This is a genomic window from Streptomyces sp. NPDC051913 (genome assembly GCF_044593635.1).
Lineage (GTDB): Bacteria > Actinomycetota > Actinomycetes > Streptomycetales > Streptomycetaceae > Streptomyces.
Genome location: NZ_JBIUCI010000001.1, coordinates 905570 through 962322, shown reverse-complemented (window position 1 = coordinate 962322; position 56753 = coordinate 905570). Strand labels below are relative to the sequence as shown.

At 69.3% G+C, this 56753-nt stretch carries 52 protein-coding genes and 4 tRNA genes (1 of these 56 cut by a window edge); 41 read left to right on the top strand and 15 right to left on the bottom strand.

Features of this window, described 5'->3' with window-relative positions; genetic code table 11:
- Together ACIHIX_RS04485 and ACIHIX_RS04480 are read right to left on the bottom strand one after the other, a co-directional pair.
- A protein-coding gene (locus tag ACIHIX_RS04485) for a sensor histidine kinase (protein WP_399949531.1) crosses the window boundary here: on the bottom strand, positions 1–1233 show its 5' portion. Its footprint begins 105 nt before the window's first position; the window shows 1233 of its 1338 coding nt (coding positions 1–1233); its start codon is at positions 1231–1233; the stop codon falls past the left edge of the window.
- 159 nt (positions 1234–1392) lie between these two features.
- Positions 1393–2607 (bottom strand): sensor histidine kinase, encoded by a 1215-nt coding sequence (locus ACIHIX_RS04480; protein WP_399949529.1) that lies wholly within the window; start codon positions 2605–2607, stop codon positions 1393–1395.
- Between the two features lie 216 nt (positions 2608–2823).
- On the opposite strand from ACIHIX_RS04480, the gene ACIHIX_RS04475 reads away from it, so the two are divergent.
- The 12 genes from ACIHIX_RS04475 (at position 2824) to ACIHIX_RS04420 (ending at position 14830) form a co-directional block, all read left to right on the top strand.
- On the top strand, positions 2824–3228 hold the full coding sequence (locus ACIHIX_RS04475) for an NADH-quinone oxidoreductase subunit A (RefSeq protein ID WP_399949527.1): 405 nt from the start codon (positions 2824–2826) through the stop codon (positions 3226–3228).
- Positions 3219–3872, top strand: a complete 654-nt coding sequence (locus ACIHIX_RS04470) for an NADH-quinone oxidoreductase subunit B (RefSeq protein ID WP_399949525.1) — start codon at positions 3219–3221, stop codon at positions 3870–3872. The genes ACIHIX_RS04475 and ACIHIX_RS04470 overlap by 10 nt, the downstream gene beginning before the upstream one ends.
- The gene (locus ACIHIX_RS04465) at positions 3869–5644 is read left to right on the top strand and encodes an NADH-quinone oxidoreductase subunit C (RefSeq protein ID WP_399949523.1); all 1776 of its coding nucleotides are present in this window, start codon (positions 3869–3871) and stop codon (positions 5642–5644) included. Before ACIHIX_RS04470 ends, ACIHIX_RS04465 begins: the two co-directional genes overlap by 4 nt.
- Complete coding sequence (locus ACIHIX_RS04460; protein WP_399949521.1) at positions 5641–6609, top strand: NADH-quinone oxidoreductase subunit H; 969 nt, start codon at positions 5641–5643, stop codon at positions 6607–6609. Before ACIHIX_RS04465 ends, ACIHIX_RS04460 begins: the two co-directional genes overlap by 4 nt.
- The gene (locus tag ACIHIX_RS04455; protein WP_399949519.1) at positions 6609–7181 is read left to right on the top strand and encodes a NuoI/complex I 23 kDa subunit family protein; all 573 of its coding nucleotides are present in this window, start codon (positions 6609–6611) and stop codon (positions 7179–7181) included. Before ACIHIX_RS04460 ends, ACIHIX_RS04455 begins: the two co-directional genes overlap by 1 nt.
- Positions 7178–7852, top strand: a complete 675-nt coding sequence (locus tag ACIHIX_RS04450; protein ID WP_399949517.1) for an NADH-quinone oxidoreductase subunit J — start codon at positions 7178–7180, stop codon at positions 7850–7852. Before ACIHIX_RS04455 ends, ACIHIX_RS04450 begins: the two co-directional genes overlap by 4 nt.
- The gene (nuoK, locus tag ACIHIX_RS04445) at positions 7852–8274 is read left to right on the top strand and encodes an NADH-quinone oxidoreductase subunit NuoK (RefSeq protein WP_399949515.1); all 423 of its coding nucleotides are present in this window, start codon (positions 7852–7854) and stop codon (positions 8272–8274) included. The genes ACIHIX_RS04450 and nuoK overlap by 1 nt, the downstream gene beginning before the upstream one ends.
- Positions 8271–10265 (top strand): NADH-quinone oxidoreductase subunit L, encoded by a 1995-nt coding sequence (locus ACIHIX_RS04440; protein WP_399949513.1) that lies wholly within the window; start codon positions 8271–8273, stop codon positions 10263–10265. Before nuoK ends, ACIHIX_RS04440 begins: the two co-directional genes overlap by 4 nt.
- Before the next feature lie 6 nt (positions 10266–10271).
- The gene (locus ACIHIX_RS04435; protein WP_399949511.1) at positions 10272–11846 is read left to right on the top strand and encodes an NADH-quinone oxidoreductase subunit M; all 1575 of its coding nucleotides are present in this window, start codon (positions 10272–10274) and stop codon (positions 11844–11846) included.
- Positions 11843–13375: an NADH-quinone oxidoreductase subunit N gene (locus ACIHIX_RS04430; RefSeq protein ID WP_399949509.1), complete on the top strand. Its 1533-nt coding sequence runs from the start codon at positions 11843–11845 to the stop codon at positions 13373–13375. Before ACIHIX_RS04435 ends, ACIHIX_RS04430 begins: the two co-directional genes overlap by 4 nt.
- Before the next feature lie 196 nt (positions 13376–13571).
- Positions 13572–14435 carry a zinc metalloprotease HtpX gene (htpX, locus tag ACIHIX_RS04425; protein ID WP_399949507.1) on the top strand — a complete coding sequence of 288 codons (864 nt, stop codon included), beginning with the start codon at positions 13572–13574 and terminating at the stop codon, positions 14433–14435.
- The gene (locus ACIHIX_RS04420) at positions 14432–14830 is read left to right on the top strand and encodes a YccF domain-containing protein (RefSeq protein ID WP_399949505.1); all 399 of its coding nucleotides are present in this window, start codon (positions 14432–14434) and stop codon (positions 14828–14830) included. Before htpX ends, ACIHIX_RS04420 begins: the two co-directional genes overlap by 4 nt.
- Before the next feature lie 417 nt (positions 14831–15247).
- Here ACIHIX_RS04420 and ACIHIX_RS04415 read toward each other — a convergent pair whose 3' ends face one another.
- Positions 15248–16516 (bottom strand): APC family permease, encoded by a 1269-nt coding sequence (locus ACIHIX_RS04415; protein ID WP_399949503.1) that lies wholly within the window; start codon positions 16514–16516, stop codon positions 15248–15250.
- Positions 16517–16713: 197 nt separating this feature from the next.
- Between ACIHIX_RS04415 and ACIHIX_RS04410 the strand changes: the two genes are divergently transcribed.
- Positions 16714–16980 (top strand): GlsB/YeaQ/YmgE family stress response membrane protein, encoded by a 267-nt coding sequence (locus ACIHIX_RS04410; protein WP_329335875.1) that lies wholly within the window; start codon positions 16714–16716, stop codon positions 16978–16980.
- A 123-nt stretch (positions 16981–17103) separates the two neighbouring features.
- On the opposite strand, the gene ACIHIX_RS04405 is transcribed toward ACIHIX_RS04410, so the two are convergent.
- A complete protein-coding gene (locus ACIHIX_RS04405) occupies positions 17104–17592 on the bottom strand; it encodes a YajQ family cyclic di-GMP-binding protein (RefSeq protein WP_399949501.1) in 489 nt (162 codons plus the stop codon).
- A gap of 248 nt (positions 17593–17840) precedes the next feature.
- Here ACIHIX_RS04405 and ACIHIX_RS04400 point away from each other — a divergent pair.
- Together ACIHIX_RS04400 and ACIHIX_RS04395 are read left to right on the top strand one after the other, a co-directional pair.
- A tRNA-Tyr gene (locus ACIHIX_RS04400) sits at positions 17841–17922 on the top strand.
- 138 nt (positions 17923–18060) lie between these two features.
- On the top strand, positions 18061–18273 hold the full coding sequence (locus ACIHIX_RS04395) for a hypothetical protein (protein WP_329335872.1): 213 nt from the start codon (positions 18061–18063) through the stop codon (positions 18271–18273).
- A gap of 82 nt (positions 18274–18355) precedes the next feature.
- Here the strand turns inward: ACIHIX_RS04395 and ACIHIX_RS04390 are convergent, their stop codons facing one another.
- Positions 18356–19012: an NAD(P)H-binding protein gene (locus ACIHIX_RS04390; RefSeq protein ID WP_399949499.1), complete on the bottom strand. Its 657-nt coding sequence runs from the start codon at positions 19010–19012 to the stop codon at positions 18356–18358.
- Positions 19013–19186: 174 nt separating this feature from the next.
- Positions 19187–20443, bottom strand: a complete 1257-nt coding sequence (locus ACIHIX_RS04385) for an amidohydrolase family protein (protein WP_399949497.1) — start codon at positions 20441–20443, stop codon at positions 19187–19189.
- A 237-nt stretch (positions 20444–20680) separates the two neighbouring features.
- Between ACIHIX_RS04385 and ACIHIX_RS04380 the strand changes: the two genes are divergently transcribed.
- The 9 genes from ACIHIX_RS04380 to ACIHIX_RS04340 all read left to right on the top strand — a co-directional run bounded on the left by ACIHIX_RS04380 (position 20681) and on the right by ACIHIX_RS04340 (position 26835).
- Positions 20681–20753, top strand: a tRNA-Thr gene (locus ACIHIX_RS04380).
- Positions 20754–20799: 46 nt separating this feature from the next.
- Positions 20800–20872 (top strand) — tRNA-Met (locus ACIHIX_RS04375).
- Between the two features lie 90 nt (positions 20873–20962).
- A complete protein-coding gene (gene rpmG, locus ACIHIX_RS04370; protein ID WP_018834916.1) occupies positions 20963–21127 on the top strand; it encodes a 50S ribosomal protein L33 in 165 nt (54 codons plus the stop codon).
- Positions 21128–21244: 117 nt separating this feature from the next.
- Positions 21245–21697: a MaoC family dehydratase N-terminal domain-containing protein gene (locus ACIHIX_RS04365; protein WP_329335866.1), complete on the top strand. Its 453-nt coding sequence runs from the start codon at positions 21245–21247 to the stop codon at positions 21695–21697.
- A gap of 8 nt (positions 21698–21705) precedes the next feature.
- Positions 21706–22134: a MaoC family dehydratase gene (locus ACIHIX_RS04360; RefSeq protein WP_399949495.1), complete on the top strand. Its 429-nt coding sequence runs from the start codon at positions 21706–21708 to the stop codon at positions 22132–22134.
- 115 nt (positions 22135–22249) lie between these two features.
- Entirely contained in the window at positions 22250–22819 is a 570-nt protein-coding gene (locus tag ACIHIX_RS04355) for a TetR/AcrR family transcriptional regulator (RefSeq protein ID WP_399949493.1), read from the top strand.
- Positions 22820–22905: 86 nt separating this feature from the next.
- Positions 22906–24351: an MFS transporter gene (locus ACIHIX_RS04350; RefSeq protein ID WP_399949491.1), complete on the top strand. Its 1446-nt coding sequence runs from the start codon at positions 22906–22908 to the stop codon at positions 24349–24351.
- Positions 24352–25019: 668 nt separating this feature from the next.
- Positions 25020–26075 carry a UDP-N-acetylmuramate dehydrogenase gene (locus ACIHIX_RS04345; protein WP_399949489.1) on the top strand — a complete coding sequence of 352 codons (1056 nt, stop codon included), beginning with the start codon at positions 25020–25022 and terminating at the stop codon, positions 26073–26075.
- Between the two features lie 52 nt (positions 26076–26127).
- Positions 26128–26835, top strand: coding sequence for a hypothetical protein (locus ACIHIX_RS04340; RefSeq protein ID WP_399949487.1), 708 nt, complete (start codon positions 26128–26130; stop codon positions 26833–26835).
- Here ACIHIX_RS04340 and ACIHIX_RS04335 read toward each other — a convergent pair.
- Positions 26780–27820, bottom strand: coding sequence for an adenosine deaminase (locus ACIHIX_RS04335; protein ID WP_399949485.1), 1041 nt, complete (start codon positions 27818–27820; stop codon positions 26780–26782). The two genes, ACIHIX_RS04340 and ACIHIX_RS04335, sit on opposite strands and share 56 nt — an antisense overlap.
- 120 nt (positions 27821–27940) lie before the next feature.
- Positions 27941–29167, bottom strand: a complete 1227-nt coding sequence (locus ACIHIX_RS04330) for a pyridoxal phosphate-dependent aminotransferase (RefSeq protein WP_399949483.1) — start codon at positions 29165–29167, stop codon at positions 27941–27943.
- A gap of 296 nt (positions 29168–29463) precedes the next feature.
- Between ACIHIX_RS04330 and ACIHIX_RS04325 the strand changes: the two genes are divergently transcribed.
- The 12 genes from ACIHIX_RS04325 to ACIHIX_RS04270 all read left to right on the top strand — a co-directional run bounded on the left by ACIHIX_RS04325 (position 29464) and on the right by ACIHIX_RS04270 (position 44233).
- Positions 29464–29536: transfer RNA gene (locus ACIHIX_RS04325), tRNA-Trp, on the top strand.
- A 108-nt stretch (positions 29537–29644) separates the two neighbouring features.
- Complete coding sequence (secE, locus tag ACIHIX_RS04320; RefSeq protein WP_399949481.1) at positions 29645–29932, top strand: preprotein translocase subunit SecE; 288 nt, start codon at positions 29645–29647, stop codon at positions 29930–29932.
- 81 nt (positions 29933–30013) lie between these two features.
- Positions 30014–30883 (top strand): transcription termination/antitermination protein NusG, encoded by an 870-nt coding sequence (gene nusG / locus ACIHIX_RS04315; RefSeq protein ID WP_399949479.1) that lies wholly within the window; start codon positions 30014–30016, stop codon positions 30881–30883.
- Between the two features lie 20 nt (positions 30884–30903).
- The gene (locus ACIHIX_RS04310; RefSeq protein WP_399949477.1) at positions 30904–31422 is read left to right on the top strand and encodes a hypothetical protein; all 519 of its coding nucleotides are present in this window, start codon (positions 30904–30906) and stop codon (positions 31420–31422) included.
- A gap of 119 nt (positions 31423–31541) precedes the next feature.
- Complete coding sequence (rplK, locus tag ACIHIX_RS04305) at positions 31542–31976, top strand: 50S ribosomal protein L11 (protein WP_079312374.1); 435 nt, start codon at positions 31542–31544, stop codon at positions 31974–31976.
- 77 nt (positions 31977–32053) lie between these two features.
- Positions 32054–32779, top strand: a complete 726-nt coding sequence (rplA, locus tag ACIHIX_RS04300; protein WP_399949475.1) for a 50S ribosomal protein L1 — start codon at positions 32054–32056, stop codon at positions 32777–32779.
- A 132-nt stretch (positions 32780–32911) separates the two neighbouring features.
- Positions 32912–33832 carry a hypothetical protein gene (locus ACIHIX_RS04295; RefSeq protein ID WP_399949473.1) on the top strand — a complete coding sequence of 307 codons (921 nt, stop codon included), beginning with the start codon at positions 32912–32914 and terminating at the stop codon, positions 33830–33832.
- Between the two features lie 114 nt (positions 33833–33946).
- Positions 33947–34807, top strand: a complete 861-nt coding sequence (locus tag ACIHIX_RS04290) for a DUF1396 domain-containing protein (RefSeq protein WP_399949471.1) — start codon at positions 33947–33949, stop codon at positions 34805–34807.
- Between the two features lie 274 nt (positions 34808–35081).
- Positions 35082–35612, top strand: a complete 531-nt coding sequence (gene rplJ, locus ACIHIX_RS04285) for a 50S ribosomal protein L10 (RefSeq protein WP_329335843.1) — start codon at positions 35082–35084, stop codon at positions 35610–35612.
- 121 nt (positions 35613–35733) lie between these two features.
- Positions 35734–36120 (top strand): 50S ribosomal protein L7/L12, encoded by a 387-nt coding sequence (gene rplL / locus ACIHIX_RS04280; RefSeq protein ID WP_329344162.1) that lies wholly within the window; start codon positions 35734–35736, stop codon positions 36118–36120.
- Between the two features lie 614 nt (positions 36121–36734).
- Positions 36735–40220, top strand: a complete 3486-nt coding sequence (gene rpoB / locus ACIHIX_RS04275; protein WP_399949469.1) for a DNA-directed RNA polymerase subunit beta — start codon at positions 36735–36737, stop codon at positions 40218–40220.
- A 113-nt stretch (positions 40221–40333) separates the two neighbouring features.
- Positions 40334–44233, top strand: a complete 3900-nt coding sequence (locus ACIHIX_RS04270) for a DNA-directed RNA polymerase subunit beta' (RefSeq protein WP_399949467.1) — start codon at positions 40334–40336, stop codon at positions 44231–44233.
- Positions 44234–44309: 76 nt separating this feature from the next.
- Here ACIHIX_RS04270 and ACIHIX_RS04265 read toward each other — a convergent pair whose 3' ends face one another.
- The 6 genes from ACIHIX_RS04265 to ACIHIX_RS04240 all read right to left on the bottom strand — a co-directional run bounded on the left by ACIHIX_RS04265 (position 44310) and on the right by ACIHIX_RS04240 (position 51159).
- Entirely contained in the window at positions 44310–45554 is a 1245-nt protein-coding gene (locus ACIHIX_RS04265; RefSeq protein ID WP_399949465.1) for a M48 family metalloprotease, read from the bottom strand.
- 49 nt (positions 45555–45603) lie between these two features.
- The gene (locus ACIHIX_RS04260) at positions 45604–46116 is read right to left on the bottom strand and encodes a Pycsar system effector family protein (protein WP_399949463.1); all 513 of its coding nucleotides are present in this window, start codon (positions 46114–46116) and stop codon (positions 45604–45606) included.
- Positions 46113–47402 carry a PE-PGRS family protein gene (locus ACIHIX_RS04255; RefSeq protein ID WP_399949461.1) on the bottom strand — a complete coding sequence of 430 codons (1290 nt, stop codon included), beginning with the start codon at positions 47400–47402 and terminating at the stop codon, positions 46113–46115. Before ACIHIX_RS04255 ends, ACIHIX_RS04260 begins: the two co-directional genes overlap by 4 nt.
- Before the next feature lie 3 nt (positions 47403–47405).
- Entirely contained in the window at positions 47406–49508 is a 2103-nt protein-coding gene (locus ACIHIX_RS04250) for a hypothetical protein (protein ID WP_399949459.1), read from the bottom strand.
- Positions 49505–50314 carry a hypothetical protein gene (locus tag ACIHIX_RS04245; protein WP_399949457.1) on the bottom strand — a complete coding sequence of 270 codons (810 nt, stop codon included), beginning with the start codon at positions 50312–50314 and terminating at the stop codon, positions 49505–49507. Before ACIHIX_RS04245 ends, ACIHIX_RS04250 begins: the two co-directional genes overlap by 4 nt.
- Before the next feature lie 128 nt (positions 50315–50442).
- Positions 50443–51159, bottom strand: a complete 717-nt coding sequence (locus ACIHIX_RS04240; protein WP_399949455.1) for a Crp/Fnr family transcriptional regulator — start codon at positions 51157–51159, stop codon at positions 50443–50445.
- Between the two features lie 406 nt (positions 51160–51565).
- Here ACIHIX_RS04240 and rpsL point away from each other — a divergent pair, with 406 nt between their 5' ends.
- From rpsL to tuf, 4 genes are all read left to right on the top strand, one after another.
- The gene (gene rpsL, locus ACIHIX_RS04235; protein WP_003948652.1) at positions 51566–51937 is read left to right on the top strand and encodes a 30S ribosomal protein S12; all 372 of its coding nucleotides are present in this window, start codon (positions 51566–51568) and stop codon (positions 51935–51937) included.
- A gap of 2 nt (positions 51938–51939) precedes the next feature.
- Complete coding sequence (gene rpsG / locus ACIHIX_RS04230) at positions 51940–52410, top strand: 30S ribosomal protein S7 (protein ID WP_003992340.1); 471 nt, start codon at positions 51940–51942, stop codon at positions 52408–52410.
- Between the two features lie 39 nt (positions 52411–52449).
- Positions 52450–54576, top strand: a complete 2127-nt coding sequence (gene fusA, locus ACIHIX_RS04225; protein WP_399949453.1) for an elongation factor G — start codon at positions 52450–52452, stop codon at positions 54574–54576.
- Between the two features lie 143 nt (positions 54577–54719).
- Positions 54720–55913 (top strand): elongation factor Tu, encoded by a 1194-nt coding sequence (gene tuf / locus ACIHIX_RS04220; protein WP_329335830.1) that lies wholly within the window; start codon positions 54720–54722, stop codon positions 55911–55913.
- 84 nt (positions 55914–55997) lie between these two features.
- On the opposite strand, the gene ACIHIX_RS04215 is transcribed toward tuf, so the two are convergent.
- Positions 55998–56384, bottom strand: a complete 387-nt coding sequence (locus ACIHIX_RS04215; RefSeq protein ID WP_399949451.1) for a phage holin family protein — start codon at positions 56382–56384, stop codon at positions 55998–56000.
- Between the two features lie 91 nt (positions 56385–56475).
- Here ACIHIX_RS04215 and ACIHIX_RS04210 point away from each other — a divergent pair, with 91 nt between their 5' ends.
- Complete coding sequence (locus tag ACIHIX_RS04210) at positions 56476–56742, top strand: hypothetical protein (protein WP_399949449.1); 267 nt, start codon at positions 56476–56478, stop codon at positions 56740–56742.
- Positions 56743–56753 lie beyond the last annotated feature (11 nt).

Below are 56753 nucleotides of genomic sequence, written 5' to 3'. Positions count from 1 at the left end.
CAACCCGGCCAACCCCGACCCGCCGGAGGCACTCGCACCGCCCACTCCGTTGTCCACCACCTGCAACATCAGCCGGTTCTCCACCCGCCACACGTCCACCCCCGCCCACGTGGCCCGCGAGTGCTTGCTGATGTTCTGGAGCAGCTCCGACACCGTGAAGTACGCGATCCCCTCGATCGCCGGCGCCGGCCGCTCCACCAGGTCCACCTCCACCTGCACCGGCACCGTGCACCGCGAGGCGACCGACGACAGCGCCGCGTCCAGCCCCCGGTCCGTCAGCACCGCCGGATGGATCCCGCGCGCCAGGTCCCGCAGTTCCTGAAGCGCCGTCTTCACCTCACCGTGCGCCTCGTCCACCATCCGCGCCGCCGCCTGCGGATCCTCCGCCAGCTTCTCCTTCGCCAGCCCCAGATCCATCGCCAACGCCACCAGCCGCGCCTGCGCCCCGTCGTGCAGATCCCGCTCGATGCGCCGCAGATCCGCCGCCGCGGTGTCCACCACGACCCCCCGGTCGGATTCCAGCTCCACCACCCGCGTCGCCAGCCGCGACGGGCCGAGCAGCCCGTGCACCAGCAGCCGGTCCACCTGCGTCAGGGCCCGCACGATCCACGGTGTGGCCAGCGTGAACAACAGCCCCACCGACGCCGTCACGCCGATCTCGAAGGGGTTGTCGAGATAGATGTGATGCGTCTCGTCGCCGTACAACTGAAGACCGTCCTGCCCGCCGTACGCCGGGAACAGCCAGAACCACAGCGGATACGTCAGCAGCGCCCACCCGTACGCCCAGAAGTTCAGGGCGACCACGAAGGAGAACACCGACCACGGCAACTGGATCACCGAGTAGAGCAGAGCCCGCCACGAGGCACCGCTCTTCAGTACGGCCCCGATCCAGGCCAGGAAGCCGTGCCCCCGCATCCTCAGCGGCTCCGGATCGGCGACCTCGAGACCCAGCAGCCCGCGCGCCCGCGCCCGCTCCATCGCCCCGAAGCCCCGACACCCGGCCAGCCCCGCCGCGAGCACCGGGACCCCCAGGAACGTCACCAACAGCCCTGCACCGATCGCGACCATCGTGACGCCGTACGTGAACAACACGATGCTGATCGGGAGGCTGAGCAGCACATATCCGAACTCACGCCAGGTGCGTCCCTCGAACGGTGCCCGCAGCCCGGTGGGCAGCCGATGCCGCCGCGGCTCGTCGAGGAACCCGTAGCTCTGTCCGTAGTCCGTGGCCATCGGCGTCGTCCTTCTTCTCGTCCCGCGCCTGGGTGTCGTACCGGTGTCTGCCGTATCTCCACCCTGGTCGACCGCAGGTCAGCGGACCATGGAGTCCGTCGGCGTCTTGGAAGGGGGGTTTTCCCTACCCCCGCCGAGCAGCCGTCCCCGCCGCGCGCCCTACCCCCGCCGCGCGTCCTGCGTCCGGTCCCGCCACGGCAGCTCCGCCGTGACCGTCGTGGGCCCGCCCACCGGCGAGTCGATGACGAACAACCCGTCGACCGCGCCGAGCCGCTCCGCGAGCCCCTGCATCCCGCTGCCCGCGTCGAGGCGCGCGCCGCCCCGGCCGTCGTCCCACACCTGGATGAGCAGCCGGTCGTCCGACCGCCACACCTCCACCGACGCCGACCTCGCCCCGCTGTGCTTGCTGATGTTCTGCAGCAGCTCGGAGACGGTGAAGTAGGCGATGCCCTCGATCGCCGCGGCCGGCCGGGCGTCCAGGTCGGCGGTCACCTTCACCGGCACCGTGCACCGCGAGGCCACCGACGACAGCGCCGCGTCCAGCCCCCGGTCCGTCAGCACCGCCGGATGGATCCCGCGCGCCAGATCCCGCAGTTCCTGAAGCGCCAGCTTCACCTCGCCGTGCGCCTCCTCGACCATCGCCTGCGCGTACTCCGGGTCCTCCAGCAGCTTCTCCTTCGCCAGCCCCAGACCCATGGCGAGGTTGACCAGCCGGGCCTGCGCCCCGTCGTGCAGATCGCGCTCGATGCGGCGTAGATCGGCCGCGGCCGTGTCGACCACGACCCCCCGGTCCGACTCGAGTTCCGCGATACGACGTTCCAGCTCGTCCGACGGCGACAGCAGCCCCCGCACCATCGCCCGGTCCGCGTTGGCGAGCCCCCGCGCGATGAACGGCAGCACCGGCCACAGCAGAAACAGCGAGGTCAGCGTGAGCGTGAAGGTGAGGATGCCCCAGGGCAGCCGGATGAAGTCGTACAGCACCGTCCGCCAGCCCACCGGGTCCTTCAGCATCATCCACAGCTGCTGGAAGAAGCCCGAGTTCTTGGTCTTCAGCGGCAGCGGACTCGGCTCGTCGATCCGCACCCCGAGCAGCTTCCGGGCCCGCCGCCGCTCCAGCGCGCCCAGCTTCCGCGCCCCCATCAGCCCGGCCGCCAGCAACGGGAACCCGATCACCGTCACCGTCAGCCAGAAGCCGGTGAACAGCACCGTCGTGACATACACGAACCCGAGCAACGCCACCGGGAGATTCAGCAGCAGATGCGAGATCTCCTTCCAGGTGTGCGCGTCGTAGGCGAAGCGGACGGGTGGAAGCGGCGACACGTTCTCGGCCCGCGCATGCTCGGCCTGTCGGGAATCTCTGGGGCGTTCGGTCATATGGGCTAGCGTGCCGCGCGGCGCGCCGCGACGCCATGAGGCGGACCGCCGCGCCACCCGGGGGAAAACCCCACCCTGCCCCCCTTCGTCACTTCTTTGTCTCCCATCCGGGCATCTCAAGCTGTGACGGGCTGCTTACGCTCTCTTTAGCAGGCCCTAGACTCCCGTGCGTACAGATCGTCGAACGACGTTGTTCACAGGGAGCGAGGGGCGGACGTGCGGGAACCGACCACTGTCGCCGCGTCGGACTACTCGGACTACTTCCAGTCGTACTCGGTCGTCGGACTGCTCGCCGTCGTCGGCGTGCTGTTCGTCGCGGTCGCCTTCGGCGCCGGACGACTGCTGCGCCCCGTGGTCCCCACCCCCGAGAAACTCCTGACCTACGAGTGCGGCGTCGACCCCGTCGGCGAGGGCTGGGCCCACACCCAGGTCCGCTACTACGTCTACGCCTTCCTCTACGTCATCTTCGCCGTCGACTCGATCTTCCTGTTCCCCTGGGCCACGATCTTCGCCGCCCCCGGCTACGGCGCCACCACCCTCGTCGAGATGTTCATCTTCCTCGGCTTCCTGGCCGTCGGCCTGCTCTACGCATACAAGAAGGGCGTCCTGACATGGGCGTGACGCCGGAAGGAACCTCGGAAGGAACCTCGGGAGTGACCTCGCCGGAGCCCGTGATGCTGCCCGAGCCGAAGCGCCTGGGCGCCCTCGCGCGGCTGGCCCCCGAGCCGATGAAGGTGGTCCTCAACTGGGGCCGCCGCTACTCGCTCTGGGTCTTCAACTTCGGCCTCGCCTGCTGCGCGATCGAGTTCATCGCCGCGTCGATGGCCCGCCACGACTTCATCCGCCTCGGCGTGATCCCCTTCGCGCCGGGTCCGAGGCAGGCCGACCTGATGGTGGTCTCGGGCACGGTCACGGACAAGATGGCCCCGGCGGTGAAGCGCCTGTACGAACAGATGCCGGAACCCAAGTACGTCATCTCCTTCGGCGCCTGCTCCAACTGCGGCGGCCCGTACTGGGACTCCTACTCCGTCACCAAGGGCGTCGACCAGATCATCCCCGTCGACGTCTACGTCCCCGGCTGCCCGCCCCGCCCCGAGGCGCTGCTCCAGGGCATCCTCAAACTCCAGGAGAAGATCGCCCGCGAGTCGCTGGGCGAGCGGTACGGCACGAACGCCCCCACCACCCGCCCCTCCCCGACCGCATTGCAGAGCGACCTGCTGAAGGCACCCTCTCCCACCTCTCCCGTCCCGGGGGAGGAACGATGACCACGACCGGCTGGCTGCCCACCCCCACCGAGGAACTGTTCGGCCCCGACGCCACGGCCGAGGAGTCCTACGACGTCCTCACGGTCGACGTCCCCCCGGCCTCCTGGATCACCTCCCTGCGGACGGCCCGCGACGAACTGGGCTGCACGTACTTCGACTGGCTCAGCGCGGTCGACGAACCCGGCACGGGTTTCCGCGTCGCCGCCCACCTCGCAGCCCTCTCCCCGGTCCGCCGCCTCCTCCTCCGTACGACGGTCCCGCACGAGTCCCCGACCCTGCCCACCGCCGTCGACGTCTTCGCCGGCGCGGCCTGGCACGAACGCGAGACGCACGAAATGTTCGGCGTCGTCTTCGAGGGCCACCCGGCCCTGGACCACCTCCTCCTTCCGGAAACCTTCGAAGGCCACCCCCTCCGCAAGGACTTCGTCCTCGCCGCCCGAGTCGCCAAGGCCTGGCCCGGCGCGAAGGAACCGGGTGAGTCCGAACACGGCGGCCCCAAGCGCCGCCAGATGCTCCCCCCAGGCGTCCCCGACCCCAACGAGTGGGGCCCCCTCAAGGGCCAACTCCCCCCAGCCCCCACTCGCCCCACCCGCACAGCGGGCCCCCGCACCACAGGCGCCGCCCCTGGCGAACGCCCCACCCGCCGCACCCGCACCACGACAGAGGGCTCAGCCACCCAACCGCAGCCCCCGACCCCTCCGGCTACAGGGCCTCGCCGTTCGCGTTCGGCGGCAGAGGGTTCGGCGAGCCAGGCGGAGGTTCAGGGGGCGGCGGGGTCTGCGTTGGCTGAGGGGACACCTGGGGCTTCGGAGACCGCCCCGACTGAGCAGGCACCAGGGGCTTCGACACCTCCGGCCGCGGGTTCGCGCCGTTCGCGTTCGGCGGCGGAGGGTTCGGCGAGCCAGGCGGAGGTTCCGGGGGCGGCGGGAGCTGCGCCGACTGCTGAGGCACCGGCCGCGGGTCAGCGTCGTTCGCGTTCGGCGGCGGAGGGTTCCGCCAGCCAAGCCGACGCACCAGCGACATCCGCGCCCCGGGCAACCGGCCCCCGGCGCTCCCGCACCGCGGCTCAGGGCTCGGCGAGCCAGACGGCAGCCGGCGGCGATGCCGTCGCCGACGCCCAGAGCGAGAGCTCGGCCTCCCAGCGTCCGGCTACCGGCACGGCCCCCGCGGGGCCGCGCCGCTCCCGCAGCGTCTCGGACGGCTCCGCCAGCCAGCGCCCCGCACCTGACGCCACCGACTCCGGCACCACGTCGGCCGACGATGCGCCCGCACCCTCCGCGCCCACGCGCCCCGCCTCAACGGCTCCCCGCAGCGCCGACGCCCCATGGCACCACGCCCGCCCAGCCTTCGACGCACCCGAACCCGGACCCGAACCTGAACGGGAACCCGAACCCCAACGCGAGCCTGACTCCGAACGCGGTCCCGAAGCCGAACCCGACGCGGAGCGATCCCCGGGCTCCACGGCCGAACCGCCACCCGACGCCGAGCCGCGCCCGAAGACCGAGCAGGACCCTCAGGCCCAGGTTCAGGACCAGGCCCCAGTTCAGGACCCGGGCCAGGAACATGTCCCTGCCCAGGAGGAGAAGGCCCCCGCCCCGGACGAGGCACCCGAAGCCCCCGAGCCGCCCGACGCCCTCGGCACGCCGGAACCCCCCGACGCTCCCGACGCCCCCAAGACTCCCAACACCTCGAACACCTCGAGCAGTCCGAGCAGTCCGAGCAAGCCACGCACTCCCCGCACCCCCGAAGACCCCGCAGGAGGCCCGCAGTGAACGACGCTCTCGACGTCGCCCTGCGACTCCTGATCGTCTTCGTCGTCTTCCTCACCTTCCCCCTGATCGTCGGCCAGACCGAGCACAAGGTGATGGCCCATATGCAGGGCCGGCTCGGCCCCATGTACGCCGGCGGCTTCCACGGCTGGGCCCAACTCGTCGCGGACGGCGTGAAGTTCGCGCAGAAGGAAGACGTCGTACCGGCGGGCGCCGACCGCCGCATCTTCCAACTCGCCCCCGCCGTGGCCCTCCTGCCCTACCTCCTGGTCCTGCTCGCCATCCCCATCGGCCCCGGCGAGGGCGCCGTCGGCGAGGTCGTCGACGCCGGCATCTTCTTCGTCCTGGCCGTCATGGGCGTAGGTGTCCTCGGCTCTCTCATGGCCGGCTGGGCCTCCGCCAACAAGTTCTCCCTCCTCGGCGGCCTCCGCACGGCCGCTCAGCTCCTCGCCTACGAACTCCCGATGCTGCTGACCGCCGCCTCCGTCGCGATGGCGGCCGGTACGGTCTCCCTCCCCGGCATCGTCGACGCGTTCGAGTGGTGGTGGCTGCCCTGGCAGATCGTCGGCGCGATCGTCTTCTTCGTCGCCGGCCTCGCCGAACTCCAGCGTCCGCCCTTCGACATGCCCGTCGCCGACTCGGAGATCATCTTCGGCGCCTACACGGAGTACACGGGCCTCCGCTTCGCCCTGTTCCTGCTCGCCGAGTACGCCGGGATCATCGTCCTGTGCGGGCTGACCACCGTCCTCTTCCTGGGCGGCTGGCACGGCCCCTGGGGCGCCGACGGCCTCGGCTGGGTGTGGACCCTCCTGAAGACGGCCGTCCTCGCCTTCATCGTGATCTGGCTCCGCGTGACCTACCCCCGGCTCCGCGAGGACCAGCTGCAGAAGCTGTCCTGGACCCTTCTCGTCCCCCTCTCTCTCGCCCAGATCGCCCTCACCGGCATCGTCAAGGTGGTGATCTCCTAGTGGCCGAGCCCCTTCCGCCCACCCGGCCCCGCTTTCCCGGCTCCGGCCTCGCCAAGGGTCTGGCCGTCACCCTGCGCACGATGACGAAGAAGACCGTCACCGAGCAGTACCCCGACGTCCAGCCCGACCTCCCGCCCCGCACCCGCGGTGTCATCGGCCTGTTCGAGGAGAACTGCACGGTCTGCATGCTCTGCGCCCGGGAGTGCCCGGACTGGTGCATCTACATCGACTCCCACAAGGAGACGGTCCCGCCCGCCGCTCCCGGTGGCCGCGAGCGCAGCCGCAACGTCCTCGACCGCTTCGCCATCGACTTCTCCCTGTGCATGTACTGCGGTATCTGCATCGAGGTCTGTCCTTTCGACGCCCTGTTCTGGTCCCCGGAGTTCGAGTACGCCGAGACCGACATCCACGAGCTCACCCACGAACGGGACAAGCTCCGCGAGTGGATGTGGACCGTCCCGGCCCCGCCCGCCCTCGACCCCGCCGCCGAGGAGCCGAAGGAGATCGCCGCCGCCCGCAAGACCGCCGAGAAGCTGGCGGCGCAGGCGGCACCGCAGGAGGGAGAGTCGTGAGCCTTGCCGCCGGAACCCACGGCTTCCTCTCCCCGACCGGTGTCGAGGTCGCCTTCCTGCTCGTCGGGCTGGTCACCTTCGGCGCCGCCCTCGTCACCGTGACCACCCGGCAGCTGGTGCACGCCGCCCTGTGGCTGGTGGTGACCCTCGGCGGTCTCGCCGTCGAATACCTCCTCCTCACCGCCGAGTTCATCGCCTGGGTGCAGGTCCTCATCTACGTCGGCTCCGTCGTCGTGCTCCTCCTCTTCGGTCTGATGCTCACCAAGGCCCCCATCGGCCGCTCCCCGGACGCCGACTCCGGCAACCGCTGGGCCGCCCTCACGGTCGCCGTCGCCTCGGCAGGTGCCCTGATCTGGGTCGTCGTCGACGCCTTCCGTACGACCTGGATCAATCTGGACGGCCCCGCCGCCGGCTCGACGGAGGCCACCGGAGCGAGCCTCTTCCAGAACTGGGTCCTGCCCTTCGAGGCTCTCTCCGTCCTGCTCCTCGCGGCGCTCGTCGGCGCGATCGTCCTGTCCCGCAAGACGAAGGCGGAGTCGAGCCCGCCCCCTGTGAACTCCCGGGCGTTGTCCGGTGGTTCCCCGTTCGTACCGGATTCCCGTAATCACCCGATCGGGCGAAAAGCACCGACTTCGGGAACCGAGTCGGCCGAGCAGGAAGGCGCCCGCTGATGCACCTCGCCTATCCCGCCGTACTCGCCGCCCTGCTCTTCTGCACCGGCCTCTACGGCGTCCTGGCCCGCCGCAACGCGATCCTGGTCCTGATGTCGGTCGAGCTGATGCTCAACGCCGTCAACCTCAACCTGGTCGCCTTCGACGTGTGGCTCAGCAGGACAGCGGCGGAGACGCTGCACTCCGGCCAGGCCCTGACCCTGTTCACCATCGCCATCGCCGCCGCGGAGATCGGCATCGGCCTGGCCATCGTCCTCGCCGTCTACCGCAACCGCGGCACCTCGGACATCGACAAGCTCCGCGACACCGCCGAGGGACACGGACCCGACGGACCCGAGGGGGCCCGCGGTCCCGACTCCGACGTCTCCGACGACTCCGATGGCGACGCCCCCGCGGCCGAGAAGGCAGAGGCCACCGCGTGACCACCACCACCCTCGCCGTCCTCGTCCCCGTCCTTCCTTTCCTGGGCGCCGTCGTCGGCCTGCTCCTGGGCCGCACGGCCCCCGGCTTCGTCCGCCCGCTCGCCGTGCTGCCGACGCTCGGCTCCCTCGTGCTGGCCGCACTGGTCGCGGTACGCCAGGGCGGGGACGAGGCGGTGAACGCCGCCACCGAGCTCACGCCCACCGGCTCGATCCCGATCGAACTCGCCCTGCACATCGACGGCTTCGCCGCCCTCGTCGCCGTGCTGGTCGGTCTCGTCGCGAGCTGCGTGCAGATCTACTCGACCGGCTATCTGCGCGACGACCCGCGCTACCCCTCCTACGCGGCGCTCGTCTCCCTCTTCACCTCCGCGATGCTCCTCGTCGTCTACTCGGGCGACCTGATGGTGCTGCTGGTCGGCTGGGAAGTCATGGGCATCTGCTCGTACTTCCTCGTCGGCCACTACTGGGAGACCCCGGAGGCCCGCGCCGCCTCCATCAAGGCGTTCCTCGTCACCAAGCTCGGCGACGTCCCCTTCCTCATCGGCCTGTTCGCGCTCGCCACCGACGCCGGGTCCTTCCGCATCACGAAGGTCCTCGGCACCGTCGCGAGCGGGGGCCTGGACCACCCGACCCTGATCGCCCTGCTGCTCCTGGCGGGCGTGGCCGGCAAGTCGGCGCAGTTCCCGCTGCACACCTGGCTCCCGGACGCGATGGCGGGCCCCACACCCGTCTCCGCGCTCATCCACGCGGCGACGATGGTCGCCGCCGGCGTCTATTTCGTCGCGCGACTCCTCCCCGTCTTCGAGGCCTCGCGGGCCGCGATGGTCGTCCTCGCCGTCATGGCCGCCGTCACCATGGCCGGCTCGGCACTGGCCGCCCTCGCCCAGGACGACATCAAACGCGTCCTCGCCTACTCGACGATCGGCCAGCTCGGCTACATGACCGGCGCCCTCGCCGTCGGCGACCGCGGTGCCGCCGTCTTCCACCTCCTGTCGCACGGCGCCTTCAAGGCACTGCTGTTCCTGGCGGCCGGCGTGATCATCCACGCCGCCGGCACCAACTCGCTGGCCGCCATGTCCCGCATGGGCCGGCTGCGCGACCGCGTGCCCGACGCCTACTGGACGATGACCGTGGCGCTCCTAGCGCTCGCCGCGATCCCGCCGTTCAGCGGGTTCTTCTCCAAGGAGTCCGTCCTCGGCGCCGCCGAGCACGTCGCCACCGGCCACACCGAGCACGCTCCCGGCGCGGCGGGCTGGCTCGTCCTGGTCGCCGGCCTGCTCACCGCCCTGCTCACCGCGGCGTACGCGACGCGCCTGTGGCTGCTGGCCTTCCGCGGCCAGGGCGCCGAAGCGCCCGACCACGGCCGTCAGCCCCTCACCATGACCGTCGTGCTGTGGGTCCTCGCGGTCCCGTCCCTAGCCGTCGGCGGGCTCGCCTACCGGGTGCTCCCCGACTGGTTCGACGGCCGCGACCTCACCCCGACCCTCACCACGTCCGTCCTCGGCACCGGCGTGGCCCTGGTCGGCGGCATCGTCACGTACGCGGCCTGGCGGCACACCACCGCCCTCGCGGCCCGCGTCCCGCTGGGCGCGGTCGCCGCCCACCCGGAGGGCGACGCGGCCCGTGTCGAGGCCGAGGCCATCGCCAGCCACGAGCCCGCGTACGGGGACATCGCCTACGCGCCCGACCCCGCGGACCCCGGCCGACTCCTGCTCGGCCCGCTCCACCGGCACGCGGCCGTCGGCTTCCACCTCGACGCCGTCTACTCGGCCCTCTTCGTCCGCCCGGTCCAGGCCGCCGCCACCCTCGTACGGTTCCTCGACCGCGAGGTCGTCGAGACCTACGTACGTGGCGCGGGCGCCCTGCCCCGCCTCCTTGGCGCGGCCGTGCGGCGGGCCCAGACCGGCAATGTGCAGACCTATGTGAGCGCGCTGCTCGCCGGCACCGTCGTCCTGGTGGTCGCCGCCGTCCTCGTCGCCACCGGAGCGTGAGCAGGCGTGATCGATATCAACGAGTCCGTGATGCAGTTCCTTCTGGCGTTCGTCGTCGTCGGCCCGCTCCTCGGTGCCGTCGCCGCCCTCCTGCCGGCCCCGCCCGGGCTGAAGGGGAAGTCGCCCGAGCAGGCCGTACTCCGGCACGGCGTGACCGTCACCGGCGTGATCCTCGTGGCCGCGATCGTCCTCGCGCTCGGCTTCGACCACGACCATCCGTCGAAGATGCAGGCCACGACCGACATCAGCTGGATCCCCGCACTCGACGTGCGCATCCACCTCGGCATCGACGGCATCTCCCTCCCCCTTCTGGTCCTGACCGCGCTGCTGACCTTCCTCTGCGCGCTCTACTCGTACTTCAAGATGCCCTCGGGCCCGACCCCGAAGGCCTTCGTCGCCCTGCTGCTCGTCCTCGAGTCCGGCACCCTCGCGACCTTCGCCGTCCTCGATCTGCTGCTGTTCTTCCTGGCCTTCGAGACGGTGCTCATCCCGATGTACTTCCTCATCGCCCGCTGGGGCGGTCAGGACCGCACCCGGGCAGCCTGGCGATTCATCCTGTACACGCTGCTCGGTTCGGTCGTCATGCTGCTGGGCCTGCTCCTGATCGGAATCAAGGCGGGCACGTTCGACATGGTGGCACTCGCCACTGACAACGGCCGGTCGCTGACCACATCCGTGCAGGTCATCGCCGTACTGGCGATCGGGATCGGGCTCGCGGTCAAGACCCCGATGTGGCCGCTGCACAGCTGGCTGCCCGACGCCCACACCGCCGCGCCGACCGTCGGCTCGGTCCTGCTGGCCGGCGTCCTGCTGAAGATGGGCACGTACGGGTTCGTACGGATCCTGCTGCCGATCGCGCCCGACGGTTTCGCCGACTTCGCGCCCTACCTCGCCGCCTTCGCCGTCGTCGGGATCATCTACGGATCCCTGGCCTGCCTGGCGCTCGCCAAGCAGGGCGCGAAAGGCGACCTCAAGCGCCTCATCGCCTACTCGTCCGTCGGCCACATGGGCTTCGTCCTCCTCGGCATCGCCACGATGACCCCGACCGGCGTCAACGGCGCCCTGTTCGCCAACATCGCCCACGGCCTCATCACCGGCCTGCTCTTCTTCCTGGTCGGCGCGCTCAAGGACCGCACGGGCACCACCGACCTCGACGCCCTCGCCGAACAGACCGGCGCCGCGCTCTACGGCAAGGCACCGCGCCTCGGCGGCCTGCTCGCGTTCGCCGCGGTCGCCTCCCTCGGCCTCCCCGGACTCGCCGGGTTCTGGGGCGAGATGCTGGCCCTGTTCGGCGCGTTCGACCCCGCCGACGACCTCAGCCGCCCCGCGTTCCTGACCTTCATGGCGATCGCGGCCTTCGGCACCCTCCTCACGGCCGCGTACCTCCTCGCCGTGGTCCGCCGCGTCTGCATGGGCCCCGTACCCCAGGACGCGCCGGAACTCGCCGACGTCCACACGTACGAGTTCGCGGCCTGGACACCGCTCGTCGCCCTCACCGTCGTAGCCGGCCTGTGGCCCAAGGCCCTCCTGGGCCTGACCGACCCGGCCGTGCAGCAGCTCCTCGCAGGAGGCACCCGATGAGCTCCCTGGCCGCCGCGGCCCAGCCGTTGGCCGCGAACCTCGTCCAGTCCGTCGACTGGCTCGCCATCGCACCGCCGACCATCGCGGCGGTCGTCGGCCTCGTGGTCCTCGTCGCGGACCTGTTCGTCGGCGACGCGAGGAAGGCGCTGCTCGGCTGGCTGTCCATCGCGGGCCTGGCCGCCTCCACGGCGATGCTCCTGCCCCTCCTGGACGGCGACCGCGCGACCTTCTGCCTGACCGGCGCCACCGACGTGTGCAGCTACACCGCGGACCGCTTCACCCTCGTGCTCCAACTCCTGGTGCTCGGCGGCGCCCTGCTGGCCGCCCTCCTGTCGGTCACCACCCTGAAGGACGCCGACAAGGGACTCCCCGAAGGGGAGTACTGGTTCCTGCTGCTCTCCTCTGCCGCCGGCGCCGCCCTGCTTCCCGCCTCCCGCGACCTCGCCACCCTGATCGTCGCCCTGGAGGTCGCCTCCCTGCCGGCCTTCGCCCTCGTGGGCCTGCGCCAAGGCGACCGAAAGTCCTCCGAAGCGGCCCTGAAGTTCTTCCTCTCCTCGGTCACCGCGACCGCGGTCAGCCTCATGGGCATCAGCTTCGTGTACGCCTCCACAGGCACCCTCTACCTCACCCAGATCGCCGACCGCATTCAGCACGTCGACGGCCAGCTCCACACCCTCACCCAGACCGGCGTGGTCCTCACCCTCATCGGCTTCGCCTTCAAGACGGCCGCCGTGCCCTTCCACTTCTGGGTCCCGGACACCTACGTAGGAGCCCCGCTGCCCATCGCCGCCTACTTGTCGGTCGTCGGCAAGGCGGTCGGCTTCTCCGGCCTGATCCTCCTCACCGTCGTGGCCCTCCCGTCGTACGCCGACGTCTGGGGCCCGGCACTGGCCGCACTGGCCGCCCTCACGATGACCGTCGGCAACGTCGGCGCCCTGCGACAGCAGGCCACGCGCGCGTACAGCGCCGTACGCCTCCTCGCCTGGTCCTCCGTCGGCCAGGCCGGCTACCTCCTGGTGCCGATCGCCGCCGCTGCCTACTCCGACGACGCCGAGCACTCCATCGGCTCCACCGTCGCCTACGCCCTCATGTACGCCGCCGTGAACCTCGGCGCCTTCGCCGTGGCCGCGGTCGTGGGCCGTACGAAGTCCCGCAACCGCATCAGCGACTACCGGGGCCTGTACGCCTCCAACCCCCTCGCCGCGCTCCTCCTGGCGTTCTTCCTGCTCTGTCTCGCAGGACTCCCGCCGGGCATCATCGGTCTCTTCGCCAAGGTCACCGTCTTCTCCGCCGCCGTCGACGCCGGACTCGGCTGGCTCGCGGTGGTCATGGCCGTCAACGTCGTGATCGCGCTGTTCTACTACCTCCAGTGGACGGCCCTGCTGTTCCGCGCACCCGAGGGTGAAGCCGTACGCCACAGGGTCCCCGCGCCCCTCACCGCCGCACTCGCCCTCACCGGCGTCCTCGGCATCGCCCTCTCGGGCGCGCCCCAACTGGTCCTGCGCTTCGCCGACACCGGACTCTTCTGAGGGCACGCACCACCGCACGACCAGGCCGCTTCCGGGCCCTCACCCGGACGGCTCACGCCCCGCCCCGCACGCACAAGGGAACTAGCGGCTCTCGCCTGGCGTTGACCAGAACGGGAGGGTCCACTGGACATACACCAGAAGGACCGCAGATCAGCAAGCAAAGGGTTCCCCTGCTGCACGACTTGGAGGGCGTACCGTGCACCGCCGGCACAACGGGCTCAGGACCGCAGTACTCCTCGGGGGACTGTCCGCACTCATCATCGTCATCGGCAGTTTCTTCGGCCGCATGGGGCTCGTCGTCGCGGTCCTGGTCGCTCTGGGGACGAACGCGTACGCGTACTGGAACAGCGACAAACTCGCGCTACGCGCGATGCGCGCCCGTCCGGTCAGCGAGTTCGAGGCCCCGGCGCTGTACCGCATGGTCCGAGAACTCTCCACCCAGGCCCGCCAGCCCATGCCGCGCCTGTACATCTCCCCGACGGAGGCACCGAACGCGTTCGCGACGGGCCGCAACCCGCGCAACGCCGCGGTGTGCTGCACCGAAGGCATCCTGCGCCTCCTCGACGAGCGGGAACTGCGTGGCGTCATCGGCCACGAGCTCAGTCATGTCTACAACCGCGACATCCTGATCTCGTCGGTCGCCGGCGCCCTCGCCTCCGTGATCATGTTCCTCGTCAACTTCGCCTGGCTGATCCCGGTCGGCCGCTCCAACGACGACGACGGCCCCGGCATCCTGGGCATGCTGCTCATCATGATTCTCGGCCCGCTCGCTGCTTCCGTCATCCAGCTGGCCATCAGCCGCTCGCGTGAATACGAGGCGGACGCGTCCGGCGCCCAGCTCACCGGCGACCCGCTGGCCCTGGCCAGCGCCCTGCGCAAGCTCGAGACCGGCACCAAGCAGCTCCCGCTGCCCCCGGAGCCCCGCATCGAGACCGCGAGCCACATGATGATCGCCAACCCCTTCCGCCCGGGCCAGGGGCTCTCCAAGATGTTCTCCACGCACCCGCCCATGGCGGACCGCATCGCCCGTCTCGAGAAGATGGCAGGACGCCACCAGTGAAGACAATCCTGAACGTCATATGGCTCGTCCTGAGCGGCTTCTGGCTGTTCCTCGGCTACTTGGCCGCCGGCGTGCTGCTGTGCATCACGATCATCGGCATCCCGTTCGGCATCGCAGCGTTCCGTATCGGCGTGTACGCCCTGTGGCCCTTCGGGTACACGACGGTCGAACGCCGCGACGCCGGTGCCCCGTCCTGCGTGGGCAACGTCCTGTGGCTGATCCTCGCCGGCTGGTGGCTGGCCCTCGCCCACATCGTCACCGGCGTGCTGCTGTGCATCACGATCATCGGCATCCCGTTCGGCATCGCCAACTTCAAGCTGATCCCGGTGTCGCTGCTCCCGCTGGGCCGCGAAATCGTGTCCACCGACAGGCCGTTCGCGTCCTCGGGCTGGTAGAGCCGCGGTTCTCCACAGCCCGGCGGCTATCAACAGCGCGGAGTTGTCCACAGCCCGGCGGTTGTCCACAGGGCTGCCCCGCCTGTCGGTGCCGGGCCGCATCATGAACGCATGACCGCACACGAGCAGCTGCGGGCACAGAGGGCAGCCGGCACGAGCAACGCCCGCCCATGGGCCCGCACTTCACCAGAGTCCCAGAGCCAGGCCCGAGGCCACACCGGCCCGGTACGACCCCGCCCGGCGAACATATCCACCGTCCCGCGCATCACCACGGCCTGAGGCACATCGCGACGCCGCCTACCGCGACGTGCCCCCGCACCCGCACCCGCACTCGCACTCGCACCCGCACTCGCACCCGCGCCTACCGCGACGCGCCCTCACCCGTTCGCTCACCGCGACGCGCCCTCAGCCGTTCGCTCACCGCGACGCAGCCCCCACCCGCCGCCGTACGCCGTACGCGACCACCCCCACGACCAGCACACCCGCGCCCACGACCACCGAGACCCCCGGCAGCGCGAACGCCAGCACCACGCACCCGAGCAGCCCGACCGCCGGCACCACCCGCGCCGCCGGGGCCGAACCGAGCGTCCACGCGGAGGCGTTGGCCACCGCGTAGTACGCCAGCACACCGAAGGAGGAGAACCCGATCGCGCCCCGCACGTCCACCGTGGCGGCCAGGACCGCGACCACCGCGCCCACGGCCAGCTCCGCCCGGTGCGGCACCTGGAAACGCGGGTGCACGGCCGCCAGCGCGCCGGGCAGATGCCGGTCACGAGCCATGGCCAGTGTCGTCCGCGAGACGCCCAGGATCAGGGCGAGCAGCGAGCCCAGCGCGGCCACGGCGGCGCCGACCCGCACCACCGGCACCCACCCGGACACACCGGCCGCCCGCACCGCGTCGGTCAGCGGTGCGTCCGCCTGCCCGAGCCCCTCAGCCCCCAGTACGGAGAGGACAGCCACCGCCACGCACGCGTAGACGGCCAGCGCGATACCCAGGGCCAGCGGGATCGCGCGGGGGATGGTGCGCGCGGGATCCCGCACCTCCTCGCCGAGAGTCGCGATCCGCGCGTATCCCGCGAACGCGAAGAACAGCAGACCTGCGGCCTCCAGAACGCCGCCCACACCGCCCGAGGCACCGCTGCCCAGTCGCCCGGCATCGGCGGCCGCCGACCCCAGACACACCACCACGACGGAAGCGAGGACAGCGAGCACGACCGCCACGATCACCCGCGTGAGCAGCGCGGACTTCTGAACACCGCCGTAGTTCACCGCGGTCAGCGCCACGACCGCCGCGACGGCCACGGCGTGTGCCTGCCCCGGCCAGACGTACGTGCCCACCGTCAACGCCATCGCCGCACACGAGGCCGTCTTCCCGACCACGAACGACCAGCCCGCGAGATAACCCCAGAAAGGACCGAGCCGCTCCCGCCCGTACACGTACGTGCCGCCGGAAGCCGGATACAGCGCGGCCAGCCGCGCCGAGGAGGTGGCGTTGCAGTAGGCGACCACCGCGGCGACCGCCAGCCCGACCAGCACCCCGGAACCCGCCGCGCGCGCCGCGGGCCCCAGGGCGGCGAAGATGCCGGCCCCGACCATCGAACCCAGCCCGATGACCACGGCGTCGCCCACGCCCAGGGTGCGCCGCAGCTCGGAGCCGGGACCTGGACCTGCGTCGGAAGGTGACATGAGCCGCACCCTACTGAGCAGTGCAACCGACCGGTGGACGCGTGACGTCCTCCTCATCAACACGGCACGAACTCACGCTGCCACCACGGCGGCGACGCGGAACGCACGCGCGCACCCGTCCTGGCGCACAGTCGGCCCGGACGAAGATCACAGGGCCGGAACAGTGCGGGCACAGCACGGAAGGGCAGGTTCAGGGCATGAGCATCATCGGTTGGATCATCCTGGGGCTTCTGGCCGGAGCCATCGCCAAGTTCCTGCTGCCGGGCCGCGACCCGGGCGGCTTCGTCGGTACGACCCTCATCGGCATCGCGGGCGCGTTCATCGGCGGCTGGATCTCGGCGCGCTGGCTGGACCACCCCGTCACCAAGGACTTCTACGACGGCACCACATGGGCCGCGGCGATCGGAGGCTCACTGGTCCTCCTGATCGGTTACCGCATCCTGTTCGGCAACTCGCGCGACTGATCGACCCCCGAACCGCAGCCAGCAGGCGAGAAGGGTGGGCACCGGCCAGGTGCCCACCCTTCCTCGTACGGCACGCCACCGGCCGTGAACCGGTCCGGGCACACGCCGTGAACCAGCCGTGGACTACCGGTAGTTCACGAACTGCAGGGCGAAGTCGAAGTCCTTGCCCTTGAGCAGGGCGATGATGGTCTGAAGGTCGTCGCGGCTCTTGGAGCTGACGCGCAGTTCCTCACCCTGGACCTGGGCCTTCACGCCCTTCGGGCCCTCGTCGCGGATGATCTTCGCCACCTTCTTCGCGTTCTCCTGGGAGATGCCCTCCTCGATCGACGCGAAGATCTTGTACTCCTTGCCGGACAGCTGAGGCTCGCCGGCGTCCAGGGCCTTCAGCGAGATACCGCGCTTGATCAGCTTGGACTGGAAGACGTCGAGAACGGCATTCACCCGGTCCTCGGAGTTCGCCTCCATCAGGATCTTCTCGCCGGACCACGAGATGGAGGCTCCGACGCCCTTGAAGTCGTAGCGCTGGGAGATCTCCTTGGCGGTCTGATTGAGGGCGTTGTCGACCTCCTGCCGCTCGACCTTCGAGACGATGTCGAAACTGGAGTCGGCCATGTCCTGTGGCTCCTTGTATCGGGGTGCGTATCGGGGTGCGTACCGGGTGCGGTTCGGCGGGCGTGGGGCTGCCCTGGGGCTGCCGCCGAGCCGGGCACAGTTCCCGGTCCGCATCCGGACAAGCCTAGCCACCTCGCGTCCCCCGAGCGCTGATCAATCGAGTGGCGAAGCACCCCGCTCCATCGGGTATTGTTTACGTCGTTGCCACGGAGCACCGCCGAAAAGCGGTTCGAAGGGCAGCGAAACCCGGCGGTGTGCCCGAGCGGCCAAAGGGAGCAGACTGTAAATCTGCCGGCTTCGCCTTCCCAGGTTCGAATCCTGGCGCCGCCACATGAAGGCAGACCCCCTCCCCGCTGCGGAAACGCAGCGAGGAGGGGGTCTCTTCGTATGGCCGGGTGCTGTGTCGAAGACGGGTGGTGATGTGCCTCACGATGTGGGGTGACAGCGCCCCCGGGGCACACTGACCCCATGTCCAGCCGTCGCAGAAGCTGCCCCGAATGTCAGCGTGAGATCGCCGTGGTCGCCGGGCGCTTCGCGCGGCACGATCCGCCCGGGGCCCGGGAGAACGGCGAGCTCACCTCCTGCGTGGGCTCGCGTCGGCAGGCCCAACTGGGGGCCGCGCAACCCGCGTTGGACGGCTACGCCGTTCCCGAGTTCCCCGGCCAGATGCCGCTGTTCTGAGCCCGCCCCGCGAGCCCGCCCCGCCGGCCCGCCCCGCGCAAGGTGAGCCCGCCCCGCGCGAGGTGAGCCCACCGGCGCGCTCTCAGTTCCCGGCCACCGACTTCACCGCCACCGAAACCGGTGTCGACCCGCCGACCAGTTCCAGGGTCAGGCCGGCCGTCGCCGGTGTCTCCAGCAACTCCGCGAGCACGGCGGCCACGTCGTCCCGCGGGATCGGCCCGCGGCCCGTGTGGGCCTCCAGGCGGACGAGCCCGGTACCGGCGTCGTTCGTCAGCTGGCCCGGGCGCAGGATCGTCCAGTCCAGGGCGTCGAGGCCGCGGACGTACGCGTCGGCCTCACCCTTGGCGCGCAGGTAGACGTCGAAGATGTCGTCGCCCTGATGCGCGGGGTCGGCGCCCATCGACGACACGACCACATGGCGTCGTACCCGAGCCCGGACCGCCGCGTCCGCGAACAGCACCGCGGCGCCCTTGTCCACCGTGTCCTTGCGGGTCGCCCCACTGCCCGGCCCTGCACCCGCCGCGAAGACCGCCGCGTCCGCGCCCTGCAGGTGGGCCGCGACCTCCTCGACGGACGCCGACTCCAGGTCGAGCAGCACCGGTTCGGCTCCGGCCTCCCGCAGGGCGTCACCCTGTTCCGCCTTGCGGATGATGCCCGCGACCTCGTTCCCACGCACGGCGAGCAGCCGCTCCAGCCGCAACGCGATCTGTCCATGACCACCAGCGATGACAATGCGCATGTCTTCGACCGTACGCCCGTACGACGTCATCCGCCGTACGGACCGCACCCGCCGCACCGGCCACGCGGACCTCACGGAACGACGCGGCACGCAGAGCCCCTTCCGTGCCCTCCCGCCGTACGACGTGCCCTCCCGCCGTACGACTAGAGCCCCGCCCCGGCGAGTTGAGCCCGCCTACGACACGTCCCCCCGCCCCTGCCGAGGCAACCCCAGCTCCACAGCCGCCGCCGAGTCGCAGAACTCCCGTACCGCGCTGGTCCGCGCCACCACACGCCCCCGGTGCACGACGATGCGGCTGTACGCGAGCGACAGAGCCCCCGCCAGCCGTTCCCCGCGCACCGCGAGCAGTTCGGCCGGGAAACCCGCCTCCACGCGCACCTCGGGCAGCCCCAGGACGGCCCGCGCGGACGTGCTGACGGCGTCGTACGCGTCCTCCGGTCGCAGGCCGTACCGGGAGGCCAGGAGGTAGGCGGCCTCCAGCGGGTCACCACGCCCCACCGGGTTGGACACGTCCCGCAGCGCGCCGCTGCCGGCGGCCACCCGCACGCCGGCGGCGCGCAGCAGCCGTACGGGAACCGTGCCGCGCCGCTCCACGCCCCCGCAGCCGCCCTGCGGCAGGCATACGACCGTCAGGCCGGCCGCGGCGATCTGGTCGGCGGTGCGGGAGGCGACGTCGGAGGGCAGCCGGCCGAGGCTGCCGCAGGGGCTGAGGGTGACACCGGGGCGCAGCCCGCCGGCCATGGCGGCGAGGCGGGACAGGCGGGCGGGATCGGAGGCGTCGGTGTGGAGGTCGACGGGGCAGCCGTGTTCGGAGGCCACGTCGAGGACCGCCTGGACATAGCCGGTCGGATCCGGGTCGAGGTCGGGGCAGCCGCCGACCACCGAGGCGCCCATCTTCACCGCGTCCCGCAGTATCGCGAGCCCCTCGGCCCCGGCCGCACCGGTCAGCAGCCGTGGCATCGCCACCGTGGTCAGCTCGGTGAGCCCGCGCAGCGAGCGCCGGGCCTGGAGTACGGCGGCCAGGGCGCCCAGCCCCTGTACGTCGCCCACGCGCACGTGGGCGCGCAACGCGGTGGCCCCGTGCCCGAGTTGCAGCAGCGCGGCCTCGGTCGCCCGGCGCTGGACGTCCTGGGGGTCGTACGAGACCGGTCCGTCGGTGTCGTCGGAGAGCGCGGTGTCGCCGTGGGCGTGCGGCTCGACCGGGGCCGGGAGGAGCAGATAGCCGCCGAGGTCCACGCGCGCCCCGCACGCGCGTGTGCCGTCCGCCGCCAGGCTGCCCGCCGTGCCGACCGCCTCGATGCGCCCGCCGCCGAGCCGTACGTCCACGGTCCGGCCGTCGGTCAGCCGGGCCCCGCACAACAGCAGTGAGGTCGGGTCGGAGGCGCCGGACGAGGACGACGAGGGGGGCGGCTGCGGCTGGCTGTCGGGCATCGCGCTCCAGGGGCTCACGGGGCTGCGTACAGCGGGGACGCAAGATCACGCAGAGTGAGTCGAGCCTAGGGCGGTGATCCGCTCACGGCGCGGAGGAGCGCAATAGTCGTACCGGTGTGGTCCGCCGTACGGGAGGGGTCTCGGAGGCTGGTGGGGACGGCGTCGGAGCGGTCTCGGACGGGGCCTCGAAACGGATTTGGGTGAACGGCTGCGGACCGTGTAATGTCTTCATCGCTCGCCCCAATAGCTCAGTCGGTAGAGCGTCTCCATGGTAAGGAGAAGGTCTACGGTTCGATTCCGTATTGGGGCTCTGGTGGGTGAGGTTCCCGTCGCGAGACGGGACCTGATCCCATCAAAGCGGTGTAGCTCAGTCGGTAGAGCAAGCGGCTCATAATCGCTGTGTCACCGGTTCAAGTCCGGTCACCGCTACTGACAGTAGCCGATTGTGGGGTCGGTCCTTCGATCGGCTACTCTTCTTTGCGTTAAATCAGTCCTATCCGTTCGTCAAGGAGCACTCCTGTGGCTGCCACCGACGTCCGCCCGAAGATCACGCTGGCCTGCGTGGAGTGCAAGGAGCGGAACTACATCACCAAGAAGAACCGGCGTAACAACCCGGATCGCATGGAGATGAAGAAGCACTGCCCGCGTTGCAACGCGCACACCGCGCACCGCGAGACGCGATAAATCAGGCTCGTACGCGAGGCCGCCCCCAGTAGTCAGGGGGGCGGCCTCGCGTCGTTCTCAGGCCACTACCGGCCAGTACCAGCCAAGTACCGGCGATCAGCAGGAGGTGCCGAGCCCATGGCGCTCGACCAGTCCTTCGTGGGGCGGACCTACCCGCCCACCGAGCCCTATGAGGTGGGCCGGGAGAAGATCCGTGAGTTCGCGGAGGCCGTGGGGGACAGCAACCCGGCGTACACCGACCCGGACGCGGCCAAGGCGCTCGGGCACCCTGACGTGATCGCGCCGCCGACCTTCGTCTTCGCGATCACCTTCAAGGCCGCGGGCCAGGTCGTCGCCGACCCGCAACTGGGCCTGGACTACAGCCGTGTCGTGCACGGCGACCAGAAGTTCGCCTACAGCCGCCCCGTCCGCGCCGGTGACCGCCTCACGGTCACCTCGACCATCGAGGCGATCAAGTCCCTCGCGGGCAACGACATCGTGGACATCCGCGGCGAGGTCCATGACGAGGCCGGCGAGCACGTCGTGACCGCCCTGACCAAGCTGGTCGCCCGCGCGGCAGAGGAGGCGTGAGGAAGAACATGACGGCGAAGATCGCATACGACGACGTCGAGGTCGGCACCGAACTGCCGGCCCGGACCTTCCCCGTGACCCGGGCCACGCTCGTCCAGTACGCGGGCGCGTCGGGGGACTTCAACCCGATCCACTGGAACGAGAGGTTCGCCAAGGAGGTCGGGCTGCCGGACGTCATCGCGCACGGCATGTTCACCATGGCCGAGGCGATCCGCGTGGTGACGGACTGGGTCGGCGACCCGGGTGCCGTCGCCGAGTACGGCGTCCGCTTCACCAAGCCCGTCGTCGTCCCCAACGACGACCAGGGCGCCGTCATCGAGGTCAGCGGCAAGGTCGCGGCCAAGCTCGACGACAACACGGTCCGCGTGGACCTGACCGCGACCAGCGCCGGGCAGAAGGTGCTGGGGATGTCGCGAGCGGTCGTACGGCTGGCCTGAAGCGCAGGTGAAGTAAGGGGCGCCCGCCCTTGCGGGGCGCCCCTTACTCGTTGTCCGCGCGGGTGGGGCGCGGGGCCTCTTGACTTAGTTAGTGATTGAGTACTAACTTACTGGCATGGCCAGGATGAGCGCAGAGGAGAGGCGCGAGAGCGTGATCCGCGCGGCGACGATCGAATTCGCCCGCGGCGGTTACCACGGCACCTCGACCGAGGCGATCGCCAAGCGGGTCGGGGTCTCGCAGCCGTATCTCTTCCGGCTCTTCCCGGGCAAGAAGGCGATCTTTCTGGCGGTCTCGGAGCGGTGTGTGGAGGACACGATCCGCACCTTCGAGGAGGCTGCCGAAGGCCTGCACGGCGAAGAGGCCCTGCATGCCATGGCGAACGCGTACACCAGGGTCATCGCGGAGCATCCGGAGCGGCTGCGGATGCAGATGCAGATGTACCTCGCCGTGGGCGCGGCCGAGGAGGAGGGCGACCACGAGTTCGGGGCGGCGGTGCGTGAGGGCTGGATGCGGCTGTGGGACACGGTCCATCTGCCCCTGGGAGCCGACGTCGGCGAGACGACGGTCTTCCTGGCGTACGGGATGCTCATCAACTGCCTGGTCGCGATGGGGTTTCCGCCCGAACACCGGGTGTGGGAGGGCATGTATCCGTCGGCGCGGCTGAAGGGCCGGCTGGAGAAGTGAAGCGGGTCGAGACGGGCGTCTCCGGCGTCTTTTTGTGAGCGCAAAAGTTAGTGATCAATAACTATCTACCAAGCTCTGGGGGAGCGATGTCACAGCAAGCCGTACCGAACGCGCCACGCGGGGGAGCCGTCTGGGCCCTCGTCATCACCAGCGTCGCCGGATTCATGGCGGCCCTCGACAACCTCGTCGTCACCACCGCCCTGCCGTCCATCCGCGAGGATCTCGGTGGCGGGCTGCACGACCTGGAATGGACGGTGAGCGCCTACACCCTCACCTTCGCCGTCCTCCTCATGTTCGGCGCGGCCCTCGGTGACCGCTTCGGCCGTCGCCGGCTCTTCCTCGCGGGCCTGACGGTTTTCACGGGGGCGTCCGCCGCGGCGGCCCTGGCCCCCGGCATCGACAGTCTGATCGCGGCCCGTGCGGTCCAGGGCGTCGGCGCGGCGATCATGATGCCGCTGACGCTCACGCTCCTCACGGCGGCCGTTCCCGCGGCCAAGCGCGGGATGGCGTACGGCATCTGGGGTGCCGTCAACGGGCTGGCGGTGGCTTCCGGGCCGCTGATCGGCGGCAGCCTGACCGAGCACATCTCCTGGCAGTGGATCTTCTGGCTGAACGTCCCGCTCGGCGTCGCGCTGCTGCCGCTCGCCCGTCTGCGCCTCGCCGAGTCCTACGGCACCGGCGCCCCGCTCGACATCCCCGGCACGCTCCTCGCCAGCGGCGGGCTCTTCGGGATCGTTTACGGCCTGGTCCGCGGCCCCGCGGACGGCTGGACGGACGGCGTGGTCCTCATCGCCCTCTTCGCCGGAGCCGCCCTCCTCGCCGGGTTCGTGCTGTACGGCACCCGCGCCAAGAACCCCATGCTTCCGATGCGGCTGTTCCGCTCCCGGGCCTTCGCCGGCATCAACGCGGCCAGCCTGCTGATGTTCCTCGGCATGTTCGGTTCGATCTTCCTGCTCAGCCAGTACATGCAGGGGGTGCTCGGGTACTCGCCGACCGAGGCGGGGCTGCGGATGCTGCCGTGGACGGGGATGCCGATGCTGGTCGCGCCGATCGCGGGCATCCTCTCCGACCGGATCGGCGGACGCCCGGTAGTGGCGACCGGCCTCTTCTTCCAGGCAGCGGGTCTCGGCTACCTCGCCTCGGTCATCACCGTCGACGCGTCCTACGCCGTCCAGCTGCCCGGTCTGATCATGAGCGGTATCGGCATGGCACTGTTCTTCGCTCCTGCCTCCAACCTGGTCATGTCGAGTGTGCGGCGTTCGGAGCAGGGGATCGCTTCCGGGGCGAACAACGCGCTGCGTGAGGTGGGGGGTGCGCTCGGCATCGCGATCATGGGGTCGATCTTCTCGGCGCAGGGGGGATACGAGACCGGACAGACGTTCGTCGACGGGTTGCGGCCGGCGCTGGTCACGGGGGCTGCGGTGGTCGCTCTCGCCGGGGTTGCGGCGCTGGTGATTCCGCGGGGGCGTGTTGTCGAGGAGGATTCGGCGACGGCCGGGGCGGCACCGGTGCGGGAGACGATCGCGGCCTGAAACCTCTGTGAACGGCCCTGCCCCTTGGGGTGGGGCCGTTTCTGCTGGGACGATTTCTCGCCCCCGCCGCCCCTACCCGTCCCATCCCCAGGGGCTGCCGCCCCTTCGACCCCGCGTGCGCCCATGAGACTGCCGCAGCGGCAAGTCGGGCGCCTGCGGCAGCGTCGTGGCTGGTCGCGCAGTTCCCCGCGCCCCTTAACGGCACGACCCTGACGCGCCCGCGGTGCGCAACGGCGGCAAGGGGTCGTGTCGGGGGGTGTCCGCCCGCGGCGGTTGGCGCGTCAACACGGGCGCCCCTTTATAGATGACCGATTCCGCGCCGTTCCGAGGACGGACACCCCCCGGCGCGGCCCCGACCCCCACCGCACCCGCCCGCCCCGCACCCCCCGGGCGGCCCCGACCCGCAATGCACCCGCCCGCCACCGGCTCCCTGGCGCGGCCCGGACCCGCACCGCACCCGCCCGCCCCGCGCCCCCGGGGCGGCCCCGACCCGCAAATGCACCCGCCCGCCACCGGCTCCCTGGCGCGGCCCGGACCCGCACCGCACCCGCCCGCCCCGCACCCCCGAGGCGGCCCGGACCCTCACCGCACCCGCCCGCCCCGCACCCCCGGGGCGGCCCCGGCCCGCCACCGGCCGTGCGTCCCGGACCGCCACGTACCCTTGACGCGTGCAGGAACGACATGACGCCCCCCTCGCCCCGCTCACCACCTTCCGTCTTGGCGGTCCGGCCAGTCGGCTGGTCGTCGCGAGTACCGACGCCGAGGTGGTCGAAGCCGTTCGTGAGGCCGATGACACGGGCACGCCCCTCCTGCTCATCGGTGGCGGATCGAACCTCGTGATCGGTGACAAGGGGTTCGACGGGACCGCCCTGCTCATCGCCACCAAGGGCGTCGAACTCGACGGCACCCATCTGGAGCTCGCCGCCGGTGAAGTGTGGACCGACGCCGTCGCCCGCACCGTGGAGGCCGGGCTCGCCGGGGTCGAGTGCCTCGCCGGCATCCCCGGCTCCGCAGGCGCCACCCCCATCCAGAACGTCGGCGCCTACGGCCAGGAAGTCTCCGCCACGATCACCCACGTGATCGCCTACGACCGCGTCGCCCGCGACACCGTCACCCTCACCAACGCGGAGTGCGCCTTCTCGTACCGCCACAGCCGCTTCAAGGCCGACCCCGACCGGTACGTCGTCCTCCGCGTCCGCTTCGAGCTCGAGGACGCCGGCGGCCTCTCCGCACCGCTCAAGTACGCCGAGACCGCCCGCGCCCTCGGCGTAGCACCCGGCGACCGGGTGCCGCTCGCCGACGCCCGCGCGACCGTACTGAAGCTGCGCTCCGGCAAGGGCATGGTCCTCGACCCCGACGACCACGACACCTGGTCGGCCGGCTCCTTCTTCACCAACCCGATCCTCACGGACGCCGACTTCAGCGCCTTCCACGCGCGCGTGAAGCAGCACCTCGGCCCCGACGCCGAACCCCCCGCCTACCCCGCCGGCGCGGGCCACACCAAGACCTCCGCCGCGTGGCTCATCGACAAGGCCGGCTTCACCAAGGGCTACGGCACCGGCCCCGCCCGCATCTCCACGAAGCACACCCTCGCCCTCACCAACCGCGGCGAGGCGACCACGGAGGATCTCCTGGCCCTCGCCCGAGAGGTCGTCGCAGGCGTCCACCGCACCTTCGGCGTCACCCTCGTCAACGAACCGGTGACCGTCGGCGTGACCCTGTAGGCACGCGGAATCTCGGTTGCCGGGCCCAGGACCCGCCCGGAACGCTTGAGCGATGCGCCTGAGACTCACCGAGTACACGCCCCGCATCGGCCCGCACCAGCGCCGCGTCGTCCGCCCCCGCACAGCCCTGCGCCACACCTCACTGAGCGCCCCCGACCCGATCGGCCTGCTCCTCGGTGATCACGACGGGCTGAACCGGCTCGCCGGCCTGTTCTCCTTCGCCGCCTACTCGCGCCACACGATCGTCCACGTCCCGCTCCGCGACGGGGTCCCACCCGACGAGGGGTGGGGAGAGCGGGTCGACCTCGTCCTGGCCCACCACGGCGTGGGCCTGCGCGCGAGCCAGTGGCCCGACCTGCGCCGCAGACTCACCCACGGCACCCCGCTGACCGTACGCACCGACGAGGCCCGTACCGCGCGGGACACGGAGTCCTGGCGCGCTCGCCGCTCACACACGAACGCCCCGGACGACTTCCGGCACGCCACCCACGCGCGGACGTTCTTCCTGTTCGGCACCAGGGACCTCTTCGCCGAGATGGCCACCGAGTTCGCCTACGCGGCCGGCTGGGGTCCGCACGAGAAGCACGCCGCCAGGGGGAGCATGGCGTTCATGACGGCCTTCACGCTCGCCGAACCGCCCGGCACCGGCGGGCACCCCCTGGAGATAGACATCTGCTTCAAGCCGTATCCGCCCTACGCCCACTTCAAGCGGCCGGGCGAACGAGCCACTCGTCGATCCCGGCCAGCAGCCGCGCCTTGACGTCCTCCGGCGCCGCCGAAGCCCGCACGGACTGCCGGGCGAGTTCCGCCAACTCCGCGTCCGTGAACCCGTGATGCCGGCGCGCGATCTCGTACTGCGCCGCCAGCCGTGAGCCGAACAGCAGCGGGTCGTCGGCGCCGAGCGCCATCGGCACGCCCGCCTCGAACAACGTCCGCAGCGGCACGTCCTCCGGCTTCTCGTACACCCCGAGCGCCACGTTCGAGGCCGGACAGACCTCGCAGGTCACGCCCCGGTCGGCCAGCCGCTTCAGCAGCCGGGGGTCCTCCGCGGCCCGCACCCCGTGCCCGATCCGGTGCGCGTCCAGGTCGTCCAGACAGTCCCGCACCGACGACGGCCCGGTCAGCTCCCCACCGTGCGGCGCCGACAGCAGCCCGCCGTCGCGGGCGATGGCGAAGGCGCGGTCGAAGTCCCGCGCCATGCCCCGCCGTTCGTCGTTGGAGAGTCCGAAGCCGACGACGCCCCGGTCCGCGTACCGCACCGCGAGGCGGGCCAGCGTCCGCGCGTCCAGCGGGTGCTTCATCCGGTTCGCGGCCACCAGCACCCGCATCCCGAGACCGGTCTCCCGCGAGGTGGTCTCCACCGCGTCGAGGATGATCTCCAGCGCCGGGATCAGCCCGCCCAGACGCGGGGCGTACGACGTCGGGTCGACCTGGATCTCCAGCCACCCCGAGCCGTCCCGGACGTCCTCCTCCGCCGCCTCCCGCACCAGCCGCTGGATGTCCTCGGGGCGCCTCAGGCACGAACGCGCCGCGTCGTAGAGCCGCTGGAACCGGAACCAGCCCCGCTCGTCCGTGGCCCGCAGCCGTGGCGGCTCCCCGCTGGTCAGCGCCTCCGTCAGCGCGTCGGGCAGCCGTACGCCGTACTTGTCGGCCAGTTCCAGAACCGTCCCGGGCCGCATGGACCCGGTGAAGTGCAGGTGCAGATGGGCTTTCGGCAGCTCAGAGACATCACGTACACGCTCCATTCGCTGATCCTGCCGTACGCCCCCGCCGTCCCGGTAGCGCTTTCCCCGAACGTGGTCTTGCTCGCACAAAGGAAGGGGCCCGCCTCGGGAAAGGCGAGCCCCTCTGCGCGGACCGGAACGTCAGTCCCTGGCCTCCGCCAGCAGCTTCTGGATCCGCGAGACACCCTCGACCAGGTCCTCGTCGCCCAGCGCGTACGACAGGCGCAGATAGCCCGGCGTACCGAAGGCCTCACCCGGGACGACCGCGACCTCGGCCTCCTCCAGGATCAGCGCGGCCAGCTCGACCGAGTTCTGCGGGCGCTTGCCGCGGATCTCCTTGCCGATCAGGGCCTTCACCGACGGGTAGGCGTAGAAGGCGCCCTCGGGCTCGGGGCAGAGCACACCGTCGATCTCGTTGAGCATGCGCACGATCGTCTTGCGGCGACGGTCGAACGCCTCCTTCATCTCGTCGACGGCCGACAGGTCGCCGGAGACGGCGGCGAGGGCGGCCACCTGGGCCACGTTGGAGACGTTGGACGTGGCGTGCGACTGGAGGTTCGTCGCGGCCTTGACCACGTCCTTCGGGCCGATGACCCAGCCCACGCGCCAGCCGGTCATGGCGTACGTCTTCGCCACACCGTTGACCACGATGGTCTTGTCGGCGAGCTCGGGCACGACCACCGGGAGGGAGTGGAACTCGGCGTCGCCGTAGACCAGGTGCTCGTAGATCTCGTCGGTCAGGACCCACAGGCCCTTCTCGGCGGCCCAGCGGCCGATCTCCTCGATCTGCGCGCGGGTGTAGACGGCGCCGGTCGGGTTGGACGGGGAGACGAAGAGGAGGACCTTCGTGTTCTCCGTGCGCGCCGCTTCCAGCTGCTCCACGGAGACGCGGTAACCGGTCGTCTCGTCCGCGACGACGTCGACCGGGACACCGCCGGCGAGGCGGATCGACTCCGGGTACGTCGTCCAGTACGGGGCCGGGACGATGACCTCGTCGCCCGGGTCGAGGATCGCGGCGAAGGCCTCGTAGATGGCCTGCTTGCCGCCGTTGGTGACGAGGACCTGGCTCGCGTCGACCTCGTAGCCGGAGTCGCGCAGCGTCTTCGCGGCGATCGCGGCCTTCAGCTCGGGCAGACCGCCGGCCGGCGTGTAGCGGTGGTACTTCGGGTTCTTGCACGCCTCGATGGCGGCCTCGACGATGTAGTCCGGGGTCGGGAAGTCGGGCTCACCGGCGCCGAAGCCGATCACCGGGCGCCCGGCGGCCTTCAGGGCCTTGGCCTTGGCATCCACGGCGAGGGTGGCGGACTCGGAGATCGCGCCGACTCGGGCGGAGACCCGGCGCTCGGTGGGAGGGGTTGCAGCGCTCATGGGCCCATCGTTTCAGACCGGAAACGCCCCCGGCACGCGGGTTTCACAGACTGAACAACCGCTGAACAACTGTCCGGATCGGCAGGGCTATTGGCACGGTGGCCTGGGTGATCTTCACCCGCCGTCGGGCGGTCGCCGGGACGATCTTCGGCCAGAGCGGCCCCGGCAGGCCCTTTCTGTTCGACGGAGGGCTCCGGAACACGTACACTCTCACCTCGTTGGCCTCACAGCGGCCGCACTCATCCGGTGCACACCGAGCACTCGGGCGGATGCGGTACGTTTGGGGGGAACCACAAAGGGTCGTAGCTCAATTGGTAGAGCACCGGTCTCCAAAACCGGCGGTTGGGGGTTCAAGTCCCTCCGGCCCTGCTACACACTCCTTCGCCAGGATGTGTGCGCATGTACGTACAGCAATGCACCGCCGTGCGGCTCAGACCGGGCGCGGCACGGCCACGACCCGGGAACAGGTGAGGACGAATGGCGGACGCCGTGGGCTCCATCGATACGCCTGATGCCCAGGACGAGGCGCCAGAGTCGAAGAAGAAGGCCCGCAAGGGTGGCAAGCGCGCCAAGAAGGGCCCGCTGAAGCGCCTCGGTATCTTCTACCGACAGATCGTCGCAGAACTTCGCAAGGTCGTCTGGCCTACGCGCAGTCAGCTGACGACGTACACGACCGTGGTGATCGTCTTCGTGATCGTCATGATCGGCCTGGTCACCGTGATTGACTATGGACTCAACCACGCCGCCGAGTACGTCTTCGGCTGATCAAAGAGCGATAGGGCGCCGTGGTTACCGGCGCCCCTTTCGCATGTTCCACCCCTATGTATCCAGGAAGAAGCAGCCACCGTGTCTGACCAGAACCTGAACGACGCCATCGAGCCGGACGAGTCCGTGGAAGACGAGCTCGACATCGTCGAGGGCGCGGACGAGGACCTGGACGAGGTCGAGGCTGCCGATGAAGAGGCGGGCGACCCCGCCGAGGAAGCCGCCCTCCACGTCGAGGACGAATCCGACGAGGACGCCGAGGACGAGTCCGGCGGCGATGTCGAGGACGTCGAGGACGAGGAAGAGGCAGTCGAGGAAGAGCCGGCCGAGCCGGTCGACCCCGTCGTCGCCCTGCGCGAGGAACTGCGCACCCTCCCCGGCGAGTGGTACGTCATCCACACCTACGCCGGTTACGAGAACCGCGTGAAGACCAACCTCGAGCAGCGCGCCGTCTCGCTGAACGTCGAGGACTACATCTTCCAGGCCGAGGTGCCGCAGGAAGAGGTCGTCCAGATCAAGAACGGCGACCGCAAGACGATCCGTCAGAACAAGCTCCCCGGTTACGTCCTGGTGCGCATGGACCTGACGAACGAGTCCTGGGGTGTCGTCCGCAACACGCCCGGCGTCACCGGCTTCGTGGGCAACGCCTACGACCCGTACCCGCTGACCCTGGACGAGATCGTCAAGATGCTCGCTCCGGAGGCCGAGGAGAAGGCAGCCCGCGAGGCCGCCGAGGCCGAGGGCAAGCCCGCTCCGCAGCGCAAGGTCGAGGTCCAGGTCCTGGACTTCGAGGTCGGCGACTCGGTCACCGTCACCGACGGCCCCTTCGCCACGCTTCAGGCCACGATCAACGAGATCAACGCCGACTCGAAGAAGGTCAAGGGCCTCGTCGAGATCTTCGGCCGCGAGACCCCGGTCGAGCTGTCCTTCGACCAGATCCAGAAGAACTGACCCCGGAAGGGCTGACGTTCTTGGCCGACACAGCCAACAGTGAGGGCGCCTCCCCGGTGAACACCGGGCCGGGGCGTCTTCGCCGTTTCCGGGCGCCTTTGCTGCTTCTGCTGTTCGCGGCGCTCTTCGCGATTCCGCCGCTCTATGTGGGCATCACGCAGTGGCAGCGGGTCGCCGAGGTGCAGGACGGTGAGCGCGCGGTCGGCATCTTCCACTCCGACGGTCAGAGCAACTGCTGGGCCCATCGCTGCTGGGTCGAGTTCGAGGTCGGCGGCAAGCGGGTGGAGGCGGACCTGCCGGCCCTCACCGGAACCCGGGACAACAAGGTCTCGCGGGACGGCGAGCCGATCGTCATCCGGTATCTGGCCTCCGACCCGACCGTGGCGGCGGAGGAGGACGGATTCGGCTACGTCGGTGCCATGACCGCCGGGCTCGGCCTGCCGACCGGCATCCTGCTGATCCTCGGCATCGGCTCCTTGGTCTCCGTACGGAAGGGCCGTCCGCCCTTCGCTCCGTGGTCGTCGCCGTCCCCGGCCTGAGCTGCCGATTTCATGTACTGAGGGCAGAGCGGCTATCGTGGTGCGGTATGCCATCTGCCTGATGATTCATCCGAATGACGCAGGTGGTAACCAACTCTCAGTAAGGACCCGGAGAGAGCATGCCTCCCAAGAAGAAGAAGGTCACGGGGCTTATCAAGCTCCAGATCCAGGCCGGTGCGGCCAACCCGGCTCCGCCGGTCGGCCCCGCGCTGGGTCAGCACGGCGTCAACATCATGGAGTTCTGCAAGGCCTACAACGCCGCGACCGAGTCGCAGCGTGGCTGGGTGATCCCGGTGGAGATCACGGTCTACGAGGACCGTTCCTTCACCTTCATCACCAAGACGCCGCCGGCCGCGAAGATGATCCTGAAGGCCGCGGGCATCGAGAAGGGCTCGGGCGAGCCGCACAAGACCAAGGTCGCCAAGATCACCGAGGCGCAGGTCCGCGAGATCGCCACGACCAAGCTCCCCGACCTCAACGCCAACGACCTGGACGCCGCCGCGAAGATCATCGCCGGTACCGCGCGTTCCATGGGCGTCGTCGTCGAGGGCTGAGCCCCACCCGTAACCAGCAGTAGTGGCAGGGCCTGCTCGGCCCTAACCACGACTCCTAAGAATCTCCAGGAGAAGTAGTGAGCAAGCGCAGCAAGTCTCTCCGCGCTGCGGACGCCAAGGTCGACCGGGAAAAGCTCTACGCCCCGCTCGAGGCCGTCCGTCTCGCCAAGGAGACCTCCACCTCCAAGTTCGACGGCACCGTCGAGGTCGCCTTCCGTCTGGGTGTCGACCCGCGCAAGGCCGACCAGATGGTCCGTGGCACCGTGAACCTTCCGCACGGCACCGGTAAGACCGCCCGGGTCCTGGTCTTCGCGACCGGTGACCGTGCCGAGGCCGCACTCGCCGCGGGCGCCGACATCGTCGGCTCCGACGAGCTCATCGACGAGGTGTCGAAGGGCCGTCTGGACTTCGACGCCGTCGTCGCCACCCCGGACCTCATGGGCAAGGTCGGCCGTCTCGGCCGAGTCCTCGGCCCCCGTGGTCTCATGCCGAACCCCAAGACCGGCACCGTGACCCCGGACGTCGCCAAGGCTGTCAACGACATCAAGGGCGGCAAGATCGAGTTCCGCGTCGACAAGCACTCGAACCTGCACTTCATCATCGGCAAGACGTCGTTCGACGACACCAAGCTGGTGGAGAACTACGGCGCGGCGCTGGAGGAGATCCTCCGTCTGAAGCCGTCCGCCGCCAAGGGTCGCTACATCAAGAAGGCCGCGATCAGCACCACGATCGGCCCCGGCATTCCGCTCGACCCGAACCGCACCCGCAACCTCCTCGTCGAGGAGGACCCGGCCGCGGTCTGAGCCTGAGGCTCACCGAAGTCAGGTCACGGGCCCCGCAACCTTTCGAGGTGCGGGGCCCGTCCCTTTTCCCGGGTACATGTGTCAGTGGCTCGCGCTAACGTGCGGGACAGGAATCACACAGGGGTGGGACGAATGAAGAGCACGACCGTACGCCGGATGGCTCTCGCGATCGCCACGACGACCGCTCTGACGGGCCTGGCGGCCTGTTCGTCGGGGGATTCGGGGGGCTCCGACAAGGACGACCGGACCTCGGGGAGCGGCAAGGGCACGACCAGGGTCAGCCCGATGGCCGCGCTGCGTTCCGCGGAGAAGTCCACCGACGCCGCCGACTCCGCCAGGGTCGAGTCCACGACCGTCATGGGCTCGATGATGTCCATGACCGCCGACGGCGCCCTCGGCTGGGCGGACGGCATCACCGGCACCGTCACCATCGAGTACACCGGCGGCACCCTCGCCGACAGCATGCGCCAGCTGGGCACCACCTCGATGGAGGCCCGGTACCTCCCCGACGCCTACTACGCGAAGATGGGCGAGAAGTTCGCCGCACAGGCCGGCGGCAAGCACTGGATCAGGTACGACTACGACGACCTCGCGGATCTCGCGGGCGGCTCCGGCGCGTACCTCAAGGACCAGATGCAGAACACCACGCCCAACCAGTCGGTGAAGCTCCTGCTGGCCTCCGGGGACGTGAAGAAGGTCGGCGAGGAGAAGGTCCGCGGCGAGAACGCCACGCACTACTCCGGCACCGTCGACGTCGCCGACCTCGCCGGCAAGAACTCCAGCCTCACCGCGAGCCAGCTCGCCGACCTCAAGAAGCAGCTCGAACAGGCCGGGGTGACCACGGAGACCGTCGACATCTGGGTCAACGACCAGGACCTCCTGGTCAAGAAGGTCGAGAAGGGCCGTATGGCCACCGGAGAGCTGACCCAGACCGCCTACTACAGCGACTACGGAGTGAAGGTCTCCGCCGAGGAGCCCCCCGCGAGCGACACCGAGGACTTCAAGAAGCTCCTGGAGAAGCAGGGCGGCACCGTCGCCGGCACCACCTCCTGAGCCACACGGAATTCAGGAGAGCGCTTACACCCCATCGGTTAGGCTCGCCCTCCTGCTGTGAATCGACCATGTGTTCCGTGTGGTCGTGGTCCTTGCGTTCCTTGGGGGGAATCAATGGGTTTTTCCGTACGACGTTCCGCGCGCTGTAGGACGGTCGGCGTCGGGCTGGCCGCCGTGGCCCTCGCCGCCGGCGCGGTGAGCTGCTCCAAGGGGGAGTCCGAGGAGTCGCCGGGGATGACGCCGGCCGCCGCGGTGGCCAAGGCGGCGAAGAACTCGGACGACATCTCCTCCCTGCGGTACCGGATGACAGGTGAGTACCCGGAGCAGGGGCGCATCAAGGCCGAGGCCTCGATGCGGATCAAGCCCAGCATCGCCATGAGCATGAAGATGACGGCGCTGGACCAGGGCAAGGACGGCTCCGCGGAGATCCGGCTCGTCGACAAGGTCATGTACATCGGGGGCAACCCCGAGCTGGCCAAGGAGATGGACGGCAAGACCTGGATGAAGTTCGACATGTCCGCGCTGAGCGACGAGCAGCTCGGCGGGGGAGCCGCGGGCGCCGGACAGGCCGAGCAGAACCCGGCGGCCGAGTCCACCTTCATGACCGGCGCCAAGGACGTGAAGAAGGTCGGCTCCGAGAAGGTCGACGGGGTGGAGACCACCCACTACTCGGGCACCCTGACCCTCGACGCGCTCCGGGACTCCTTCAAGGACGAGGACAAGGCGACCCGCGAGAAGCGCGAGAAGAGCGTCGACCAGTACGAGAAGATGGGCGTCGACAAGCTCACGATGGACATGTGGATCGACGGTGACGACCACACCAAGCAGTTCCGCATGAAGGGCGACGCCGACAAGGGCCCGCTCGACCTGACCATCACCTTCCTCGACATCAACAAGCCGGTGACGGTCTCGGCGCCGCCCGCCAAGGACACCGTCGACCTCGCCGAGATGATGAAGGAAGCCCAGAGCGGCTGAGCACCGTACGACCGGATTTGCCTGACGGCGATCCGGTCACGTACTCTCCTACAGAAGCCAAAGACCGCTGGTCGTTGCCGTGTGCTCGCGAGAGGGCGCGGTGGCCGAAGGATCCGCTGATTACCGCGGACGACCCGCGCAGGTGACTGTGGAAGTCGCTCCCGTATGGATTCGTCCGTGTGGTTGAGCTACGCCCCGTGCGCCTGCGCCGGGGCGTTTCGTTTTTCGCAGCTCCTTCTGAGCGGTCCTCATCACCCGGAAGGAGGCCACGCTTATGGCAAGGCCCGACAAGGCTGCCGCGGTAGCCGAGCTCGCGGACCAGTTCCGCAGCTCGAACGCCGCTGTGCTGACCGAGTACCGGGGTCTCACCGTGGCGCAGCTCAAGACGCTGCGTCGTTCGCTCGGTGAAGACGCCCAGTACGCCGTGGTGAAGAACACGCTGACCAAGATCGCGGCCAACGAGGCCGGGATCGACACGCTTGACGACCTGTTCAACGGTCCGACGGCGGTCGCCTTCATCTCCGGTGACCCGGTGACGTCGGCGAAGGGTCTTCGTGACTTCGCCAAGGACAACCCGAACCTCGTCATCAAGGGCGGTGTCCTTGACGGCAAGGCGCTGTCCGCCGACGAGATCAAGAAGCTTGCGGACCTCGAGTCCCGCGAGGTTCTGCTCGCCAAGCTGGCGGGCGCCATGAAGGGCAAGCAGACGCAGACTGCGCAGCTCTTCCAGGCGCTTCCCTCGAAGCTCGTCCGCACCGTGGACGCGCTCCGTGCCAAGCAGGACGAGCAGGGCGGTGCCGAGTAACTCGGCTCGCATCATGACCGCCGCCTGAGGCTCCCCGCCGCAGGAAGTGGTCGTAGCGGGCCGACCGTACGCCCGCCAGACATGTACATCCGGCACCAGCCGAATTAATTGGAAGGAAGCCATCATGGCTCTCACCCAGGACGAACTGCTCGCCGAGTTTGAGGGCATGACCCTCATCCAGCTCTCCGAGTTCGTGAAGGCGTTCGAGGAGAAGTTCGACGTCACCGCCGCCGCGGCCGTCGCCGTTGCCGCCCCCGCCGGTGGTGCCGGTGGCGCCGCCGAGGCCGTCGAGGAGAAGGACGAGTTCGACGTCGTCCTCACCGGCGCCGGCGAGAAGAAGATCCAGGTCATCAAGGTCGTGCGTGAGCTGACCTCCCTGGGTCTGAAGGAGGCCAAGGACCTCGTGGACGGCGCCCCGAAGCCCGTTCTCGAGAAGGTCGCCAAGGACGCCGCGGAGAAGGCCGCTGAGGCCCTCAAGGGCGCCGGCGCCTCCGTCGAGGTCAAGTAACACCTCTCGGGTCCGTCATGGACTCGTGCGAGCCACAGGCCTCGTAAGAGGGCTGTAACGCTGACGCAGCGAAGAGCGATCATCCATCCGGGTGGTCGCTCTTCGGCGTTTCCGAGGGCCCGGCGGCGGCTGCCTTGCACCCGGGACGGCGGGGAGTATGGTGATCTTCGTCGTGCCTGGAGTCTGCCTGGTGCACGCCTGGAGCACGCCTGGTGGGCAGGCCGCAAGTGACGAGCGCAGCACCCGGTTTGGGCGAGACAGGCCTTGACGAACCGCACGCCGCGCGCAATTCTCAGGACGCGTCGCCAGAACGGTCCGAATCCGAGGCATGGATCGGCGACGAAGAGGGCAGTATCAACGTGCGTTGAGGGCAGGCATGCCGAAGGCGTTGAGGGTGACGAGGGTCAAAGAAAAGCGGGGCTGGACATCAGTGCGCCAAGTGGCTACACTGACCCTTTGCGCTGCCTGTTAGCTGTCCCCTGCCCGTCACCAGGGGTCTGCCCTCGCCTCAGCATCGACGACTAGAGCATCTCCGACCTGGGATCTCTGTGTTTGTGCGCTGGAGAGGGACCGGTACGCGCGTAGTGAGTCCGAGCCCTCGGAAGGACCCCCTCTTGGCCGCCTCGCGCAACGCCTCGACCGCGAATACGAACAACGCCGCCAGCACTGCCCCGCTGCGCATCTCTTTTGCAAAGATCAAGGAGCCTCTCGAGGTTCCGAACCTGCTCGCGCTGCAGACCGAGAGCTTTGACTGGCTGCTCGGGAACACCGCCTGGCAGAGTCGGGTCGAGGAGGCCCTGGAGTCCGGTCAGGACGTCCCCACCAAGTCCGGTCTGGAGGAGATCTTCGAGGAGATCTCTCCGATCGAGGACTTCTCCGGGTCGATGTCGCTGACGTTCCGCGACCACCGTTTCGAGCCGCCGAAGAACAGCATCGACGAGTGCAAGGACCGCGACTTCACGTACGCGGCCCCGCTCTTCGTGACGGCCGAGTTCACCAACAACGAGACCGGCGAGATCAAGTCCCAGACGGTCTTCATGGGCGACTTCCCGCTCATGACCCACAAGGGCACCTTCGTCATCAACGGCACCGAGCGTGTCGTGGTGTCGCAGCTGGTCCGTTCGCCGGGTGTCTACTTCGACTCCTCCATCGACAAGACGTCCGACAAGGACATCTTCTCCGCCAAGATCATCCCGTCCCGGGGTGCCTGGCTGGAGATGGAGATCGACAAGCGCGACATGGTCGGTGTCCGCATCGACCGCAAGCGCAAGCAGTCCGTGACCGTTCTGCTCAAGGCTCTCGGTTGGACGACCGAGCAGATCCTCGAGGAGTTCGGCGAGTACGAGTCCATGCGCGCCACCCTGGAGAAGGACCACACCCAGGGCCAGGACGACGCGCTGCTCGACATCTACCGCAAGCTGCGTCCGGGCGAGCCCCCGACCCGTGAGGCCGCGCAGACGCTGCTCGAGAACCTCTACTTCAACCCGAAGCGCTACGACCTCGCCAAGGTCGGCCGCTACAAGGTCAACAAGAAGCTGGGCGCGGAGGCCCCGCTCGACGCCGGCATCCTGACCGTCGAGGACATCATCTCGACGATCAAGTACCTGGTGAAGCTGCACGCGGGCGAGACCGAGACGGTCGGCGACAGCGGTGTGAACATCGTCGTCGAGACCGACGACATCGACCACTTCGGCAACCGTCGTCTGCGCAGCGTCGGCGAGCTCATCCAGAACCAGGTCCGTACGGGTCTGGCTCGTATGGAGCGCGTCGTGCGTGAGCGCATGACGACCCAGGACGTCGAGGCGATCACGCCGCAGACCCTGATCAACATCCGGCCGGTCGTCGCCTCCATCAAGGAGTTCTTCGGCACCAGCCAGCTGTCGCAGTTCATGGACCAGAACAACCCGCTGTCGGGTCTGACGCACAAGCGTCGTCTCTCGGCGCTGGGCCCTGGTGGTCTGTCCCGTGAGCGGGCCGGCTTCGAGGTCCGTGACGTGCACCCGTCTCACTACGGCCGTATGTGCCCGATCGAGACGCCCGAAGGCCCGAACATCGGTCTGATCGGTTCGCTCGCCTCCTACGGCCGCGTCAACGCGTTCGGTTTCGTGGAGACGCCGTACCGCAAGGTCGTCGACGGTGTCGTCACCGACGACGTCGACTACCTGACGGCCGACGAAGAGGACCGATTCGTCATCGCGCAGGCCAACGCCACGCTCGACGACGACATGCGTTTCACCGAGAACCGCGTCCTGGTCCGCCGTCGTGGCGGCGAGGTCGACTACGTCCCCGGTGACGACGTGGACTACATGGACGTCTCGCCGCGCCAGATGGTGTCGGTCGCGACCGCCATGATCCCGTTCCTGGAGCACGACGACGCCAACCGTGCCCTCATGGGCGCGAACATGATGCGCCAGGCCGTGCCGCTGATCAAGAGCGAGTCCCCGCTCGTCGGCACCGGCATGGAGTACCGCTCCGCCGTCGACGCCGGTGACGTGGTCAAGGCCGAGAAGGCGGGTGTGGTCCAGGAGGTCTCCGCGGACTACATCACCACCGCCAACGACGACGGCACGTACATCACGTACCGCCTGGCCAAGTTCGCCCGCTCCAACCAGGGCACCTCGGTCAACCAGAAGGTCATCGTCAACGAGGGCGACCGGATCATCGAGGGCCAGGTCCTGGCCGACGGTCCGGCCACCGAGAACGGCGAGATGGCCCTGGGCAAGAACCTGCTCGTGGCGTTCATGCCGTGGGAGGGTCACAACTACGAGGACGCGATCATCCTGTCGCAGCGCCTCGTGCAGGACGACGTCCTCTCCTCGATCCACATCGAGGAGCACGAGGTCGACGCCCGTGACACCAAGCTCGGCCCCGAGGAGATCACCCGGGACATCCCGAACGTCTCCGAGGAGGTCCTCGCCGACCTCGACGAGCGCGGCATCATCCGGATCGGTGCCGAGGTCGTCGCCGGTGACATCCTCGTCGGCAAGGTCACGCCCAAGGGTGAGACCGAGCTGACCCCCGAGGAGCGCCTGCTCCGCGCGATCTTCGGTGAGAAGGCGCGCGAGGTCCGTGACACCTCCCTGAAGGTGCCGCACGGCGAGATCGGCAAGGTCATCGGCGTCCGCGTCTTCGACCGTGAGGAGGGCGACGAGCTGCCGCCGGGCGTGAACCAGCTGGTTCGTGTCTACGTGGCGCAGAAGCGCAAGATCACGGACGGTGACAAGCTCGCCGGCCGCCACGGCAACAAGGGTGTTATCTCGAAGATCCTTCCGATCGAGGACATGCCGTTCCTCGAGGACGGAACTCCGGTCGACATCATCCTCAACCCGCTGGGTGTCCCGTCCCGAATGAACCCGGGACAGGTCCTGGAGATCCACCTCGGCTGGCTCGCCAGCCGCGGCTGGGACGTCTCCGGTCTCGGCGAGGACTGGGCGCAGCGCCTGCAGAACATCGGCGCCGACCAGGTCGCCCCCGGCACCAACGTCGCCACCCCGGTGTTCGACGGTGCGCGTGAGGACGAGCTCGCGGGTCTGCTGAACCACACCATCCCGAACCGCGACGGCGAGCGCATGGTGCAGCCGACCGGTAAGGCGAGGCTGTTCGACGGCCGCTCCGGTGAGCCGTTCCCGGACCCGATCTCGATCGGGTACATGTACATCCTCAAGCTCCACCACCTGGTCGACGACAAGCTGCACGCCCGGTCGACCGGTCCGTACTCGATGATCACCCAGCAGCCGCTGGGTGGTAAGGCCCAGTTCGGTGGCCAGCGCTTCGGTGAGATGGAGGTGTGGGCGCTGGAGGCTTACGGCGCCGCGTACGCCCTCCAGGAGCTGCTGACCATCAAGTCCGACGACGTCACCGGCCGCGTGAAGGTCTACGAGGCCATCGTCAAGGGCGAGAACATCCCCGAGCCCGGCATCCCTGAGTCCTTCAAGGTGCTCATCAAGGAGATGCAGTCCCTGTGCCTCAACGTGGAGGTGCTGTCCTCGGACGGCATGTCCATCGAGATGCGCGACACCGACGAGGATGTCTTCCGCGCTGCGGAGGAGCTTGGCATCGACCTGTCCCGGCGCGAGCCGAGCAGCGTCGAAGAGGTCTGACGGGAGTTCGGCGGGCCTTCTGAAGCCTTTGGAAAGGTGAAGGAAGGCCTGCCGGCCCCAGGACCCCCGTATCAGACCCCATGACTTACAACCCTGAGAGGGATTGACGCATAGTGCTCGACGTCAACTTCTTCGACGAGCTCCGGATCGGTCTGGCCACCGCTGACGACATCCGTCAGTGGAGCCACGGCGAGGTCAAGAAGCCCGAGACCATCAACTACCGCACGCTCAAGCCCGAAAAGGACGGACTCTTCTGCGAGAAGATCTTCGGTCCGACCCGGGACTGGGAGTGCTACTGCGGCAAGTACAAGCGCGTCCGCTTCAAGGGCATCATCTGTGAGCGCTGTGGCGTCGAGGTCACTCGCGCCAAGGTGCGCCGTGAGCGGATGGGCCACATCGAGCTGGCCGCTCCCGTCACCCACATCTGGTACTTCAAGGGCGTTCCGTCGCGCCTCGGCTACCTGCTCGACCTCGCCCCGAAGGACCTGGAGAAGGTCATCTACTTCGCGGCGTACATGATCACGTACGTCGACGAGGAGCGCCGCACCCGCGACCTGCCCTCCCTGGAGGCGCACGTCTCCGTGGAGCGTCAGCAGGTCGAGAACCGTCGCGACGCCGACCTCGAGGCCCGCGCCAAGAAGCTGGAAAGCGACCTGGCCGAGCTGGAGGCCGAGGGCGCCAAGGCCGACGTGCGCCGCAAGGTGCGCGAGGGTGCCGAGCGTGAGATGAAGCAGCTGCGCGACCGTGCGCAGCGCGAGATCGACCGTCTCGACGAGGTGTGGACCCGCTTCAAGAACCTCAAGGTCCAGGACCTCGAAGGTGACGAGCTGCTCTACCGCGAGCTGCGGGACCGCTTCGGTACCTACTTCGACGGTTCGATGGGTGCCGCGGCGCTGCAGAAGCGCCTGGAGTCCTTCGACCTCGACGAGGAGGCCGAGAAGCTCCGCGAGATCATCCGTACCGGCAAGGGCCAGAAGAAGACCCGTGCGCTGAAGCGGCTGAAGGTCGTGTCTGCGTTCCTGCAGACCTCCAACAGCCCCAAGGGCATGGTCCTCGACTGCGTCCCGGTCATCCCGCCGGACCTTCGCCCGATGGTGCAGCTGGACGGTGGCCGCTTCGCGACCTCCGACCTGAACGACCTGTACCGCCGTGTGATCAACCGCAACAACCGTCTGAAGCGCCTGCTCGACCTGGGTGCTCCGGAGATCATCGTCAACAACGAGAAGCGCATGCTTCAGGAGGCCGTTGACGCCCTCTTCGACAACGGTCGTCGTGGTCGCCCGGTCACCGGTCCCGGTAACCGCCCGCTGAAGTCCCTCAGCGACATGCTGAAGGGCAAGCAGGGTCGATTCCGTCAGAACCTGCTCGGCAAGCGTGTGGACTACTCCGCGCGTTCCGTGATCGTCGTCGGTCCGCAGCTGAAGCTGCACCAGTGCGGTCTGCCGAAGGCGATGGCGCTGGAGCTCTTCAAGCCGTTCGTGATGAAGCGCCTGGTCGACCTGAACCACGCGCAGAACATCAAGAGCGCCAAGCGCATGGTGGAGCGCGGCCGTACGGTCGTGTACGACGTCCTCGAAGAGGTCATCGCCGAGCACCCGGTTCTGCTGAACCGTGCTCCCACCCTGCACCGCCTCGGCATCCAGGCCTTCGAGCCGCAGCTGGTCGAGGGCAAGGCCATCCAGATCCACCCGCTCGTCTGCACCGCGTTCAACGCGGACTTCGACGGTGACCAGATGGCCGTCCACCTGCCGCTCTCCGCGGAGGCGCAGGCCGAGGCCCGCATCCTGATGCTGTCCTCGAACAACATCCTCAAGCCCGCCGACGGCCGTCCGGTGACGATGCCGACCCAGGACATGGTCCTCGGTCTGTTCTTCCTCACCACCGACGGTGAGCTCCGTGACACCAAGGGCGAGGGCCGTTCGTTCGGCTCCACGGCCGAGGCGATCATGGCGTTCGACGCCGGTGAGCTGGCGCTTCAGTCGCAGGTCGACATCCGCTTCCCGGTGGGCACCATCCCGCCGCGTGGCTGGACGCCGCCGGCCGTCGAGGAGGGCGAGCCGGAGTACCAGTCCGGTGACACCTTCCGGCTGCGCACCACGCTGGGCCGCGCGCTCTTCAACGAGCTGCTGCCCGAGGACTACCCGTTCGTCGACTACTCGGTGGGCAAGAAGCAGCTCTCCGAGATCGTCAACGACCTGGCCGAGCGCTACCCCAAGGTCATCGTGGCGGCGACGCTCGACAACCTGAAGGCGGCCGGCTTCTTCTGGGCGACCCGTTCCGGTGTCACCGTGGCCATCTCCGACGTCGTCGTTCCCGAGGCGAAGAAGGAGATCGTCAAGGGCTACGAGGCGCAGGACGAGAAGGTCCAGAAGCAGTACGAGCGCGGTCTGATCACCAAGGAAGAGCGCACTCAGGAGCTCATCGCGATCTGGACCAAGGCGACCAACGAGGTCGCCGAGGCGATGAACGCGAACTTCCCCAAGACGAACCCCATCTTCATGATGGTTGACTCGGGTGCCCGAGGAAACATGATGCAGATGCGGCAGATCGCCGGTATGCGTGGTCTGGTGTCGAACGCCAAGAACGAGACGATCCCGCGTCCCATCAAGGCGTCCTTCCGTGAGGGCCTGTCCGTGCTGGAGTACTTCATCTCCACGCACGGTGCCCGTAAGGGTCTGGCCGACACCGCCCTGCGTACCGCCGACTCGGGTTACCTGACCCGTCGTCTGGTGGACGTCTCGCAGGACGTCATCATCCGCGAGGAGGACTGCGGCACCGAGCGTGGTCTCAAGCTCGCGATCGCCGAGGTCGGCGCGGACGGCGTGCTGCGCAAGGCCGACAACGTCGAGACCAGCGTGTACGCCCGTGCGCTGGCCGAGGACATCACGGTCGACGGCAAGGTGCTGGCCCCGGCCAACACCGACCTCGGCGACGTCCTCATCGACGAGCTGGTCAAGCACGGTGTCTCCGAGGTCAAGACCCGCTCGGTCCTGACCTGTGAGTCCGCCGTCGGCACCTGCGCGATGTGCTACGGCCGCTCCCTGGCCACCGGCAAGCTGGTCGACATCGGTGAGGCGGTCGGCATCATCGCCGCCCAGTCCATCGGTGAGCCCGGTACCCAGCTGACGATGCGTACCTTCCACACCGGTGGTGTGGCCGGTGACGACATCACCCAGGGTCTGCCGCGTGTCGTCGAGCTCTTCGAGGCCCGTACCCCGAAGGGTGTCGCCCCGATCTCCGAGGCGAGCGGTCGCGTTCGCATCGAAGAGACGGAGAAGACCAAGAAGATCGTCATCACGCCGGACGACGGCAGCGACGAGACGGCGTTCCCGATCTCGAAGCGCGCCCGTCTTCTGGTCAGCGAGGGCGAGCACGTCGAGGTGGGCCAGAAGCTCACCGTGGGTGCCACCAACCCGCACGACGTGCTGCGCATCCTGGGTCAGCGTGCCGTCCAGGTCCACCTGGTCGGCGAGGTCCAGAAGGTGTACAACTCGCAGGGTGTGTCGATCCACGACAAGCACATCGAGATCATCATTCGGCAGATGCTCCGCCGCGTGACGATCATCGAGTCCGGCGACGCCGAGCTGCTGCCCGGCGAGCTGGTCGAGCGCTCGAAGTTCGAGACCGAGAACCGTCGTGTGGTCCAGGAGGGCGGTCACCCGGCCTCCGGTCGTCCGCAGCTGATGGGTATCACCAAGGCCTCGCTGGCGACGGAATCCTGGCTGTCGGCCGCCTCCTTCCAGGAGACGACCCGAGTCCTGACGGACGCGGCGATCAACGCCAAGTCCGACAGCCTCATCGGCCTCAAGGAGAACGTCATCATCGGTAAGCTCATCCCGGCCGGTACGGGTCTGTCCCGCTACCGCAACATCCGGGTGGAGCCGACCGAGGAGGCCAAGGCCGCGATGTACTCGGCCGTCGGCTACGACGACATCGACTACTCGCCGTTCGGCACGGGCTCCGGCCAGGCCGTTCCGCTGGAGGACTACGACTACGGTCCGTACAACCAGTAGTAGTTGGCTCTGAAGTCCTGAAGGGCGGCCATCCCGTTTCGTACGGGGTGGCCGCCCTTCGGCGTTTCCTGGTGGTTCAGAGGCCGGTGCGGAGATACGGCTCCAGGGCGCGGATACGCGTGTGGTGGTCCGGGTGGGTGGAGAGCAGCCGGGCGAAGGTACCGGGCTCCTTGAGACGGTGGCCGGCCGCCACGATCTGTGCCTTCTCCCGGTCCTCCTCCGCCTGGAGCTGGTGCAGCACCTGTGTCATCTGCCCGGCGAAACCGAGGACCGCGGCCTGCTGATCGGCGCGCAGCTCGGCCTTGCGGCCCATGAGGGCGAGCAGATACGGGGCGAGGACCAGGGGGATCGTGAGGTAAGGGACCGCCATGAACCCTCCGACGAGGGCCATGCCGATGATCAGAGCCACCAGGATGTACGCCCGCCAGGACAGCACGCCGGCGATGACGAGGGCGATCCGGGCCACGAACTTCGTGACGGCCCAGGCGATCCGGCCCGGCAGGGAGTACCAGTAGCCGAGCAGGCCCGCCCAGGCGTGGCCGCCGGTGTGATGGCCGAGTTCATGGGCGAGTACGGCGGCCAGGTTGCTGCTGGGGATCTCGTTGAGGGCGTAGGTGGTGACGCTGACGACGTGTCCTGCGACCGCCGAGGCGTTGAGGTCGGGGCTGTTCTCGACCATGAGGTCATAGCTGTGCGCCTCGATGCCGGCGCGGGCCGTGACCTCGCGCCAGATCGGTTCGAGCCGGGCCTGCTCCTCGGCCAGCGGGGCGCGCAGCTTGAGGACGTGGCGGGCGAAGGCCAGCTCGGTGGGGCGGTGGAAGACGAAGCCTCCGGTGGCCAGCCAGGCCAGGACGACGATCCAGCCGCCGGTCTCGCCGAACAGCGCGAACGCGATGGCACCGACCACGGCCGCGCTCACGACGAGGCTCGGCACGTGGACCAGCAGGCTGCCTATCGCGGTGGCGTCGGCCCCGCGCTGATGAGCCGCGACATGGACGCGGGCGCCGAGGTGGCGGTAGTCGAGGTCGTCGGGGGCCGGGGAGGTGGGGGTGGGTTGTGGAGGGATCAGGGGAGCGGGGGCGGTCGGGTATTGGGGTGGGGCGGTGGCCGCGGTGGTCTGGGGGGCCGGTGCGGTGGGGTACGTGGGTGGGGGCGCTGGAACTGCGGTGGGATACGAGGGGGGTGGGACGGCGGAGTACTGAGGCGGTGCCGGCGGCGTGGGGTACTGGGGTGGCGGTGCGGCCGTGGGGTACTGCGGTGGGGGTGGTTCCGTGGGGTGCTGTCGTTCAGGAGTGGCGGGCGGGTCCGGTGGTTGGGTCATGACGGCTCCTTCCGGGTGCGTGAGGCGGGGTACGTGGGTGCGGGAGGCGTCAGCCGGTCAGCAGGCTCGCGGGGAGCAGCAGCGCGCCCGCGCAGAAGGTGATCAGGCCGGCGCGGATCCACTGATGCTTGCGGGCGGCGATGAGGCTGGTCTCGGTGAGGGCTGCCGTGAGGCCGGCGGCCGGATCGCGTTCGGTGTCGGCGAGCGCCTCGCTCAACCGGCCTTCGCGTAGGGCCCGTTGGACGTCACCGAAGTAGCAGAGCGGGCGCCCCGGGGCCCACTCGCCGGTGCCGTATCGGGGCAGTACGGCGAGCAGCAGCGCGAACAGGGAGAGGGCGAACGCGAGGACCCCGGCCCACCACAGGACGGCGCCCGGAACCGAGAGCGACTGAGGGCTCCAGGTTCGCCCCGCCACCAGACCGCTGAACACCCCGGCGGTCATGCCGAGCGCCGCGACCAGCACGGACGCCTTGCTGTCGGCGCGGGCTATCTCGCCGCGCATCTCGGCCAGGAGCCGTTCGGCCACCTGCCGGCCCGGGGGAGCGATGACCGGCGCGGTCATGCGGGCGCCCCGTCGGAGGTGGAGGACTGGGCGGGCGGTGCGGTGGGCGGCTCCGGCTGAGCGGGGGCGGGGGGCTGGGGCGGGAGATACGGGCCCGGCGTGGGGGGCGTGACCGGCACGGGGCCGCCTGCGGCGTACGGCGTTCCTGATGCCGGGGTGGTTCCCGGCACGTACGGCATCCCCGGTGGCGGTGTCCCCGGTGGCGGCCCGTACGCCGATGTCGGTGGTGCCGGTGCGGGGGCTGTCCCCGGTACGTGAGCCGTTGCGGGTGTGGCCGGGGCTCCCGGGTAGGTGGGGCCCGGAGCGGCGGGGAGTTCGCCGGTCGGGGTGGCCGGGGGCTGGGTTCTGCGGTGGAGGAGGTCGTCGACCTCCTGGCGGATCTGCTTCAGGGACTCGGCCTTCTGGTAGTCCTCCAGATCGTCGCCGCCGATCAGCTCCAACTGGGTTTTGATGAAAGTCAGTTGGTCTTGGTGGATGTTGTTGATGACGAGTTGGGTGTCCTCGGGGTGGGCGGCGAGATGGAGGGCCCAGGCGCCCACCCCGCCGTGCTGGAGCCAGTACTGGTAAAAGTGGATCTTCTCGGCCACCAGTTGCTGCTGCTGCCGCTGTTGCAGCGCCTCCAGCTCGTAGCTCTGCTGCGCCACCCGCATCCGGTACGCGTGCTCGGGGTCGAGCATGTCCGTCTCGTAGCGCAGTGCCCGCTGTCTGCGCCGATGGGCGAGCGCCTCTTCGTCGAGGGTGAGGCGGAGCACGCAGGTGACCGCCAGGCCGATGCCGGCCGCGAAGGAGCCGACGGACAGGGCCTGTTGTACCGCCGCTTCCGCCGTAGCGCTGTCCTCGATGGAGAAGCCGCGGCTGACCGGGCGGGCGAACTGCTGGAGTTCCCGGGTGAGCCGGGTCGGGACGTCCCGCTCGCCGCTGCGGACGTAGGCCTCGGGGTCGTGCACCCGCCAGGTCAGGTCGGCCGTCGCGCCGAAGGAGAACGCGTCGTCGTCACTGGGCAGCTGGAGGTCGAGCCGCACCGGGTGGCTGCCCATGTCGACCTCGTAGACCGAGGTGTAGCGGCGGGTCGCCGCGTCCGTGCGGCTGGGGCGGTGCGGTGGGATGTACACGTCGTACGCCCCGCCCGCCGTCGCGAAGACCAGGGCGTGGTCGATCGCGGTGACCTGGCGGCGCGCGGTGTAGTCGAACCGTGAGATGGGCTTCACGGTGAGGACCGGGTCGATCAACGTGCTGTGCCGGTCGGCCTGTTGCTGCCACTCCGGCTGACGGCGGAAGTCCGCCATGGGTCAACTCCTCGGCTGAGCGGGTGTAGAGGGGTGCAGTACGGCGAGCAGGCGGTCCGCCACCGGGGGGCGGGGGCCGCCGTCCTCCGCCCGCATCGTGCGCAGTTCGTGGTCGAGGCGGTCGCGGTCGGCCGCCGTGACGATCAGGGCGGGCAGCAGGAACTCCAGCGCCTGGGCGGCGTCCGGGCGGCGCTGGGCGACCTGCGTCCAGGTACGCAGGGCGTCCAGGGCCTGCCGGGTGTGGGTGCGGTCGCCGAGGGCGGCGCGCCAGAGGGCGGCGAGATCGCGGGCCGAGTCGGTCTCGTACATGCCGGTGTCGGCGTACCAGTCGACGAGCGCGCCCTCGTCGGCGTTGTCGCAGGCCCGTACGAAACCGGCCAGGGCGAGGGCCCGTACCGACGGGGTGTCGTGCTGGAGCAGCCGGACCAGTTCGGAGAGCATCTCGCCGCGGCGAGCGCCCACCGACAGCAGCAGGGCCGTCGACTCGACGAGGTTGTCGCTCTCGGCCGGGGTGCTGTCGTCCACCCGCGCACGGGCGGCGAGCGCGCCCAGCGCCGGGGCGGCCAGGTCGGGGCGGAGCGGGGCGAGCAGGCCCAGGGCGCGGATCGCGGTCCAGCGGCGGGCCCAGTGGCCGTCCGTGCACCACTGGGTCAGCAGCCGCAGCACGACCGGGGCGTTCAGGAGCTGGGCGAGGACCAGAGTGTTCGCCGCCGTCACCCGGGGGCCGAAGGCGCGGGAGACGGCCCAGCCGTCGATCAGTAGGGCCACGGCCGAGGGCAGGTCCGCGCGGGCCAGTACGGCGGCCGCCGCGGCGGTCCGGGTGCGGACCACCGGGCGGCCGTCCCGGGCCAGCTCGCGCAGCCAGGTCACCAGCGCGGGGCGCGCCGACGGATGCCCCGTCCACACCTCCGAGAGCAGCACGTGCGGGGTGTCCTCGCGCGGGAAGTAGGCGGTGAACTGCGGGACCGGACCCCACTCGGTGCTCTCGTCCCGTACCTCGCCCTCGGCCCCGGCGCGTTCGAGCCGTTCCTCGGCGCTCGGGCCGAACACCGGGATCTCCGGCGGCTGCTCCGGTTCCTGGAGCCGCTGGAAGTGCACGAACAGCTTGTCCGCCAGCTCGGCCGCCAGCACATAGGGAGCCTGGTCGAAGACGGCCAACGCGATCAGGAACGCCTTGTCCCGCAGATCGGTGCCGGTGTCGCTCAGCCGGTCCCGGCACTGCTTGACCACCGCGGCCTGGCCGAAGTCCGCGAGCCGTGCCGCCGCCTCGGCGCTCCCGTCGTATCCGGCCAGCACCTCGGCGAACTCGGCGGCCTCGACCGGCCGGTGCGGCCCCCGGGCGAGGAACTCCCGCACCGGGGCGAGGCCGAGCAGCCGGTCCACGTCGTCGCGGCGGCGCAGATGCGCCCGTACGACGTCCTCGGCGTCCGGGGGTTCCCAGGCCAGCGGGGGCACGCCGGGCAGGAACGGCGACCGCTCGACCGTGATCACCAGATAGCCGTCGGTCTGCTTCAGCCGGTCGACGGCGGCGTAGAGGTGGTTCTCCCGCAGGGGGCGGTTACGGGTCAGCGGCAGGTCGCGCAGGACGTGGCCGCCGGGCCGGTCCAGCTGCGCGGTGAGGGTCGAGGGCGTGGTCTCCGAGGAGAGGGCGTGCACGGCCGGTACACCGAGGCGGTGCAGCAGCATCCGCGCGGCCGCGTAGCGGCCACAGGCGTGGGCGCCGGACAGGACCAGGACACGTTCCTCGCGCAGCCGCCGCAGCGCGGTCTCGAAGACGGGGCCGTCGACGAAGACCTCGGCGAGCGCGTCGAGCCGCTCGCGCGGTATCTCCCCGGACGGGGTCCGGTGGGAGGCCGTCGCGTGGCCGTGGTGGTGGATCTCCGTCTTGCCGCCGAGGAACACGTCCCCGGTGACCTGCCCGCCGGACACGCCGTGCTGCGCGCCGCCGACCAGGCTGCCGCCGAAGCCGGTCCCCGGGCCGAGGATGAAACCCGGGGTGTGCGCGAACAGCTCGCGCTGCGCGGCCCGCGCCTCCTGGGTGCGTTCCTCGGGCTCGCCGGGGGTCGGTTCGGCCGCCGTTACCTCCTCGGAGGCGGGCGTCGTCATGCCGCGTCACCGCCGGTCCCGGAGCCGGCTCCGCCCAGATGCACGTTCCCCGTGACCTGCCCGCCGGAGACCCCGTGCTGGTCCCCGGCGACGAGGCTGCCGCCGAAGGAGGGGGCGCCGCCGGTGAAGTGGAACACCGCGGGCGGCGGAGCCTGCCCCGGTGCCGGGCCGTCCCCCGAGGCACCCGGCACCGGGGCTCCCCCGTCCCCCGTTCCACTGTGGTCGCCGGACCGCGCGGGCACCGGCCCGTGCAGCCATGCCTTCAGGGGGCCGTTCTTGCTGTCCACCGTCACGGCGTGGAAGGCGTCCGCCGGGATGCCGGGGTGGTCGTGCCGCACGATCCCCGCATGCACGGCCTCCGAGACGCACAGGGCGAAGTCGTCGCCGCGTTCGCGCAGGGCCGCGCGCAGGAGGGCCGCGTCGAGGAGACGGCAGGCGTGGTTGAGGTCGGAGCCGACCCAGCCGTCGTGGTCGTCGACGGCGACATAGCCCGTGGCGACCACGCCCCGCAGACGGATCTGGGCCGAGCGGGAGGCCATGCGGTTGACCGCGCGCAGCTGTGCGGGGACCTCGGTCAGCAGGGCCCGCAGCAGCGCCGGCACGGAGGCGTTGGCGTCGATCAGCTCCATCACCGAGTCACCCCGGTCGGCGCGCAGCCGCAGCGTCTCGTCGACGCCGGCGCTCTCCAGGGCGCGGTCGGTGATGTCGTAGAGCATCCGCCGCAGGTAGGCCTGCTCGATGTCGTCCCGGTCGCTGTACTTCTCGATGTCGAGCAGGAGAATCGTCCGGCTCACGGGGTCGCTCATGGTCGCCTTTCCGGTGGGGGTCATCGCCTGGCGAGAAGAGTGGCCTCGCGGGCGGCCCCGGCGAGAGGGCGGATGACGCACTGGAACTGTGACCGTGTGCACAGAGGACACGCGGAGGCCCGTACGCCTCAGGACTCCGCGCGAGCGATCCTGCGCAGCACGTCCATCCGCACGATCCGCATCGTGCGTCGCCCGGTCACCACCACGCCCCGGTCCCGCAGGTCCTTCAGCAGCCGCTGCACCATCTCGCGCGAGGCGCCCACCGAACCGGCCAGCTCCTGCTTGCTGAGCGGGACGAGGAGTTCGACGCCGGTCTCGGTGTAGCGGGCGTTGGTGTGGGCCAGTTCGAGCAGGAGGGCGGCCAGCCGCTCGCGTACGTGCATCGAGGCGAACTCGATACGGCGCTGGTCGGCGGCGCGCATCCGGTCGGAGGTGAGGCCGAGCAGGGCGTACGAGACGGCCGGGGAGTCGGCGAGGAAGGCGGTGAACCGTTCGCGTTCCACCGCCACCGCGCGTACCGGTTCCAGCGCGGTGACGGTCGCCGAGCGCGGCCGTCCGGTCAGCGCCGCCGACTCGCCGACGATGTCGCCGGGGCCGCGCAGCGCGAGAAGCGCCTCGTAGCCGTTGACGGCGGCGGCGGTCACCTTGGTCCAGCCGTGGGTGACGAAGAGGACGTACGACGAGGGTTCGTGCTGGTGGAGCAGTACGTCACGGGTGCGGAAGCGGAGTTCGCGGCCGAGCGCGAGGAGCCCCTCGCGGTCCTCTTTCTCCAGCCTGGCCAGGAACGGCACCCGGTCGTCGAGCGCGTTCTCCCCGTTCCCTCCGGGTAAATCGGTCGCCGTCATACAAAGCCCCCCGCTTTCGTCACTCTCCGCAGCAACCGTTCAACGTACTGAACAAGGCAGTGCCCTTGACACCGGTTCAACGACATTCACAGACAGGCAACCGGTGCGGGCGGAAAGAAGATCATCCGGGCGGGGCGCGGAACGGGGACAAGTCCGGCGTGTCGCACCCCGCTCCATTTGTTTTGACCGAAGTCCGTGAGGTAGGTACGCTCAGACCTTGTGCCTGGGGTGTGCCCTGGCTCTCGTGCGTGTCTTCAGCCGCACTCGGGAGCCGTGACACGGCCACCGTGATCTGCGCTCTTCTCGCCTTGCGGCGAGGGTCTACCGGATTCGACACACCCGACCGCGTGGGTCGGCGACGTTCCAGGTTAGCTTCACCATTCGGCACACAGAAACCGGAGAAGTAGTGCCTACGATCCAGCAGCTGGTCCGTAAGGGCCGGCAGGACAAGGTCGAGAAGAACAAGACGCCCGCACTCGAGGGTTCCCCTCAGCGCCGTGGCGTCTGCACGCGTGTGTTCACGACCACCCCGAAGAAGCCGAACTCGGCCCTGCGTAAGGTCGCGCGTGTGCGTCTGACCAGCGGGATCGAGGTCACCGCTTACATTCCGGGTGAGGGACACAACCTGCAGGAGCACTCCATCGTGCTCGTGCGTGGTGGCCGTGTGAAGGACCTGCCTGGTGTTCGCTACAAGATCATCCGCGGCTCGCTTGACACCCAGGGTGTCAAGAACCGCAAGCAGGCCCGCAGCCGCTACGGCGCCAAGAAGGAGAAGTAAGAATGCCTCGTAAGGGCCCCGCCCCGAAGCGCCCGGTCATCATCGACCCGGTCTACGGTTCTCCTCTTGTCACGTCGCTCATCAACAAGGTGCTGCTGAACGGCAAGCGCTCCACCGCCGAGCGCATCGTCTACGGCGCCATGGAGGGCCTTCGCGAGAAGACGGGCAACGACCCGATCATCACGCTGAAGCGCGCTCTGGAGAACATCAAGCCGACCCTCGAGGTCAAGTCCCGCCGTGTCGGTGGCGCGACCTACCAGGTCCCGATCGAGGTCAAGCCGGGCCGTGCGAACACGCTCGCCCTGCGCTGGCTGGTCGGTTACTCCCGCGCCCGTCGCGAGAAGACCATGACCGAGCGTCTGCTCAACGAGCTTCTCGACGCTTCGAACGGCCTCGGTGCGGCCGTCAAGAAGCGCGAGGACACCCACAAGATGGCCGAGTCCAACAAGGCCTTCGCGCACTACCGCTGGTAGTCGCTACCCACGACGAGACCGAGAGAAGACGAAAGCCTTATGGCTACCACTTCACTTGACCTGGCCAAGGTCCGCAACATCGGGATCATGGCCCACATCGACGCGGGCAAGACGACCACCACCGAGCGGATCCTCTTCTACACCGGCGTCAGCTACAAGATCGGTGAGGTCCACGACGGCGCCGCCACCATGGACTGGATGGAGCAGGAGCAGGAGCGTGGCATCACGATCACCTCTGCTGCCACCACCTGTCACTGGCCGCTCGAGGACAACGACTACACGATCAACATCATCGACACCCCGGGTCACGTGGACTTCACGGTCGAGGTGGAGCGTTCGCTCCGCGTCCTCGACGGTGCCGTCACCGTGTTCGACGGTGTCGCGGGTGTGGAGCCGCAGTCCGAGACGGTGTGGCGTCAGGCCGACCGTTACGGCGTGCCGCGCATCTGCTTCGTGAACAAGCTTGACCGTACCGGCGCGGAGTTCCACCGCTGCGTCGACATGATCAAGGACCGTCTCGGTGCGCAGCCGCTCGTCATGCAGCTGCCCATCGGTGCCGAGATGGACTTCAAGGGCGTTGTGGACCTGGTCCGCATGAAGGCGCTCGTGTGGTCCGCCGAGGCCGCCAAGGGCGAGATGTACGACGTCGTCGACATCCCGGCCACGCACACCGAGGCTGCCGAGGAGTACCGCGGCAAGCTCATCGAGGGCGTCGCCGAGAACGACGAAGAGATCATGGAGCTGTACCTGGAGGGCCAGGAGCCCACCGAGGAGCAGCTGTACGCCGCGATCCGTCGTATCACCATCGCGTCCGGCAAGTCCAAGGACGTCACGGTCACCCCGGTGTTCTGTGGCACCGCGTTCAAGAACAAGGGCGTCCAGCCCCTGCTCGACGCGGTCGTGCGCTACCTGCCGACCCCGCTCGACGTCGAGGCCATCGAGGGCCACGACGTCAAGGACCCCGAGGTCGTCGTCAAGCGCAAGCCGTCCGACGAGGAGCCCCTCTCGGCGCTGGCGTTCAAGATCATGAGCGACCCGCACCTCGGCAAGCTCACCTTCGTCCGGATCTACTCCGGTCGCCTGGAGTCCGGCACCGCCGTGCTGAACTCCGTCAAGGGCAAGAAGGAGCGCATCGGCAAGATCTACCGTATGCACGCGAACAAGCGTGAGGAGATCGAGTCGGTGGGCGCCGGTGACATCGTCGCCGTCATGGGCCTGAAGCAGACCACCACCGGTGAGACGCTGTCCGACGACAAGCAGCCGGTGATCCTGGAGTCCATGGACTTCCCGGCGCCGGTCATCCAGGTCGCCATCGAGCCCAAGTCGAAGGGCGACCAGGAGAAGCTGGGCGTCGCGATCCAGCGCCTGGCCGAGGAGGACCCGTCCTTCCAGGTCCACTCGGACGAGGAGACGGGCCAGACCATCATCGGTGGTATGGGCGAGCTGCACCTCGAGGTGCTGGTCGACCGTATGCGCCGTGAGTTCAAGGTCGAGGCCAACGTCGGCAAGCCGCAGGTCGCGTACCGCGAGACGATCCGCAAGGGCGTCGAGCGTCACGACTACACGCACAAGAAGCAGACCGGTGGTACCGGTCAGTTCGCCAAGGTGCAGATCGCGATCGAGCCGATCGAGGGCGGCGACGCCTCGTACGAGTTCGTGAACAAGGTCACCGGTGGCCGTATCCCGAAGGAGTACATCCCTTCGGTCGACGCGGGTGCGCAGGAGGCCATGCAGTTCGGCATCCTGGCCGGCTACGAGATGACCGGCGTCCGCGTCATTCTTCTCGACGGTGGCTACCACGAGGTCGACTCCTCCGAGCTCGCGTTCAAGATCGCCGGTTCGCAGGCCTTCAAGGAGGCCGCGCGCAAGGCGTCCCCCGTGCTCCTCGAGCCGATGATGGCCGTCGAGGTCACCACGCCCGAGGACTACATGGGTGAGGTCATCGGCGACATCAACTCCCGCCGTGGCCAGATCCAGGCCATGGAGGAGCGGGCGGGTGCCCGCGTCGTGAAGGGCCTCGTGCCCCTCTCGGAGATGTTCGGTTACGTCGGCGACCTGCGCAGCAAGACGTCCGGCCGTGCGAGCTACTCCATGCAGTTCGACTCCTACGCCGAGGTTCCGCGGAACGTCGCCGAGGAGATCATCGCGAAGGCCAAGGGCGAGTAACGCACACCGTTCACACGCTTTAGGCTTGACACCGACCGCCGGGGATCGCCCGGCACGGGAGAACCCCGGCGGGCGGCATCCCAGCAAAGATCACCTGGCGCCGATGAGTAAGGCGTACCAGAACCACTCCACAGGAGGACCCAGTGGCGAAGGCGAAGTTCGAGCGGACTAAGCCCCACGTCAACATCGGCACCATCGGTCACATCGACCACGGTAAGACGACCCTCACGGCCGCCATTACCAAGGTGCTGCACGACGCGTACCCGGACCTGAACGAGGCCTCGGCCTTCGACCAGATCGACAAGGCTCCCGAGGAGCGCCAGCGCGGTATCACGATCTCGATCGCGCACGTCGAGTACCAGACGGAGACCCGTCACTACGCCCACGTCGACTGCCCCGGTCACGCGGACTACATCAAGAACATGATCACGGGTGCGGCGCAGATGGACGGCGCCATCCTCGTTGTCGCCGCCACCGACGGCCCGATGCCGCAGACCAAGGAGCACGTGCTCCTGGCCCGCCAGGTCGGCGTTCCGTACATCGTCGTCGCCCTGAACAAGGCCGACATGGTGGACGACGAGGAGATCCTGGAGCTCGTCGAGCTCGAGGTCCGTGAGCTCCTCTCCGAGTACGAGTTCCCGGGCGACGACCTGCCGGTCGTCAAGGTCTCGGCGCTCAAGGCGCTCGAGGGCGACAAGGAGTGGGGCGAGTCCGTCCTCAACCTGATGGCCGCCGTCGACGAGTCGATCCCGACCCCCGAGCGTGACGTCGACAAGCCGTTCCTCATGCCCGTCGAGGACGTCTTCACGATCACCGGTCGCGGTACGGTCGTCACCGGCCGTATCGAGCGTGGTGTCCTGAAGGTCAACGAGACCGTTGACATCATCGGCATCAAGCAGGAGAAGACCACCACCACGGTCACCGGCATCGAGATGTTCCGCAAGCTGCTCGACGAGGGCCAGGCCGGTGAGAACGTCGGTCTGCTCCTCCGTGGCATCAAGCGCGAGGACGTCGAGCGCGGCCAGGTCATCATCAAGCCCGGTTCGGTCACGCCGCACACCGAGTTCGAGGCCCAGGCCTACATCCTGTCCAAGGACGAGGGTGGCCGCCACACGCCGTTCTTCAACAACTACCGTCCGCAGTTCTACTTCCGTACGACGGACGTGACCGGCGTTGTGACCCTCCCCGAGGGCACCGAGATGGTCATGCCGGGTGACAACACCGAGATGAAGGTGGAGCTCATCCAGCCCGTCGCCATGGAAGAGGGCCTGAAGTTCGCCATCCGTGAGGGTGGCCGGACCGTGGGCGCCGGCCAGGTCACCAAGATCAACAAGTAAGTCTTGTTGGCTTGATCGCCTGGTAGCTCATTGAGCTCCTGAAGGGGCCCGTACGACTTCGGTCGTGCGGGCCCCTTCGCGTTGTCATACGTCGGCTTCGGGTGTCGGCTGCGGGCCGACGGCCATGGCGGCGAGAACGGTGAGCCGTACGACGACTCCGCCGAGCAGCGCGGCGAGGAAACCGTCGACGTGGAGGCCGGAGTCCATCTGCCCGCTGATCCAGGAGACGAGCAGCCAGATCAGAGTGTCCTGGACGACCCCGACGCCGCCGAGGATCAGCAGGGCGATCGGGGGAGCGGTGCGGATGCTGCTGGGATAGCTGTAGATCAGCTGGTTCACGATCAGAAAGACCAGGCCGGGCAGGAACGCCGCCCAGGCCACGTTGTCGTCGATCGGCTGTATGCCGGGGAGCAGGACGGCGGCGAGAACCGCGCCGAGGTAGGCGCCGAGGGCGCGTCTTCGTTTGTACATGGGCGTGATCATGGGGGTGCGCCGACGGCCTGGGCAAGACGCGGGTCACTGGATGTCGGGGTCGAGTCGAGCCCTAGTGGGGGTGCGTACCGTGCAAGTCGCCCATGGCTCACTGGACTTCGCCGACGGAGGGACTCGCCCGATGATGCTGACGGTGGACGTGGCGGTTCTGCTGGCCGTCATCCTGGCCCTGCGGTTGCGGCGGACGGTGCATGCGCGGAGTCGTTCCGACCAGAGCGTGACGGTGGGGCTCGCGCTGGTTTTCGGGGTGCTGGTGGCGCCGACGGCGTTCGGGCATGGGGTGCTGGACGTCGTCGGGCAGGTCGTGGGTGGGGTGTCGGGGGTCGGGGGGCCCTGAGGCGGAGGCCG

Bases quoted from the DNA above. Each gene is read 5' to 3' on its own strand.
- ACIHIX_RS04480 (WP_399949529.1), bottom strand. From the start codon at position 2,607: ATGACCGAACGCCCCAGAGATTCCCGACAGGCCGAGCATGCGCGGGCC.
- rpsG (WP_003992340.1), top strand. From the start codon at position 51,940: ATGCCTCGTAAGGGCCCCGCCCCGAAGCGCCCGGTCATCATCGACCCG.
- ACIHIX_RS04245 (WP_399949457.1), bottom strand. From the start codon at position 50,314: ATGAGCGACCCCGTGAGCCGGACGATTCTCCTGCTCGACATCGAGAAG.
- ACIHIX_RS04290 (WP_399949471.1), top strand. From the start codon at position 33,947: ATGGGTTTTTCCGTACGACGTTCCGCGCGCTGTAGGACGGTCGGCGTC.
- ACIHIX_RS04405 (WP_399949501.1), bottom strand. From the start codon at position 17,592: ATGGCCGACTCCAGTTTCGACATCGTCTCGAAGGTCGAGCGGCAGGAG.
- ACIHIX_RS04395 (WP_329335872.1), top strand. From the start codon at position 18,061: ATGTCCAGCCGTCGCAGAAGCTGCCCCGAATGTCAGCGTGAGATCGCC.
- ACIHIX_RS04350 (WP_399949491.1), top strand. From the start codon at position 22,906: ATGTCACAGCAAGCCGTACCGAACGCGCCACGCGGGGGAGCCGTCTGG.
- ACIHIX_RS04265 (WP_399949465.1), bottom strand. From the start codon at position 45,554: ATGACCCAACCACCGGACCCGCCCGCCACTCCTGAACGACAGCACCCC.
- ACIHIX_RS04215 (WP_399949451.1), bottom strand. From the start codon at position 56,384: ATGTACAAACGAAGACGCGCCCTCGGCGCCTACCTCGGCGCGGTTCTC.
- ACIHIX_RS04360 (WP_399949495.1), top strand. From the start codon at position 21,706: ATGACGGCGAAGATCGCATACGACGACGTCGAGGTCGGCACCGAACTG.
- ACIHIX_RS04255 (WP_399949461.1), bottom strand. From the start codon at position 47,402: ATGGCGGACTTCCGCCGTCAGCCGGAGTGGCAGCAACAGGCCGACCGG.
- secE (WP_399949481.1), top strand. From the start codon at position 29,645: ATGGCGGACGCCGTGGGCTCCATCGATACGCCTGATGCCCAGGACGAG.
- fusA (WP_399949453.1), top strand. From the start codon at position 52,450: ATGGCTACCACTTCACTTGACCTGGCCAAGGTCCGCAACATCGGGATC.
- ACIHIX_RS04260 (WP_399949463.1), bottom strand. From the start codon at position 46,116: ATGACCGCGCCGGTCATCGCTCCCCCGGGCCGGCAGGTGGCCGAACGG.
- ACIHIX_RS04240 (WP_399949455.1), bottom strand. From the start codon at position 51,159: ATGACGGCGACCGATTTACCCGGAGGGAACGGGGAGAACGCGCTCGAC.
- rplJ (WP_329335843.1), top strand. From the start codon at position 35,082: ATGGCAAGGCCCGACAAGGCTGCCGCGGTAGCCGAGCTCGCGGACCAG.
- ACIHIX_RS04415 (WP_399949503.1), bottom strand. From the start codon at position 16,516: ATGTCACCTTCCGACGCAGGTCCAGGTCCCGGCTCCGAGCTGCGGCGC.
- ACIHIX_RS04250 (WP_399949459.1), bottom strand. From the start codon at position 49,508: ATGACGACGCCCGCCTCCGAGGAGGTAACGGCGGCCGAACCGACCCCC.
- ACIHIX_RS04295 (WP_399949473.1), top strand. From the start codon at position 32,912: ATGAAGAGCACGACCGTACGCCGGATGGCTCTCGCGATCGCCACGACG.
- ACIHIX_RS04340 (WP_399949487.1), top strand. From the start codon at position 26,128: ATGCGCCTGAGACTCACCGAGTACACGCCCCGCATCGGCCCGCACCAG.
- ACIHIX_RS04470 (WP_399949525.1), top strand. From the start codon at position 3,219: ATGGGCGTGACGCCGGAAGGAACCTCGGAAGGAACCTCGGGAGTGACC.
- rplK (WP_079312374.1), top strand. From the start codon at position 31,542: ATGCCTCCCAAGAAGAAGAAGGTCACGGGGCTTATCAAGCTCCAGATC.
- ACIHIX_RS04335 (WP_399949485.1), bottom strand. From the start codon at position 27,820: ATGGAGCGTGTACGTGATGTCTCTGAGCTGCCGAAAGCCCATCTGCAC.
- ACIHIX_RS04465 (WP_399949523.1), top strand. From the start codon at position 3,869: ATGACCACGACCGGCTGGCTGCCCACCCCCACCGAGGAACTGTTCGGC.
- ACIHIX_RS04430 (WP_399949509.1), top strand. From the start codon at position 11,843: ATGAGCTCCCTGGCCGCCGCGGCCCAGCCGTTGGCCGCGAACCTCGTC.
- ACIHIX_RS04365 (WP_329335866.1), top strand. From the start codon at position 21,245: ATGGCGCTCGACCAGTCCTTCGTGGGGCGGACCTACCCGCCCACCGAG.
- ACIHIX_RS04390 (WP_399949499.1), bottom strand. From the start codon at position 19,012: ATGCGCATTGTCATCGCTGGTGGTCATGGACAGATCGCGTTGCGGCTG.
- ACIHIX_RS04385 (WP_399949497.1), bottom strand. From the start codon at position 20,443: ATGCCCGACAGCCAGCCGCAGCCGCCCCCCTCGTCGTCCTCGTCCGGC.
- ACIHIX_RS04355 (WP_399949493.1), top strand. From the start codon at position 22,250: ATGGCCAGGATGAGCGCAGAGGAGAGGCGCGAGAGCGTGATCCGCGCG.
- nuoK (WP_399949515.1), top strand. From the start codon at position 7,852: ATGCACCTCGCCTATCCCGCCGTACTCGCCGCCCTGCTCTTCTGCACC.
- ACIHIX_RS04330 (WP_399949483.1), bottom strand. From the start codon at position 29,167: ATGAGCGCTGCAACCCCTCCCACCGAGCGCCGGGTCTCCGCCCGAGTC.
- ACIHIX_RS04410 (WP_329335875.1), top strand. From the start codon at position 16,714: ATGAGCATCATCGGTTGGATCATCCTGGGGCTTCTGGCCGGAGCCATC.